Raw genomic sequence first — 55,578 nt, 5'->3', positions numbered from 1 at the left:
AGCAACGGCAGCCTCTGGACCGTGCCCGACTACCGCGGCAAGGCCAAAGCGATGCGCGCCCGCGGCGGCCGCATCATCGTGATCGATCCGCGCCGCAGCGAGACCGCCGCGGCGGCCGACGAGCACCTGCCGATCAAGCCCGGCGGCGACGCGTTCCTGCTGCTGGGCATGCTGCACACCCTGTTCGACGAGGGTCTGGTAGAGCTCAAGCAGCTGGCCGCGCATGTCAACGGCCTGGACGAGTTGCGCGCCGCCGCCAGCACCTATGCGCCCGAACGCATGGCGGCCGGCTGCGGCATTGCCGCGGCCGAGCAGCGCCGCCTGGCGCGCGCGCTAGCGAGCACGCCGCGCGCCTCCATCTACGGCCGCATCGGTACCTGCACGCAGCGCTTCGGCACGCTCAACAGTTGGCTGATCGATCTGCTCAACATCCTCACCGGGCACCTGGATGCCGAGGGCGGCGCGATGTTTCCCAAGGCCGCCGCCTTCGCGTCCAACACCCAGGGCAAGCCGGGCATCGGCAAGAGCATCAGCACCGGCCGGCGCCGCAGCCGCGTGAGCGGCGCGCCCGAGGTGTTCGGCGAACTGCCCATCACCTGCCTGGCCGAGGAAATCGAGACGCCCGGCGCCGGCCAGGTGCGCGCGCTCATCACCCTGGCCAGCAACCCGGTGCTGTCGGCGCCGAACGGCCCGCGCATCGCCAAGGCGCTGGATGCGCTCGAGTTCATGCTGAGCCTGGACATCTACCTGAACGAGACCAGCCGCCATGCCGACGTGATCCTGCCCGGCCTCTCGCCGCTGGAGGATCTGCATTACGACATGGCCTTCCCCCAGCTCAGCTGGCGCAACCACGCGCGCTTCTCGGGGCCCGTGTTCGCGCGCCCCGCCGGTCAGCCGGAGGAATGGGAGACCCTGCTGCGCCTGGCCGCGATGGTCGAGGAGAGGGATTGGCGCGGCGACGTCGGCGCGCTCGACGACGCCAATGTCGCGGCCGATGTGCAGCGCCTTGCGGGCGAGCACGCGGGCGCGGTGCTGGCGGCGCTGGCGCCGCAGCGCGGCCCCGAGCGCCTGATCGATCTGGCGCTGCGCAGCGGCCCCTATGGCGACCGCTTCGGCCTCAAGCCCGACGGCATCAGCCTGGCCAAGGTCAAGGCCGCCCCCTGCGGGCTGGACCTGGGCGAGCTAAAGCCACGCATCCCCGAACTGCTGCGCACGCCCTCGGGCCGCATCGAGCTGGCGCCGCCCGCCCTGCTGGCCGACCTGGGTCATGTGGACGCGGCGCTGGACGCGCAGCAAAGCGCAGCCACCGGCCTGCTGCTGATCGGCCGGCGCGACACCCGCTCGGGCAATAGCTGGATGCACAACCTGCCGGTGCTGGCCAAGGGCCCGGAGCGCTGCACCCTGCTGGTGAACCCCGCGGACGCCGCGCGCCTGGGCCTGGTCGACGGCGGCCAGGGCCGGCTGCGCACCGCCACCGGCGAGCTGCTCGCGCGCGTCGAGCTGAGCGCCGAAATGATGGCCGGCGTGGTGAGCCTGCCGCATGGCTGGGGCCATGACCTGCCAGGCGCGCAGCTGGGGCTCGCCCGGGAGCGCCCGGGCGTGAACCTGAATGCGCTGCTGGACGATGCGGCGCGCGACCCGCTCTCCGGCAACGCCGTGTTGAGCGGCGTGCCGGTGGCGCTCAGCCCGGCCTAGGCATAGGCACGTGCCAGCAAGGCCTGGATGGCCTCGCGCGCGGCCGGCTCGTCCAGCGTCGGCGCGTGGCCGCGGCCGGCGATCTCCACCGCCTGCAGCTCGGGCAGGCGCGCGCACATCGCCGCCACGGTGGCGGCCGAGAGGATGTCCGAGCGATCGCCGCGCAGCACCAGCGCCGGCTTGCCCCGGATGGCGTCGAACAGCGGCCACAGCGTGGGCGCGGCGCTGCCCGAGTTGACCCCCTGCGCGATCGCCGGGTCGTAGTCGGGCACGGCCACCAGGCCCTCCATCACATGCGTGGCCATCACCATGTCCAGCCAGTCGGCCGGGCCGAAGTCGGGGAAGTTGCCGTCGTTGATGCGCTGCAGCCGCGCCACCGCCTGCTCCAGCCCGCCGGCCTCGGCCGGCTCGCCCATATAGGCCTGGATGCGCGCCACGCCGCGCGGGTCGAGCTCGGGCCCGACATCGTTGAGCACCACGGCGCGCAAGCGCGCCGGCTGCAGCGCGGCCATGATGATGGCCATCAGCCCGCCCAGCGAGGTGCCGACCACGCTGCATTCGGCCAGCCCGAGCAGGTCGAGCAGGGTGAACATGTCGGCCGCATAGCGGTCGGGCCGGTAGCGTGCGGGGTCGGGGTCGCGCTGCGAGTGACCGCGGCCGCGCTGGTCCGGGCAGATCACGCGGTAACGCGCGCTCAGGGCCAGGGCCAGGCGATCGAAGTCGCGGCTGTTGCGTGTCAGCCCGGGCAGGCACAACACGCAGGGCGCGCCCGGGCCGGGGCCCGGGTAGTCGCGCGCGAACAGCCGCAGCCCGTCGTCACTGCGGTAGTAACGCTGCAGGTACATGGCCGCCTCAGAACTTCATCTGCACGCCCAGCGTGACGGTGCGCGGCGCGCCGTAATAGCCGCTCAGGATGCCCAGGGCCGGGATGTTGTAGCCATCGGTGCGGTAGGCCTTGTCGGTGAGGTTGCTGCCCTGCAGCGAGAAGCTGAGGTTCTTGCTGCGCTCCCAGATCAGGCCGGCGGACAGCAGCGAGTAGGCGTCCTGCGCAATGATCTCGCTCAGATCGGTGGTGGGGTAGACCTTGGTGCGATAGCTCAGGCCGACGCGCGCGCGCAGCAGGCCGCCGAAGGCCGGCTGGCTCAGGTGCTCGAGGTTCAGGCCGCCCTGGAACTTGGGCGCATTGGAGAACTTCTTGTCCTTGGCCACGTTGACGCCCTTGTCCATGTACTCGTCGTACTTGGCATGCAGGGCGGCGAGGTTGCCGCTGACGGTCCAGGCCGAGCTGGGGCGCCAGACGAACTCGAGCTCGGCGCCCTGCACGGTGGCCTTGCCGGCGTTGGTGAAGTCGCCCAGGAAGGTGGGCGCGCCATTGATGACCACGGTGCTGAACACCGAGAGCTGCACGTTCTTGTACTTGTTGTGGAAGGCCGCCGCATTCAGCTCCAGCCGGCCGCCGTCCAGCACCATCTTGGAACCCAGCTCGAAGGAATCGAGGGTCTCGTCCTCGAAGGGCTTGAGCGTGAGCGGGTTGGCCTGGTTGGCGCGCACGTTGTAGCCGCCGGACTTGAAGCCGCGCGAGGCGGTGGCGTACAGATTGGTGGTACTGCTGAACTTGTAGTCCATCGACAGCTTGGGCGCGGTGTTGTGCACCTTGCGCGTCTTGTCGAAATCGGCCGCGGTGGCCACCACCTTGGTGTAGGTACCGTCGGAGAAGCCCTGGTTGAGCACCACTGCGCGCTTGCTCTCCTCGGTGAGGCGCAGGCCGGCGGTCAGGCCCAGGTCGGGCGTCAGGCGCCAGTTCCAGTCGCCGTAGACGGCCGTGCTCTTGGTGTAGACCTTGCCGTTGGTGTTGCCGAAGGAACGGAAGATGGTGTCCGCCAGGAAGGCGTTCAGCACCGTGCCGCCGGCCTTGCCATCGAACTGGTAGAGGCCGAACACGCCCGACTGCGTGCCGCCGGCGTCGTAGGTGAACTGCAGCTCGTTGCTGCGCTGGCTGTCCGAATAGCTGGCGCGCACGTCGGCGATCTTGTTGGGCAGGCCGTCGAAGTCGATGCCGGTGGCGGTGTCGCCGCTGCGGTAGGCGCTGATGAACTTGGCGGTCCAGGCGTCCGAGACATTCCAGGTGGCGGTGAGCGACTGGCCACCGCCATGGGTGAAGTTGGCGTTGGCCATGCCGCTGGTGATGTCGTAGCGGCTGGTCGGCACCGGCGTCTTGAGCGGGTCCCAGGTGTTGTTCACCGCCATGCGCTGGAAGCCGCGCATGTTCGAGTCGTCGCGCGTGCGGTCGATGCTGAACAGCACATTGAAGGGCATGCCGGTGGGGAAGAAGCCGAAGCTGGCGCGGCCGGCGTTGGTCTTCTGGTTGCTGACGGCGCTGCCGTCCACCAGGTTGTGGCCATAGCCATCGTGGTTCAGGCTGGCCAGGGCCACGCGGCCGCGCAACTGCCCATCGGCGCTGGCCGCGCCGGCGGCGGCCTTGAGATTGATCTGGCCATAGTTGCCGAAGGCAAAGCTCAGCGCGCCCTCGGTGTCCTTGCCGAGCGGGCGCGACACGTACTTGATGGCGCCGCCAATGGTGTTCTTGCCGTACAGCGTGCCCTGCGGCCCGCGCAGCACTTCCACGCGCTGCACATCGAACACGTCCAGCAGGCCGCCCTGGGGCCGTGCCACATAGACATCATCGAAGTAGATGCCCACGCCCGGGTCCACGCCCCACAGCGGATCGGCCTGGCCGACGCCGCGGATGAAGCTGGTGACGGTGGTGTTGCTGCCGCGCGCGGCATAGACGGTGAGGTTGGGCACCTGGCCCTGCAGGTCGCCGAGGTCCTTCACGCCCAGGGTCTCCAGGGCCTTCTCGGTCATGGCGGTCACGGCCACCGGCACGTCGCGCAGGCTTTCTTCGCGGCGGCGCGCGGTGACGGTCACCGTCTCCAGCGTCGTCACCTCGCTCTTGGCCTCGTCGGCGGGCTTGCCGCTGGCCGCGGGCGCGGTCTGTTGTGCCATCGCGGGGGCGGCAAAGGCTGCGGCCAGGGCCAGGCAGAGGCGGCTGATGCGTTGATGCTGAAGGGTCATGAGGTCTCCGTTTTGTGGTCTGAACTTTTTTGAGGGCGAGTCCACCCAGCCGGCGGCGCGCGGCCGGCGCAAATGGGCGGATGGGGATGCGGGGCTGGCGCGCGCCTGAAGCGAGCGTTAAGCGGGCGCTAAGCGGGCGCAGCCGTGGTGTGGGTGCTGGTCATGCCTGTCTCCAACTTGTTGTCATGGCCTGTGCGCGGCCAGGTAGGCTTGTCTTTGCAAAGGCCATGCCCAAGGCCGGCCCGGTGGCCCCAAGCAAGTGCAAACCACTAGGCTTTGGGGCCGAAAACGGGGCTGGCTCGCCGCTTGGCCGCGCCGGGCCGCGGCGCACAGCGCCCAACTGTCCACACAACAGGCAACGATGCGCAAATCGCTGTCCAATTTTCAGTCGATGCCTGTGTTTCAGACAGCTGACGCGGCTCATTGCGCCGTCCAGCCGCCGTCCACCGGCAGGGCCACGCCGGTGATGCCGGCGGCCGCCTCACTGCACAGGAACACCGCTACCTCGCCGATGCGCTGCGGCGGCAGCAGGGTCAGGTTGGGCTGTTTCTCGCGCAGCAGTTCGCGGATGCCGGCCTGGCGGTCGCCGCCCAGGGCGGCGGCGCGCGCCTCAATCTGCGGCTGGATGATGGCGGTGTCGGTCCAGCCCGGGCAGATGCAGTTGACCGTGATGCCCTCGGCCGCGGTCTCCAGCGCCACGCCCTTGGACAGGCCCACCAGCCCATGCTTGGCAGCCAGGTAGGCGGCCTTGTTGACCGAGGCCACCAGGCCATGCACCGAGGCGATGTTGACGATGCGGCCCCAGCCGCGCGCGCGCATCCGCGGCACCGCCGCCTTCATGGTGTGGAAGGCCGCGCTCAGATTGACCGCCAGGATGGCGTCCCAGCGCTCGGCAGGAAATTCCGCAATGCCGCAGGTGTGCTGGATGCCGGCGTTGTTGACCAGGATGTCGGGCGCGGCCAGCGCCGCGCTGGCGGCGGCAAGCAGGCCCGCGGCCGCCTGGGCATCGCCCAGATCGGCGCGCACATAGGCGGTGCGGCGCCCCGTGGCGCTGGCCAGTTCGGCGGCCACCGCATCGCCCTGCGCCTGCGGCTCGATGCCATGCAGCACCAGGTCCGCGCCGGCTTCGGCCAGGCAGCGTGCAATCGCCAGGCCTATGCCCTGGGTGGCCCCGGTCACCAGGGCGGTACGGTCGTGCAATGTCATGTCTCGTCGTCCTTCTTGAGTTGCTGGCGCAGCGCCGTCTTCAGCACCTTGCCGTAATGGTTCTTGGGCAGCGCATCGACGAACAGATAGCGCTTGGGTCGCTTGAAACGCGCCAGGGCCTGCAGGCATTGCGCATCCAGCGCGGCGGCGTCCAGTTGCGCGCCGGCCTCGGGCGCGACAAAGGCCACCACGATCTCGCCCCATTCGGCATCCGCCTGGCCCACCACCGCCACCTCGCGCACGCCGGCGCAGCGCAGCAGCACCTCCTCGACCTCGCGCGGGTAGATGTTGGAGCCGCCGCTGATGATGAGGTCCTTGGAGCGGTCCTTCAGGGTCAGAAAGCCCTGGGCATCGAGCGCGCCCATGTCGCCGGTCCAGAGCCAGCCACCGCGCAGGGCCTGGGCCGTGGCCTCGGGCTGCCGCCAGTAGCCGGCCATCACGGTGTCGCCGCGCACCAGCACCTCGCCGGTCGCGCCGGCCGGCAGCGCATTGCCCTGCTCGTCCGCCACGCGCACCTCCACCAGGCTTTGCGCCACCCCCACCGAGGCCAGGCGGGCGAGCCAGTCGGGATGGTCGCGGTCGGCCAGCTGTGCGCGGGCCAGCGCGGTGATGGTCATGGGCGACTCACCCTGGCCATAGATCTGCACGAAGCGCGGCCCCATCAGGGCCAGCGCGCGCCGGATGTCCTGCACATACATGGGGCCGCCGCCATAGACGATGGTCTTGTAGCCCGAAGCATCGCCGTCGCTGGCCTGCAGATGCTCGACCAGGCGCTTCACCATGGTGGGGGCGGCGAAGAAGCACAGCCGCCCCAGCCGCTGCGAAAGCGCCTGCAGCTCGGCCACATCGAAGCCGCCCGAGCGCGGCACCACATGGCGCGCGGCCCTGGCGACGAAGGCGAAGTTGTAGAGCCCGGCGCCATGCGACATCGGCGCCGCATAGACGATCACGTCCTCGGCCTCGACCGCATCCACGTCGATGAAATAGCAGGCCGTCATGGCGAGCAGATTGCGGTGCGTCTGCATCACGCCCTTGGGTCGGCCGGTGGTGCCCGAGGTGTAGAACAGCCAGGCCAGATCGTCGGGGGCGCGCGCCTGCATGGGCGCCGGCTCATGGGCCAGCAGCGCGGCATAGGCGGCCTCGTCGGGGCAGCAGAGCATGCGCAGGCCCGGCATGCTGGCCAGCTCGGGCTGCAGCGAGGCGCCCAGATCGGCACTCACGAACAAGGCCTCGGCGCCGGCGTCCTGCACGATGTAGGCGAGCTCCTTGGCGTGCAGCTTGGCATTCACCGGCACCACCGCCAGCCCCGCCCACCAGGCCGCATAGAGCAGCTCCAGATAGGCCGGGTGGTTGCTCATATAGAGCGCCACGCGCGCACCCGGCCGCAGGCCGCAGCCCTGGCTCAGGCCATGCGCCAGGCGAGCCACCCGGTCGGCCAACTCGCCATAGCGAACCAGCAGCTCGTCGCCGTGCAGCAGGGCCGGCCGCTCCGGGTGAAGCAGCGCGCTGCGCTGCAGCAGGCTGGCCAGGTTCATTGCACCCGCTCCAGCACGCTGACGTAGTTGGCCACCGCCGAGCCACCCATATTGAAGACGCCGCCCAGGCGCGGCTGCGGCAACTGCATCTCGCCCGCCTCGCCCACCAGCTGCATGGCGGCCAGCACATGCATGGAGACGCCGGTGGCGCCGATCGGGTGGCCCTTGGCCTTGAGCCCGCCCGAGGCATTCACCGGCAGCGCGCCATCGGCCATCACCAGGCCTTCGTCCAGCACGCGGGCGCCCTGCCCGGGCGGCGCCAGGCCCATGGCCTCGTAGCTGAGCAGCTCGGCGATCGTGAAGCAGTCGTGCACCTCGGCGAAGGAGAGATCGCGCACGCCGATGCCGGCCTGCTGCAGGGCCTGTGCCCAGGCGCGGCGCGGGCCCTCGAAGGCGAGCGGGTCGCGCCGCGAGAGCGGCAGGAAATCGTTCACCTGCACGCGGCTGCGCAGCGCCACCGCGCGCCTGAACTGGCGTGCCAGGCTGGCATCCACCAGCACCAGCGCGGCCGCCCCGTCCGAGACCAGCGAGCAATCGGTCTTGCGCAGCGGCGCCGCGATCAATGGGTTGCGCTCGGAGACTTCGTTGCAGAACTCGAAGCCCAGGTCCTTGCGCATCTGCGCCCAGGGGTTGCGCACGCCGTTGGCGTGGTTCTTGGCGGCGATGCGGGCCAGCACCGCGCCGTGATCGCCGTGGCGCTCGAAATAGGCCTGGGCGATGCGACCGAAGATGCCGGGAAAGCTCAGGCCCTGGCTGGCCTCCTCGGGCACATAGGAGGCATTGCCCAGGACGCGCGTGACCTCGGCGCCCGAGACCGCCGTCATCTTCTCGGCCCCCACCACCAGGGCGATGCGGGCGCGGCCGGCCTCGATCGCGTCGGCCGCCGCATACAGCGCCGCAGCACCGGAGGCGCAGGCATTCTCCAGCCGCGTGGCCGGGGCCCAGCGCAGCGCCGCGTTGGCCTGCATGGGCAGGGAGGAGGCAAAGATCTCGGGCACGAAGCCGCCGTTGAGCTGACCGAGCCAGATGCCGTCGACCTCGGCACCGCCGAGACCCGCATCCGCCAGCGCGCCCTGCGTCACGCCGCCGATCAGCTGCTCGAGATCCAGGCCGTCCAGACGCCCAAACTTGCTGTGGGCCCAACCAACGATGCACACTGCCATGCCATGCTCCTAGTGATGTTCGGCGCGACTATAGGAACAGCGCCGCGCCCGCGAAACACGTACAACTACCTCAGGACTGCCCCCATGCCCGCCAGCGACGCCAGTGCCGAACCGAGCGCCGACGCCGATCTCAACCTCGCCTTCGACCTCGCTCCCGTGGGCCTGTGCGTGACGCGCGAACGCGGCATCCAGCGCTGCAACGACGCCTTCGCCGAGATGTTCGGCTACCAGCCCGCCGAGCTGGCGGGCCGCTCGATGGCCTGCCTCTACCCCTCGGAGTCCGAGTTCGAGCACATCGGCGCGCAGGGTTTCAACGTGATGCTGGAGACCGGCCGCTACAGCGACGAGCGCATCATGAAACACCGCAGCGGCCGGCTGTTCTGGGTGCATGCGGCCGGGCGTTCGCTGCGCCGCGATCAGCCTTTTGCCTGCGCAGTCTGGATGTTCGAGGACATCTCGGCGCGCCGCGCCGTCACCGTGGACCTGACGGCGCGCGAGCGCGAGATCGTGCGCCAGCTGGCCGCCGGCCAGAGCACCAAGCAGATCGCGCGCCTCTTGGGCATCAGCCCGCGTACCATCGACGGCCACCGCGCCCGCATCATCCGCAAGGTCGGCGCCAGCAGCGCCAGCGAGATGCTGGCCAAGCTGGTGGGGCTGGCCTGAGCGGCCGGCTCAGGGCTGGTAGAAGCGCAGCAGGCCCTGCCACAGCGCCAGCGCCTCATGGGCCATGCTGGTGCTGCCGGCCAAGGGCTTGGCGTCGGCCGCCAGCTGCACCATCACCAGCTTGAGGGCCGGATCGATCAGCATCATCTGGCCGAACACGCCCAGCATCGCAAAGCGGCGCGAGTTGCCCGGGAAGGTCCAGAACTGGTAGCCATAGCCGAAGTAGGGGCTGGCGCGGCCGGGCTGGAAGGCCGGCGCATGCAGGTGCCAGTCGGTGGCCTCACGCAGAAAGCGCGCCGGGATGATTTGCTGGCCGTTGTCGGGGCGCCGGCCATCGTTGGCCAGCAGCACGCCCAGGCGCGCGTAGTCGCCCAGCGTGGCGTTGAAGTTGCCCGCCGCAGCCTCCAGGCCGGTGCGGTCGGCGCGCCACAGCGCGCTCTGCTCGGCGCCCATCGCCTGCCACAGCCGCGGGCCAAGGTAGTCGCTCAAGGACTGGCCGGTGGCGCCGCGCAGCGCCGCCGCCAGCATCACCGTCTCGGTGCTGGCGTAGTGAAAGCGCGTGCCCTGCGGCGCGATGCGCTGGTTGATCTGGCTGGCGGCGGCCTCCAGACCCTCGCGGCTGGCGGCGCGGCCATAGCGGGCCAGATCGTCCTGGCCGTCGTAGCGCTCCTCGAACCGCACGCCCGAGGCCATGCGCAGCAGATTGCGCAAGCTGGTCTGGCCGTACAGGGTGTCGGCCAGGCCCGGCGCATAACGCTCTGCCGTATCGTCCAGCGAGCGCAGCTTGCCCTCCTGCAGCGCCAGCCCCACCGCCAGCGCAACGATGGACTTGGCCATCGAGTGCGAGACAAAGCGGTGCTCGGGCCCGCGCTCGTACTGATAGCGCTCGAGCTGCACCACGCCGTCCTTCACGATCATCAGGCCCATCACGCGCTGGCGCGCCAGGTAGGCGCTGACGTCGCGCTCGACGCCATCGTCCGCCAGCCAGCGCAGCGCCGGCTCGCTGGCCGCGCGCGGCAGCCGCAGCGGCTGCTCGCTGGCCGGCAATTGGTGCACCGGCCCATTCAGGATGCCCGCGATCGCGCCCTGGTTGCTGAAGGAGCCCACGCGCACCGCTTCATTGCTGAACCAATCGCTGGCGGTACCGAGCGGATAGCCCTGCTGGCGCCCCAGCAGATCCTCATCGGGGGCGGCATGCAGCAGCGCCGGCAGCAGCATGGCCAGCCATATGCAATGCCTTGTTGTCGCCATCACCACCGTGCTGCCGCCCCTGCGAGTCTTGTTGGATGAGGCGCATTTCAACAGCATTCCCGGCCGCTCCCAATCCCAGGGACTGGGGGCCAAGTAGAGGCGGCCGTGAAACTTCGTTAGGGTGAACCGAGTAACTGTGGTACATTCGGCAGCATAGATACGCACAAGACCGTTTCTTCAAGGTCTTCAATCTGCAGCCCCGCCGTACGTTCGCTTCATTCGTCGCGCCAGGCTCGCTCCAGTTTTAACTCCCCGTTTGACTGTTCTTGAGTGTTTCTGTCTCCGCAGGCCATGTGGTCGCGGAGTGTTTTTCAATAGTTTCCTAAGGAACAGATCATGACGACTATGCAAACCGGTACCGTGAAGTGGTTCGACGACGGCAAGGGCTTTGGTTTCATCACCCCCGATGACGGCACCAAGGACCTGTTCGCCCACCACAGCGAAATCCGCAACAACGGCGGCTTCCGCACCCTGGCCGAAAACCAAAAGGTCGAGTTCGAAGTGAAGCAAGGCCCCAAGGGCCTGCAAGCCGCCAACATCCGCGGCGTGTAATTCACGGGGCCTGGCGGATCTTTCGAGCTCCGCCCGGCCTCTGAACTCAGCCTGGGAAGGCTGGGACCCTGGTGCAAGCCAGGGTCTCTATCCGCAAGCAGCGTTGACCCAACAACATCTGTCTTGCGATTGAATGCGGTGACCCGTGTCACTCATCTGCGCGACCCGATGCGCAGCGGCGCCAGCAAAGCTGGTTGCCAACCCGGTGCATGGCACCAAATCCCTTTATCGCAATCCGCGCCAAGACGGTTTCCCTATTCGCTCACGCCACAGGGACGGCATCAAGGCGCACACCTCAAAAGACTATGCAAACGAAAAAAAGCATTGAGGTGGGGCGTTTCCTTGTCTCACCTTTCACCAAACCCACCCATGACGGCGGCTTCGCAGCCTCGGTATCGATCCGCTCCGGCCAGGGCATGGCCAGCCATGACCGCGTGATGCGCTTCACGCCGCGCTTTGCCACGCAACGCGCCGCGATCGCCTATGCCACCCGCGAGGGCGTGGCCTGGGTCAGCAAACTCCATTAAGACGCCTCGGCGCCTTGCCAACAAAAAGGGCGACTCCTTGCGGAGCCGCCCTTTTGCTTTGCAGCGGAAGAACCTGGGGGTCAGGTCTTGCCTGGCAGCGCCACGCCACCGCCCAGCGCCTTGTAGAGCTGCACGCCGTTGACCAGCTGCGCCAGGCGCACCTGCAGCGCCGCCTGGCGCGCCGCGAAGCTGGCGCGCTGGGCGTCCAGCAGCTCCAGCGAGCTGGAGGCGCCGTTGGCAAAACGCAGCTCCACCAGTCGCAGACGCTCGGCCTCGGCCGCGGCCTGCGCATCCTGGGCGCGCGCCTGCTCGCCCAGCGTGGCCCGGCCCGCCAGCGCGTCGGCCACCTCGCGGAAGGCGCTCTGCACGCTCTTTTCGTACTGCGCCACCGCGATCTCGCGCGCCGCCTTGGCCGAGGCCAGGTTGGCTTCGTTGCGGCCGCTGTCGAAGATCGGCAAGAGCAGTTGCGAGGCAAAGCTCCAGGCGGTGTTCTTGAACAGGCCGTCGAGCTCCGAGCTGGCCGTGCCGAGGCTGGTGGTGAGCGTGATGCTGGGGAAGAAGGCCGCACGCGCCGCGCCGATATTGGCATTGGCGGCGCGCAGCAGGCTCTCGGCCTGCAGCACATCGGGCCGCTGCACCAGCACTTCGGAGGGCAGGCCGGCCGGCAGCTCGGCGAGCTGCTGCGCGGCCAGGGCCTGACCTGCCGGCAGATCGGCCGGCAGGGGCTGGCCGAGCAGCAGCACCAGGGCGTTCTCGTCCTGGGCGCGCTGGCGTTCGGCCTGCGCCACGGCCGCGCGCGCGGCCTCGAGCGCCGAGGCCGCGCCGGCCAGATCCAGGCTGGAGGCGGCGCCGTTGTCGAAGCGCAGCTTGAAGAGGCGATGGCTGTCCTCGCGCGTCGCCAGGGTCTGGCGCGCCAGCTGCAGCAGCTCTTCGTCCGCCTGCAGGCCCAGATGGGCAGCGGCCACCGCGGCCACCAGGCTCAGCTGGGCCGCGCGCGCGCCCTCGGCGCTGGCGAGGTAGCGCTGCGTGGCCGCGTCGCTCTGGTTGCGCAGCTTGCCGAACAGATCCAGCTCATAGGCGCTGATCTGCAGGCCGGCCTGGTAGCTGCTGGTGATGGTGTCGTCCTTGCCGGGCTGGCGCGAGCTGGCCAGGCCGACGCCCACGGTGGGCAGCTGGTTCGCGGCACTGACGCGCGCCAGCGCCCGTGCCTGCTCCATATTCAGCAGGGCGACGCGCAGGTCGCGGTTGTTCTGCAGCGCCAGCTCGATCAGCTTGCGCAGCCGCGCGTCAGCGTAATAGCGCTGCCAGTCCAGTTGCGCGGCCGCCTCGGGGCCCTGGCTGGGCTGGGCCCAGGACTGCGCCACTGGTGCGGCGGGGCGCTGATGCTCGGGCGCCAGATTCACGCAGCCGCTCAGGGCCGCGGCCATGAGGACACTCAAGGTCAAGATTTGCTTGCTCATCTCAGCGGCCCTCCGTCGTGTTGCTGGCTTCACTCATTGCCGCCTCATGCGCATACAGCCGCCGCTGCCGGTCGCTGCCCTTGAAGATGCGTCGCACCACCAGGAAGAACACCGGCACGAAGATCACCGCCAACACCGTGGCCGAGATCATGCCGGACAGCACGCCGGTACCGATGGCACGCTGGCTGGCCGAGCCCGCGCCGGTGGCGAAGAACAGCGGCGTCACGCCCAGGATGAAGGCCATCGAGGTCATGATGATGGGGCGGAAGCGCAGATGGCAGGCTTCCAGGATGGCCTCGATCAGGCCCTTGCCCTCGGCCTGCAAGTCCTTCGCGAACTCGATGATCAGGATGGCGTTCTTGGCCGACAGACCGATGATGGTGATCAGGCCCACCTTGAAGTAGACGTCGTTGGGCATGCCGCGCAGGCTGGCACCGGCCAGCGCACCCAGCAGACCCAGCGGCACCACCAGCAGCACCGAGAGCGGGATCGACCAGCTCTCGTACAGCGCCGCCAGGCACAGGAACACCGCCAGCAGCGAGAAGGCGAGCAGGATGGTGGCTTGCGAGCCCGAGAGCTTTTCCTCGCGCGACAGGCCGGTCCACTCATAGCCGATGCCAGGCGGCAGCTGATTGACCATCTGCTCCAGCTCGGCCATGGCCGCGCCGGTGGATGCACCGGGCGCGGCGTCGCCGGCCAGGCGCATGGCCGGATAGCCGTTGTAGCGCGTGGCCTGCATCTGGCCGGTGATCCAGTGGGTGCGGGCAAAGGCCGACAGCGGCACGCCCTGGCCCTTGGCATTGCTGACGTTCAGGCGCAGCAGGTCCTCGGGCTGCATGCGGGCGGCGGCATCGGCCTGCACCACCACGCGCTGCAGGCGGCCGCTGCTGGGGAAGTCGTTCACATAGGCCGAGCCCAGCTGGGTGCCGATCACCGCGGCGATCGCGTCGTAGCTGACGCCCAGGGCGTTGGCCTTCTCGCGGTCGATGTCCAGCTGCAGCTGGGGGGCGTCTTCCAGGCCGTCGGGGCGCATGCCGGTGATGAGCTTGCTCTGGCTGGCCATGCCCATCAGCTGGTTGCGCGCGTTCAGCAGCGCCTCGTGGCCGAGGCCGGCGCGGTCCTGCAGGCGCAGGGCAAAGCCGGTGGCCGTGCCCAGCTCGGGGATGGGCGGGGGCGAGAGCGGGAAGATGAAGGCATCGCGCACCGCCATCATGGCGCCGAAGGCGCGGCCGGCCAGCGCCGAGGCACTGTGCTGCGGGCCGACGCGCTCCTCCCAGGGCTTGAGCGGCACGAACACCAGCGCGGCGTTCTGGCCCTGGCCCGAGAAGGAGAAGCCGATCACGCCCACGGTGTGCTGCACCTCGGGCTGCTTGAGCATGAAGTCTTCCACCTGCTTGACGGCCGCCTCGGTGCGGCTGGCCGTCGCACCCGGGGGCAGCTGCACATTGACGATCAGGTAGCCCTGGTCTTCGTTGGGCAGGAAGGAGGTGGGCATGCGGGTGTAGAGCAGGCCCACGGCCGCCACCACCACGCCATACACGATCAGCATGCGGCCGCTCTTCTTCAGCAGCTTGGCCACCCAGCCCTCATAGCCCTTGGCGGTGCGCGCGAAGCCGCGGTTGAACCAGCCGAAGAAGCCGGTCTTGGCGTGCGCATGGCCGGCCTGCACCGGCTTCAGCAGGGTGGCGCACAGCGCCGGCGTGAGCGTCAGCGCCATCAGCGCCGACAGCAGCATCGAGGCCACCATGGCCAGCGAGAACTGGCGGTAGATATTGCCCACCGAGCCGGCGAAGAAGGCCATCGGCACGAACACCGACACCAGCACCACGGTGATGCCGATGATGGCGCCCGAGATCTGGCTCATCGCCTTGCGCGTGGCCTGCAGGGGCGGCAGCCCCTCCTCGTTCATGATGCGCTCGACGTTCTCCACCACCACGATGGCATCGTCGACCAGGATGCCGATCGCCAGCACCATGCCGAACAACGTCAGCACGTTGATGGAGAAGCCCATCCACAACATGATGGCAAAGGTGCCCAGCAGCGCCACCGGCACCACGATGGTGGGGATCAGGGTGTAGCGCCAGTTCTGCAGGAACAGGAACATCACCAGGAACACCAGCACAACGGCCTCGACCAGTGTCTCGACCACCTGGCTGATGGAGATCTTCACGAACTTGGACGAGTCGTAGGGGATCGCGTAGTTCACGCCCTCGGGGAAGTAGCGCTCCAGTTCCAGCATGCGCTCCTTCACCGCGGTGGCCGAGGCCAGGGCGTTGCCGCTGGGGGCCAGCTGGATGCCGATGCCGGTGCTGGGCTTGCCGTCCAGGCGCGAATAGGAGCCATAGCTCTGGCCACCCAGCTCGATGCGCGCCACGTCCTTGAGGCGCACGCTGGAGCCGTCGGTATTGGCGCGCAGCACGATGTTGCGGAACTGGTCCACCGTCTCGAGCTGGCCCTTCACCACCACCGTGGCCGACATGGTCTGGCTGGAGAGATTGGGCAGCTCGCCGATCGAGCCCGCCGGCACCAGCGCGTTCTGCGCGCGGATGGCGGCATTCACCTCGGCCGGGCTGATGTTGAAGGACAGCAGCTTGGCCGGGTCCAGCCAGATGCGCATGGCGCGCTCGGTACCGAACAGCTGGGCCTGGCCGATGCCGGGCAGGCGCTGCAGCTCGGGGATGATGTTGCGCGAGGCATAGTCACCCAGGGCCACCGGGTCCAGCGTGCCGTTCTTGCTGGAGAGCGTGACGAAGAGCAGGAAGTTGCTGCGCGACTTGTCCACGCGCACGCCCTGCTGCACCACCTGGGCGGGCAGGCGCGGCGTGGCGCGGCCGAGGCGGTTCTGGATCTCGACCTGGGCCAGGTCGATATTCGTGCCGGGCTCGAAGGTGACGGTGATGGCGCCGGTGCCGTTGGCCTGGCTGACCGATTCCATATAGGCCAGGCCGGGCGCGCCATTGAGCTCCTGCTCGATCACCGAGACGACGCTCTCGTCCAGGGTCTTGGCCGATGCGCCCGGGTAGGCGGTGCTGATGACCAGCGATGGCGGCGCCACCGTGGGGTACTGCGCCACCGGCAGCTTGGTGATGGAGACCGCGCCGAACACCAGGATGAACAAGGCGATCACCCAGGCGAACACCGGCCTGTCAATGAAGAAACGTGACATGTGTGGTGCCTCCTCGGCTTAGCGGCTGGCGGCGGAGGCCGGTGCTGCTGCTGCGTTGGGCACCCACGGCACCGGCGTCACCGGCGCGCCGGGCACGAACATCTTCTGGAAACCGTCGACGATGACTTGATCGCCCGGCTTGAGGCCGTCCAGCACCACCCATTGGTTGCCCTGGGCCGCGCCCACCTTGACCATGCGCGGCTCGGGCTTGTTGCCGGCGCCGACGATCAGCACCGAGTCGCCCTGGTTGCTGCGCTTGACCGCCTGCTGCGGCAGCAGGATGCCGGCGGGCAGCTCGGCCTGCGCCAGGCGCACGCGCACATATTGGCCGGGCAAGAGCTGACCCTCGTTGTTCGGCACCTCGGCGCGCAGGAGCACCTGGCCGGAGCTGGCATCCACGCTCAGGTCGGTGAAGAGCAATTTGCCGGGCTTGGCCAGCTCGCTGCCATCGTCCAGGGCAATGCGCACCTGCGCCGCCTGGGCGCCGGCCGAGCGCAGTTGGCCCTTGGCCAGCGCGGCGCGCAGCTGCTGCACCTCGTTGGCGCTCTGGGTGAAGTTCACGTAGACGCTGGAGGTCTGCTGGATCAGCGCCAGCTGGGTGGCCTCGGCGGCGCTCACCAGCGCGCCCTCGGTCACCAGGGCACGGCCGATGCGGCCGGAGATCGGCGCCGTCACATGGGCGTAGTCCACATTCAGCTTGGCGGTCTGGATCGCGGCCTTGGCGGCGGCCACATCGGCCTCGGCGGACTTGGCGGCCGCCACCGAGCTCAGGTATTCCTGCTGGCTGATCGCCTTGGCATCCACCAGGGGCTTGTTGCGTTCGGCCTGGGCCGCCGCCTGGGCCAGATTGGCCTGGGCCTTGGCCAGGCTGGCCTGGGCGCTTTCCAGCGCGGCCTGGTAGGGGGCCGGATCGATCTGGAACAGCGGCTGGCCGGCCTTGACCTCGCTGCCCTCCGTGAACAGGCGCCTCAGCACCACGCCGTTCACGCGCGCCCGCACCTGGGCGGTGCGCTGGGCCTCCACGCGGCCCGGTAGCTCGGTCTGCAGCGCCACCGCCTGCAACTCGGCCTTCAGCACGCCCACCGGGGCCGGCGGCGGCATGCCACCGCCACCCGCGCCGGCGGCCTTTTCAGCGCCACCGCAGGCGCTGAGCGCCGCGGCCACCGCCACCACCAGGGGCAGCAGGTAAAGGGCGCGGGCACGCAGGCCAGCGCCGGATGAGGATGTTGCGGCGACTGTTACTGCTTCTTCTTGGACTGGCATCACGATGGGATTCCTCTCTGCAACTCGGTAGAACAACGACGAACGGCGCGTCGGTTTTCGACATGGGGATGGGGCGGAGTATAAACATACATTCGCGTATGTATGTTTCTTGACCTAAAATCCCTACACCATGGCCAGGAAAACCAAGCAAGAAGCAATGGAGACACGCCACCGCCTGCTCGACGCGGCGGAGCAGCTCTTCCATCAGCACGGGGTTTCACACACCTCGCTGCAGGATATCGCGCAGGCCGCCGGCCTGACGCGCGGCGCCATCTATTGGCACTTCGAGGACAAGGCCGAACTCTTCGACGCCATGATGGAACGCGCCGCCATGCCGCTGGAAGAAGGCATGAGCATGACGAGCGAGGCCTCGCCGCAGCTGAGCCTGGCCGAGCTGCGCTGGGGCCTGGTGAACGTCTTCTACTCGGCCATGCACAACGAGCGCACCCGGCGCGTGTTCGAGATCGCGATGCAGAAGGTGGAGTACACCGGCGAGCTGCAGGCCCTGAAGGACCGCAAGCTCAGCGCCCACCGCGACTGGCGCGCGCAGAACCAGGCCGCGTTCGACCATGCGGTGGCCCTGGGCCAGTTGCCCAAGGCGATGGACACCCGCCTCGCCGCGATCGCCCTGGTGGCCCTGGTGGACGGGCTGATCCACCAATGGATCATGGACCCCGAGTCCTTCGACCTGATGCAGGTGGGCCAGGCCAGCGTGGAGGGCTTTCTGACCAGCCTGGCGCAAAGCGGCAGCGCCCTGCTGCCGCCCATGAGCGCCGAGGAACGGGCCCGCCTGGGCCAGGCCGGCATTTGCCGGCGCGCGGCACAAAGCCACGCCGAATGACCTTTCACGCCCTGGGCCTTCGTCGGGAGGGTTCGGGTTTGTGCCGAGTCAAGGGACAATCGCGGGTTGCCCGCGCCCGATTGATCTGAAAGCCCTGCCGTGTCCGCCCATCCCGCCATTACCCCGCCCAAAGCCTCCAAGGCCCTGACGGCCTATCGCCCGTTCTGGGCCAAGCGCTTTGGCGTGGCGCCCTTCCTGCCGATGAGCCGGGCCGAGATGGAACAGCTGGGCTGGGATTCCTGCGACATCATCATCGTCACCGGCGACGCCTATGTGGACCATCCCAGCTTCGGCATGGCGGTGATCGGCCGCACGCTGGAGGCGCAGGGCTTTCGCGTCGGCATCATCGCGCAGCCCGATTGGCAGAGCGCCGATCCCTTCAAGGTGCTGGGCAAGCCGAACCTGTTCTTCGGCGTAGCGGCCGGCAATATGGATTCGATGATCAACCGCTACACCGCCGATCGCAAGATCCGCAGTGATGACGCCTACACGCCCGGCGGCGAGGCGGGCAAGCGGCCGGACCGCGCCACCCTGGTCTACACCCAGCGCTGCAAGGAGGCCTGGAACGATGTGCCGGTGGTGATCGGCGGCATCGAGGCCTCGCTGCGCCGCATCGCCCATTACGACTACTGGAGCGACAAGGTGCGCCGCTCCATCCTGGTGGACGCCAAGGCCGATCTGCTGGTGTACGGCAACGCCGAACGGGCGATCGTCGAGATTGCCCACCGGCTGGCGCAACGCAAGCCCATCGAGAGCATCACCGATGTGCGCGGCACCGCCTTCATGCGCCGCACCAACGACCCGACGGCCGCCGGCTGGTTCGAGCTGGATTCCAGCTCGGTGGACCTGCCCGGCCGCGTGGACGAGCTGATCAGCCCCTACCAGGAGATCGCGCAGGAGACCTGCGACAGCGCCACCGCCCCCGACGCGCCGAAGCCGATCACCATCCACCGCAGCGGCAAGATGGCCCTGCCCCCGCGCGAACAGACCGTGATACGGCTGCCGGCCTACGAACAGGTGAAGAGCGACCCGGTGCTCTATGCGCATGCCAATCGCGTGCTGCATCTGGAGACCAACCCCGGCAACGCACGCGCCCTGGTGCAGAAGCACGGCGAGCGTGACCTCTGGATCAACCCGCCGCCCATCCCGCTCAGCACCGCCGAGATGGACCATGTGTTCGACCTGAACTACGCCCGCGCGCCGCACCCGCGCTATGCGGACGAGCATGGCGGTCATGATGGCGCGACCAAGATCCCGGCCTGGGAGATGATCCGCTTCAGCGTCAACATCATGCGCGGCTGCTTCGGCGGCTGCACCTTCTGCTCCATCACCGAGCATGAGGGCCGCATCATCCAGAGCCGCTCGGAAGACTCGGTGATCCGCGAGATTGAGGAGATGCGCGACAAGGTCAAGGGCTTCACCGGCGTGGTGTCCGACCTCGGCGGCCCCACCGCCAACATGTACCGCATCGGCTGCAAGAGCCCCGAGATCGAGGCCGCCTGCCGCAAGCCCAGCTGCGTCTACCCCGGCATCTGCCAGAACCTGCAGACCGACCACGGCCCGCTGATCCAGATGTACCGGCGCGCCCGCGCGCTCAAGGGCGTGAAGAAGATCCTGATCGGCTCGGGCCTGCGCTACGACCTGGCGATCAAGTCGCCCGAGTACATCAAGGAGCTGGTGACCCACCATGTGGGCGGTTACCTGAAGATCGCGCCCGAGCACACCGAGGGCGGGCCGCTGTCCAAGATGATGAAGCCGGGCATCGGCACCTACGACAAGTTCAAGCAGCTGTTCGAGCAGGCCAGCGAGGAAGCCGGCAAGAAGCAGTACCTGATCCCCTACTTCATCGCCGCCCACCCCGGCACCGCCGACGAAGACATGATGAATCTGGCGGTGTGGCTGAAGAAGAACGGCTTCCGCGCCGACCAGGTGCAGACCTTCTACCCCAGCCCGATGGCCACCGCCACGGCGATGTACCACACCAGCAAGAATCCGCTGAAGAAGGTCACGCGCGACAGCGAGACGGTGGACATCGTGCGCGGCGAGCGCCGCCGCCGCCTGCACAAGGCCTTCCTGCGCTACCACGATGCCAACAACTGGCCGTTGCTGCGCGAGGCCCTACAGGCGATGGGTCGGGCCGATCTGATCGGCAACGGCAAGCACCACCTGATCCCGACCTACCAGCCGATGACGGATGGCAGCTACGAGAGCGCGCGCCGCAAGAACTCGACGCCGGTGAAACCCTGTAGCGCCAAACCGACGGCCAAGCCCGCCGGCACGGCGCCGCGCAAGGGTCAGATCTTGACCCAGCACACCGGACTGCCGCCGCGCGACACCGGAGCCAAGCCGGCGCGCCCCGCCGCCAGGCCGGGCACGGCCAAGCCGCCCAAACGCTGAGCAGCGGCTGATCAGGGCTGGGGCGGTGGCTCCGCCGGCGTTTCGGCTGGCTGCGCCTGCCAGGCACGCCACAGCCTGAGCGCCTGCAAGCCCGTCTTCAGCAGGCCCAGCAGGCCGGCCACCTTGGCCGGGCGGCGCAGCATCAGCACCACACCGGCCACCCCCAGGCCGGTGGCCGCCGCCCGCCAGGGCGGTGGCAGGCCGCGCAGCAGGCGCAGGCCGCGCCAGGCCCAGGGCATCCAGCCCAGCGGCCGCACCAGCTCGCGCACATCGGTCTGCAGATCGCCCCGCAGCGTGGCGCTGCGCATGCGCAACTCCAGCTGGCGCAGGCGCAGCGTCTGTTCGGCATCGCGCCAGATCATGATGACGAGCCCCCCAGGGCGTCGCGGTCGCGCGCCAGTTCGGCGGCGCTGGCGGCGAACACCCCGTCGGGGCTCTGCAGCCGGTCGCGCGCCCGCCCCAGCATGGCGTAGCCCAGGCCGGCATACACCAGGCACAGCCCCAGCGCCACCGCCCAACGCCAGCCCTCGGGGCTCAGCAGCAGCAGGGCCAGGCTCAGCATCACCACCGCCGCCGTCACCAGCATCACGGCCAGCAGGGCCGTCACCAGGGCCGAGACCAGGCGCAGCTTCTCGGCCTCGAGCTCGGTGCCCAGCAGTTCCAGGCGCAGCTGCAGCAGTTCCAGCAGATGGCCGCCCAAGCGCTGCAGCGCAGGCTTCAGGCCGCTGCCGGCACCATCATCAGTTGCGGGGCTGCTCATGCCTCATCTCCGTGTGAACGAATGCCAGCATTGTGCTCGCAGCGCTGCAGATCAGGGTAAGGCCTGTCCCTCCCTGGACACAGGGAGGCGCCGGCTTGGGCTACAGTCCGGCTAGCAGACAAAGACCTATGACCAAAGCCTTGAAGAAGCGCCTCAACACCCGCTTGATCGCCACGATCGAGCCTGTCGGTGCGGTCCATAGTGGCGCAAAGGCTGGGCTTGAGGCAAGCTACGGCGTGCTCGTACTTGTCCGCCTCACCACCCCCAAGGTTGAATAAATGTCGGAAAGCCAGATGTCCAACAGCGCAGAGCTCGCCCCAGGCGATGACGACCTGCTGGAATTCCTGGACGGTCCCGAGCATCACGACGAGATACCCGCGCACGAGCAACAGCCCTGGCGCATCCTGATCGTCGACGACGACGCCGATGTGCACAAGGCCACCGAGCTGGCCATGCAGGGCCTGCAGGTGGAGGGCCAGCCGCTGTCCTTTCTGCACGCCGAATCGGCCGCGCAGGCGCGCCAGGTGCTGAGCGCCGAGCCCGATCTGGCGGTGGTGCTGCTGGACGTGGTGATGGAATCGGAAGACGCCGGCCTGCAGCTGGTGCGCTTCATCCGCGACGATCTCAAGCTGCGCGCGGTGCGCATCGTGCTGCGCACCGGCCAGCCCGGCTATGCGCCCGAGATCGAGACGGTGCAGACCTACGACATCAACGACTACAAGACCAAGTCGGAACTGACGCGCACGCGGCTCTACACCGTGCTCACCGCCGCGATCCGCTCCTACCGGCAGATCCGCGCGCTGGAAAGCAACCGCAAGGGCCTGGAGCTGATCGTCGAGGCCAGCACCGAGCTGAGCCGGCTGCAGGGCCTGCAGCGCTTTGCCGAGGGCGTGGTGACCCAGCTCTGCGCCCTGCTGGGCATCCTGCCCGAGGGCCTGGTGTGCGCGCGCTCGAGCGCCGATGTGGACGATCAGTCGCGCATCGTCGCCGCCGCCGGCCAGTTCAGCAGCCTGATCAACTGCCCGCTGGGCGCGGTGCAGGTCACCAAGGTCAGGCACATCCTCACGCGCTGCCTCAGCGAGCGCCAGAACATCTACGAAGACGGCTGCACCTGCCTCTATTTCGGTCTCTCCAACGGTCGCGCCCTGGCGGCCATGGTGGACGTGGGCCGCCCCCTGGACGAGCTCGACCAGCAGCTGCTGCGCGCCTTCTGCTCCAACATCGCGGTGGGCTTCGAGAACGTGGTGCTGTATTCGCAGCTGATCGACCAGGCCTACAACGACCAGCTGCTGCACCTGCCCAATCGCACCCGTTTCATCGAGCTGCTGGAGCAGAACCTCAAGCATCCCGACGGCATCACGCTGGCGCTGATCGACCTGGACGACTTCTCCGACGTCAACGACGCCTTCGGCCACCGCTTCGGCGACCAGGTCCTGCAGGCCGTGGTGTCACGCCTGGCGGACCAGCTCGGCTTCAACACCTCGATGGCGCGCGTGGCGGCCGATGCCTTCGGCCTGATGGGCCCGAACCATCTGGTCAATGGCGACAACATCCGCAACCTGTTTGCCGAGCCCTTCACGGTGGCGGGCGAACGCCTGCAGCTCTCGGCCACCACCGGCCTCGTGCGCCTGACCGAGTCGAATTCGGTGGGCTCGGAACTGCTGCTGGATGCCCAGATCGCGCTCAAGCGCGCCAAGCAGCAGCACCGCGGCTCCTCGCAGTATTTCTCCGCCGCCATGGGCACCGACGCGCGCGAGCGCTTCAAGCTGCTGAAGGGCCTGCGTGCCGGTTTCGAGGAACGCCGCCTGTTCGTGGTCTACCAGCCCCAGGTGGATCTGGTGAGCCGCCAGCCGCTGGGCGCCGAGGCGCTGCTGCGCTGGCGCACCGCCGAGGGCCAGTTCGTGCCGCCGGACCAGTTCATCCCGCTGGCCGAGCAATCCGGGCTGATCATCAGCATCGGCGACTTCGTGCTGCGCACCGCCTGCTTCCAGCTCAAGCATCTGCGCGACCTGGGTTATCAGGACTTCCGCATGGCGGTGAACATCTCGCTGGCGCAGTTCCGCCATCCGCTCTTCATCCAGACCGTCAAGGCGGCGCTGGAAGACAGCGGCGTGCCGGGCACCAGCCTGGAACTGGAGATCACCGAATCGATGGCGATGGAAGACATCTCCCTGGTGCTGCGCGTGCTGGCGGACATCCGCAGCACCGGCGCCTCGGTGGCGATCGACGACTTCGGCACCGGCTTCTCCTCGCTGAGCCAGCTGCGCCAGCTGGACGTGGAGCGGCTCAAGATCGACCGCGCCTTCGTGCGCGAGGCCCAGAGCAGCAATGCTGGCTCCACCATTGCGCAAATGGTGGTGAACCTGGGCCGCGGCCTGGGCATGCGCGTGATCGCCGAGGGCATTGAGACCGAAGAGCAGTGCCAATACCTGCAGACCCTGGGCTGCCACGAGGGCCAGGGTTATCTGTTCGCCAAGCCCATGATGGCCGACCAGCTCCAGCTCTGGCTGGAGAGCGGTAAGGGCGAGCCGCTGCAGTAAGCCGGCCCGCCCCCTGCGCGGCAGGTGGCTACTTGCTGCGCGCGATCAACATGCCCAGCAGCAGGCCGACGCCGGCCGCCACGCCGATGGACTGCCAGGGGTTCTCGTGCACATAGTTGTCGGTGGCCTTGCCGGCGGCCTTGGCCTTCTCGATCGCGGCCTCCTGCAACTCGGTGAGATGGCGCTTGGCGCGGTCCAGGCTGGCCTGAACCTTGGCGCGCAACTCGCTGGCGCCCTCGCCGGCCTGGCCGGCGGTGGCCTTCAGCAGGGACTCGGCCTCGGCGACGACGGCGTGCAAATCTGCCACCAGGCGTTCCTTCTGGGCGTGTACTTGGTCTGACATGGCGTCCTCCGTTGCGGTACTGGGATCAATGCTTGTACACCTTATCCCAGCCCGGTGCAGCCCCAATGTCCCAGATCAACGTATCAGGCCAGCAGGGTGTCGGCGCTCACATAGGCATAGCCCAGGTCGCGCGCCACCGCCTCGTAGGTGACATGGCCGGCGGCCACGTTCAGGCCCGCCTTCAGATGCGGGTTGTCCTTGAGCGCCTGCTTCCAGCCCTTGTCGGCCAGCGCCACGGCATGGCCGATGGTGGCGTTGTTGAGCGCGAAGGTGGAGGTGCGCGCCACCGCGCCGGGCATGTTCGCCACGCAGTAATGCACCACGCCGTCCACCACGAAGGTGGGCTCGGCATGGGTGGTGGCGTGCGAGGTCTCGAAGCAACCGCCCTGGTCGATCGCCACGTCCACGATCACCGCACCCTTCCTCATGCGCGACACCATCGCGCGCGTCACCAGCTTGGGCGCCGCGGCGCCGGGGATCAGCACGCCACCGACCACCAGATCGGCCGACAGCACCGCCTCTTCCACGCTCTGCGCCGTCGAGTACTGGGTGGTGATGCGGTTGCCGAACACCAGGTCCAGCTGGCGCAGGCGGTCCACGCTCTTGTCCAGCACGGTGACCCGCGCGCCCATGCCCACCGCCATCTGCAGCGCATGCGTGCCCACCACGCCGCCGCCCAGGATCACCACATGGGCGGGCGCCACGCCGGGCACGCCGCCCAGCAGCACGCCCATGCCGCCCTTGCTCTTCTCCAGATGCGCGGCGCCGGCCTGCACGGCCATGCGGCCGGCCACCTCGCTCATCGGCGCCAGCAGCGGCAGGCCGCCGCCGGGCGCGGTGACAGTTTCGTAGGCAATGCAAATCGCGCCGCTCTTCACGAGTGCGGCGGTCTGCTCGGGGTCCGGCGCCAGGTGCAGATAGGTGTAGAGGATCTGGCCGGGGCGCAGCATCGCGCATTCCTGCGGCTGCGGTTCCTTGACCTTGACGATCATCTCGCTCTGCGCAAACACCGTGGCGGCGTCGGGCGCCAGCTGCGCGCCGGCGGCCAGGTACTGCTCGTCATCCAGCCCGATGGCGGCGCCGGCACCGGCCTGCACCAGCACGCTGTGGCCGCGGCTGCTGAGTTCGCGCACGCTGGCGGGCGTCAGGCCCACGCGGTACTCGTGGTTCTTGATTTCCTTGGGGCATCCGATCTTCATGGCTTGTCTCCGTTCTTGTAGGACTTGGCTCCACGCTTTGTACGACCGGCAGCCGTCCGAGCGCAAATGGCATTTGCCGCGCTACAGCGGCATTAGCAACGCTAATCGGCGCTAATCCGCCGCCTCTTCCCAACGCTCGACCAGGAAGAAACCCTCGGTGGCACGCCCCAGCAGGCGCAGGCGGCGCCCCTCCAGCGCCTCCAGCTCGGGGTCGCGAAAGGGGTTGCCGCCCACGCGCCGCAGCACATGCTGCAGCCCCTGGGCGTCCTCCAGCACCATGCCCCGGTGCTCGCTCTTCGTGCCCTGCGCCAGCAGGCGCTTGCTGATCTTGCCCACGATCTCGCTCATCGGCCAACCTTTGTGTGGAAATTAGCGCGAATGCACCCGCCGCACATGCAGCAGCTGGCCGTTCTCCTCGGTGGCGACAATGGCCAGCACATGCGGCACGCGCTGCTCGCCCGTGCCATGCTGCGCCAGCCCCTTGAGCACATGGATGCGACGTATCGGCCCCTTGCCGCCGATCTCGAAGCTCAGCCGCGAGACCTCGCCCTGCAGGCCCGATTCGCGCGCCATCATCTGCATGGTGCGCTCTACCGGTGCGGCCGGCTCCAGCGCCTTCGACCGCACCGGCGGCAGCGCGCGTGCCAGGTGCCGCCCCTCGCGCTCCAGCCGCTCGCGCCGCAGGCCGCGCACACCGCGGTCCTGCACCTTGGCGAAGGCCTGCTTGAAGGCCTTGGTCTTGCTGAGGGCATGGGCGGCATAACCCACCGGCTGCAGGGCCGGATCGCCGAGCAGGTAGAACTGGCCCAGGGTCTTCAGATCGAAGGGGTCCAGATGGGTGCGTTCGCCGGCGAACTTCTGGCGCGCCTCCAGCGCCGCGCGGCCCAGCGAGGAGCCCGCCAGCACGCGCTGCAGGAAATACTGGCAGATCAGGTCGGCCGAGCCATTGCCCTCGCTGGGCCCGTAGGCAATCGTGGTGCTGCCGAAAAAGCCGCTCGCGCCGTCGGCCAGGTAGCTCAGCGCGATGCCCTGGGTGCCGGCGCTCTCGGCCGGATCGTAGAGCTGGGCGCCATAGCAGCACTCGGCGGCCACCACGGTGCCGGCGGTGATCTTGCCGGTGAGCAGATTGGCGCGGTGCGCCACCGGATAGGCGTCGCCGCGCTGGCCGAAGTATTCGGGCGAATGGGCGGCGCCATGGCAGTTGATGAAGTGCATGCGCGGGGTCAGGTCTTGCTTGGCCCAGCGCGGGCCCTTGGGTGGCGCCAGGTTCAGCGGCGCGGCGTCGCCAAAGGTGTTGTTCACGCTCAGGCGCGTGGAGCCCTGCCAGACCTCGGCCGAAAGCGCGAAGCTCTGCTGGTAGGCCTCGCGCGGCAGCGGCTTGGCGCGGGCCGAGGCGCGCAGCAACTGCAGCAGCAGATCGGGCTTGCTGGCGCCCGGCACATCGGGCAGGCGCCCCACCACCCGGGTCGGCCCCAGGAAGCGGTTCACGTCGGTGCCATAGGGCGCCTCGCAGGCATAGGGCAGATCGCTGGGCACGGTCTTGTCGTCGTCCCCGCCCGGGCCGCCATAGGCCGGGTTCACCAGCGGCACCATAGGCAGCACGTCCAGCGCGCCGAGCAGCAGGATGTAGTGCGGCTTGGCCGCCGTGGCCACGGCATCGATGGCGGCCTTGAGCGCGCGCGCATCGGGCTTGGCCGGCACCGCGGCGCCATAGGGCTTCATCGCCGAGGCCAGGCTGACGTCCAGCACCACGGTCTCGATGCCGCGCTTCTTGTCGGCGCTCACCAGGGTCTTGAGCGCCGCATCCACCTTGGCCAGCCCGGCCGCCGCGTACTTGGCACGTAAGGCCGCGCCATGCTTGATCACCAGCTTGTCCATCTTGTGCTCCCGGGGGGCAAAAGCCCATTGTGGCGAGGGGTCGGCCGCAATGGCAATGCGCTGCCCCTAACTTGGCACAAGCTGGTGGGTCGGCTTCAGTCCCCGCGACGGCGGCGCGCCAGGCCGGCCACGCCCAGCAGGCCGGCCAGCATCAGCGCATAGGTCTGCGGTTCTGGCACCGCCGATATCTGCACCAGGCTGTCCACGCCGCTGCTGGGATGCTGCACATTGACGTAGGCCAGGTTGGGATTGAACTTGTCGAAGTACAGGCCAGTGGGTTCGGCGCCGGTGGTGCTGAGGCTGGCCCACTTCGCCACCGAATCGGCCACGCCATCGTTGTCGCTGTCCTTGGCAAACCAGATGTCGGCCTTGCCGCCATCCTGGTCTTCGATCACATAGATATTGCCGGCGGCATCTATGGCGAGATTGTCCGGGTTGCTCCAGCTCGCGCCCACCTTGAGGCCGGTGGCCTGGTCGATGCTGTTGTTGTCGGCGAACAGCTTCACCGTACCGGTATCGAGGTTCAGCGAGTAGACGCGGCCCCGGCCGTTGCCGCTCACGCCGTCATTGTCGGAATCGGTGGTGGTGAAGTAGATCATCTGCTGGCCATTGGGCAGCAGCTTGAACTCCAGGTCCTCGGGGCGGTTGTAGCCGGTGCCGAGCACGCTCGCATGGTCGGCGGTGGCGCGTCCGTCAATCGTGCCGTCGCCCAGCACGGTGGAAACACCGGGCAGCGCGCCGCCTGTGGCATTGGTGATCGCCACCCAGGAGGCACCGCCCGTGATGGCCGCACCGTTGTTGCCTTCGAACTGGGCGCCCGCGCCGACCTTCAGCACAAAGGTCTGGCCGGCCGCGAAGAAGTCATTGCCGTTGCTGGCATTGGGGCTGGCCGACACGTATTTGTAGATGGCGCCGCCGTTGAGTTCGTCGACGAAGTAGAGATTGTTCTGCCGGTCGAAGGCCAGGCCCTCGTGCGAGACGCGCGGCAAGATCGAGCGCTGCACGAAGTTGCCGCCATTGGCCGCCGCCGTGGTGGCATTCGTCAGCTCGAACAGCCGGCCCTTGCTGCTGCCGCTGCCCCAGGACTCCTCGGCCGTGAGGTAGCTGCCCCAGGGCGTCCAGCGCGAGGCATCGCCCGAGACAAAGCCCTGCGTGCCGGGCGCCACGATGGTGACCGTGCGGGTGGCGTAGTTCTTGTCCCAGAGATCCACGCGCTGCACGCCGGCGCTGCCGGTCTCGAAGGGCATGAACAGATAGCGGCCGGCCTGCGCGCCCGTCTCGTTGGCGGTGATCATGTCCCAGCTGCCCGAGTTGGAACCCGGCAGCAGGCTGTTCTGGGTCTTGCGATCAGCCAGCAGCAGCTGGCTGAACTTGGGCGAGGAGAGCTGGAAGGGCGCGCTCTCGGGCAGCGCACCGGCGGCCACATTGCCGATCAGCGGTGTGAAGTTGGCGAACTCGGTGGCGGCCGCCTGCGCCTGGCTGGCGAGCAGGGAAAGCAGGCCGATGGCGGCCGCGATGCGGGATGGCTTGACGAACATGGAGGGCTCCGATGGTCTGGCTGTCAACAACGACAGCCAGCAGTCTCGGAAGCCGCCATGACCGGGCCGTGACGCCGGGGGTCAGGCCTTGTCCCCGGATTCGGGCTCGCGCGGCTGATCCGACCGCCCAGGGCCGCTCAGCCCGCCCGCTTGGCCAGCAGCGCGCGTCCCACGCGCGAGACCGGCGGGCGGCCCAGCACGTTCGAGATGTAGGCGCCGGCGTCGACCAGCTTGTCGATGTCGATACCGGTCTCGATGCCCAGGCCATTCAGCATGAAGACCACGTCTTCGGTCGCCACATTGCCGGTCGCACCCTTGGCATAGGGGCAGCCGCCCAGGCCGGCCACGCTGGCGTCGAAGTTGTGCACGCCCAGCTCCAGGCAGGCGTAGATGTTGGAGAGCGCCTGGCCGTAGGTGTCGTGGAAATGGCCGCTCACCTCCACCAGGGGGTAATGCTTGAGCGCACGCTCCATCGCCGCCTGGATCTTGCGCGGCGTGCCCACGCCGATGGTGTCGGCCACGCCCAGGTGGTCGACGCCGATGCCCTTCATCAAGAGCACCACGCGCTCGACCTGGTCGGCGCTGATGTCGCCCTCGTAGGGGCATCCCACCGCGCAGGAGAGCGCGCCGCGCACCTTGAGGCCGGCGGCATGGGCGGCCTCCACCACGGGGGCGAAGCGCTCGATGCTCTCGGCGATCGAGCAATTGATGTTCTTCTGGCTGAAGGCCTCGCTGGCGGCCGCGAACACCACGATCTCGTCCGGCTTGGTCGGCAGCGCCGCCTCCAGGCCCTTCATGTTCGGCGTCAGCACCGAATAGCGCACGCCGGGCTGGCGCGCGATGGCGGCCATGACCGCCTCGTTGTCGGCCATCTGCGGCACCCATTTGGGGCTGACGAAGCTGGTGACCTCGATCTCGCGCAGACCGGCGGCCTGCAGCATCGCCACCAGCTGCGCCTTGTGCTCGGTGGCGACCGGCTGCTTTTCGTTCTGCAGGCCGTCGCGCGGGCCCACATCGACCAGGGTGACGCGGCTTGGCAAGTTCATCTTTCAGGCCTCCATGCGCAGCAGTTCGGCACCATCCGTCACCTGATCGCCGACGGCGAACAGCAACTCGGCCACCACGCCGTCGCGCGGCGCGTTGATGGTGTGCTCCATCTTCATCGCTTCCATCACCGCCAGCGCCTGGCCCTTGGCCACCTTGTCGCCGGGCTGGGCCAGGAAGGACACCAGCTTGCCGGGCATCGGGGCGGTGAGGCGGCCGCCTTCGCCGCCACCCTCGCCGGCATGGGCAATCACGTCCACCTCGGTGACGATGGCCGAACCCTCGGCCGCGAACACGGCGACGCGCTCGCCCTGGGCATAGGTCTTCACCGTCACGCGCCGCTGTGCCAGACCTTCACCCAGCAGCAGTTCATGCGATTCGAGGCCCGCGGAGTTCACCGCGAAAGGCAAAGACTGCCCCTCCACCGTGAGATGCATGCCACCCTGGTGGTGTCGCGAGAGCAGCACCTCGTGGTGCGTGCCACCGGCCTCCAGATCGAAACGGCGTGCCGAGGCGCCGTACATGCGCCAGCCGTCGCGTGCAGTCCAGGGGTCGGCGCTCTGCAGCGCGGCTTCCTTGGCTAGGGTATGGGCCACCACCGCGGCGGCGCTGATCTGCAGCGGCAGGCCGGGCTGGTCGAACAGCGCAGCGCGCTCGCGCTCGATCAGGCCGGTGTCCAGATCCGCACCGGCGAAGGAAGCGGTGGCGGCGCAGCGGCGCAAAAAGGCCACATTGGTCTGCAGGCCGACGATATGCGTGTCGCGCAGCGCCGCATCCAGGCGCGCCAGGGCCTGGGCGCGGTCCTCGCCCCAGACGATCAGCTTGGCCACCATGGAGTCGTAGTAAGGGCTGATCTCGTCGCCCTCGCCCACGCCGGCATCGATGCGCACGTGGCCGCGCTCGAAGCTCACATGCGCCGGCCAGCGCGCCACGTCCAGGCGGCCGGTGGCGGGCAGGAAGCCGCCGTCGGGATTCTCGGCACAGATGCGCGCCTCGATGGCGTGCCCGTGCATCTGCAGCTCATGCTGCTTGAGCGGCAGCGGTTCGCCGCTGGCCACGCGCAATTGCCACTCCACCAGGTCCTGGCCGGTGATGGCTTCGGTGACCGGATGCTCCACCTGCAGGCGGGTGTTCATTTCCATGAAGTAGAAACGGCCGTCCTGCTCGGCGATGAACTCCACCGTGCCGGCGCCCACATAGCCCACCGCCTTGGCGGCCGCCACCGCGGCCTCGCCCATCTCGCGGCGGCGCGCCGCGCTCATGCCGGGGGCCGGTGCCTCTTCCAGCACCTTCTGGTGGCGGCGCTGCACCGAGCAGTCGCGCTCGAACAGGTAGACGCAGCTGCCCTGGCTGTCGCCGAACACCTGGATCTCGATATGGCGGGGCTTCTGCACATAGCGCTCGATCAGCACCGCATCGTCGCCAAAGCTGTTGATGGCCTCGCGCTTGCAGGAGGCCAGTGCGGCGTCAAAGTCGGTCGCCTGCAGCACCGCACGCATGCCCTTGCCGCCGCCGCCGGCGCTGGCCTTGATCAGCACCGGATAGCCGATGCGGTCGGCCTCCCGCTTCAGCAGGGCCGGGTCCTGGTCGGCGCCGTGATAGCCGGGCACCAGGGGCACGCCGGCCGCTTCCATCAGACGCTTGGACTCGGCCTTCAGGCCCATCGCGCGAATCGCCGAGGACGGCGGGCCGATGAAGACCAGGCCGGCCTTGGCGCAGGCTTCAGCGAACTCCTCGTTCTCGCTCAGAAAGCCGTAGCCGGGGTGCACGGCCTCGGCGCCGGTGGCCTTGGCCGCCTCGATGATGCGCTGCCACTGCAGGTAGGAATCGCGCGGCGCCGGGCCGCCGATCAGCACCGCCTCATCGCAGGCCTGCACATGCTTGGCACGCGCATCGGCCTCGGAATAGACCGCCACGGTCTTGACGCCCAGACGGCGCGCGGTGGCCGCCACGCGGCAGGCGATTTCGCCGCGGTTGGCAATGAGGATCTTCTTGAACATGGCGGAGTCTCCGGGGTCTTCGTTTTTTCTTGTCGGTTCAGTGCGTGGCGCAGCCGTGCTCGCTGCAGCCGGCACTGGGCTCGGCGCTCAGCTCGGCCTCGGTGGCGCAATGCATGCCCAGGCGCTCCAGCAGGGCGCGGTCCTTCTCGGCCTGCGGGTTGCTGGTGGTGAGCAGCTTGTCGCCATAGAACATGCTGTTGGCACCGGCCAGGAAACAGAGGCTTTGCAGCGACTCGGGCATCTCCTCGCGGCCGGCCGAGAGGCGCACCATGGCGCGCGGCATGATGATGCGGGCCACCGCGATGGTGCGCACGAACTCGAACGGGTCCAGCGCGGCGGTGCCGGCCAGCGGCGTGCCTTCCACCTGCACCAGGTTGTTGATGGGCACCGACTCGGGATAGGGATCCAGATTGGCCAGTTGCACCAGCAGGCCGGCACGCTCGCGGCGCGTCTCGCCCAGGCCGACGATGCCGCCCGAGCAGACCTTCAGGCCGACATTGCGCACGCGGTCCAGCGTGTCCAGGCGGTCCTGGTAGGTGCGCGTGGTGATGATCTGGCCGTAGAACTCGGGCGAGGTGTCGAGGTTGTGGTTGTAATAGTCCAGGCCTGCCTCGCGCAATTGCTCGGCCTGGCCGTCACCCAGCATGCCGGCGGTGAGGCAGGTCTCCAGGCCCAGGGCCTTGACCTCGGTGATCATCTCGCCGATCGCCTCCAGATGGCGTTCCTTGGGCGTGCGCCAGGCCGCGCCCATGCAGAAGCGCGTGGCGCCATTGGCCTTGGCGGCGCGCGCCGCCTCCATCACCTCCTGCAAGGGCAGCAGCTTCTCGGCCTTCAGGCCGGTATCGAAGTGCGCCGACTGCGGGCAGTACTTGCAATCCTCTTCGCAGCCGCCGGTCTTGATCGAGAGCAGCGTGGAGAGCTGCACCGCGTTGGCGTCGAAGTTCTCGCGGTGCACCTGCTGGGCGCGGAACATCAGGTCGTTGAAGGGCAGCTCGAACAGGGCGGCGACCTCGTTGACCGTCCAGGCCTTGCTGTTGCGGCGCTCGGCGTCGGTGCTGGGAGTGAGGGACTGGACTTGGTTAAACGTCTGTTTCATGGGAAGGATTCCAGGGCTTGCAGCAGCGGCGGCTGAGGCAGATGCGCGGCGACTGCCGCAGGGGAAGGATCGAAGAGCCGGGGCACATGGCCCCAGCAGGGAGCGTTGAAGGGTGCGGCGGACAGCACCGCCGTCAATGCGGCCAGATTGTCCGCCACATGGGGCATCTCGGTGTCCACCGTATTGGCCACCCAGGCGGCCAGCCGCAGGCCGCGCGCGGCAATCGCCTCGGCGGTGAGCAGGGCGTGGTTGATGCAACCCAGACGCAGGCCGACCACCAGCACCACCGGCAGCTGCAGATCGGCCGCCAGGTCGGCGGTGTCCCAATGCGGGCCCAGGGGCACGCGGAAGCCGCCCACGCCTTCGACGATGCACAGCTCGGCGCGCGCGGCGGTGCTGCGCACGGCATGCAGCAGCGGCTCGCGATCAATGGTGCAGTCCTCCAGGCGGGCGGCGATGTGCGGCGCGCAGGCGGCGCGCAGCTGCAGCGGGCCGACCTCGGCATCGCTGAGCGCCATATTGCTGGCCGCGCGCAGGCGCCGCACGTCCTCGTTGACCCAGGCGCCGTCGACGAAGTCCTGCCCCGCCGCGATCGGCTTGATGGCGGCCACGCGCAGGCCCAGCTGCGCAAACGCGTGGGTCAGGCCGGCGCTGATGCAGGTCTTGCCGATCTCGGTGTCGGTGCCGGTGATGAAGAAGCCTCTCATGCTGCCACCCTGTCCATGTCCGCGGCCGCCGACGCGAGCGCCGCCAGCAGCTGTTCCACATCGGCCGCACTGTGCGTGGCGCACAGCGTGATGCGCAGCCGCGCCTCGCCCTTGGGCACGGTGGGCGGGCGGATACCGGGCACGCGCAGGCCCTCGCGCTCCAGCCTTGCGGCCAGCTGCATCACCTCGGCATTGCCGCCGACGATCAGCGGCTGCACCGGCGTCTCGGAGGCGGCCAGCTTCCAGCCCAGGCGCGGATGGCGGGCCAGCAAGGCCTCGATGCCCTTGCGCAGCTGGGCTTGCAGGCGCACCAGGTTCTCGCGGCGCTGCACGCCGGTTTCGCCCTCGATCAGATCGAAGCTGGTGAGCAGCGCATGCTCGATGGCGGCCGGCGAGGCGGTGGAGAAGATGAAGTTGCGGGCGGCCTGCAGCAGGTACTCGACCACCGTCTCATGCGCCACCACGAAGGCGCCGGCCAGGCCCGCGGCCTTGCCCAGCGTGCCCACCAGGATCAGGCGCTGGCTCTTCAGGTCGAAATGCTCCAGTGAGCCACGGCCCTTGGCGCCCAGCACGCCGAAGCCATGGGCATCGTCGACGATCAGCCAGGCATCGAATTCCTCGGCCAGGGCCAGCAAGGCGGGCAGCGGCGCGAGGTCGCCATCCATGCTGAAGACGGCATCGCTGACGATCAGCTTGATCTTGGCCTGGCTCGCCGCCAGCAGCGTGCGCAGCTGGCCCACGTCGGCATGGCCGAAGCGTGTGACCTTGGCCTTGGCCAGGCGGGTGCCGTCGATCAGCGAGGCATGGTTGAGCGCCTCCGAGAAGATCTCGGTCTGCTCATCGCCCAGCGCGGTGACCACCGCCAGATTGGCCATATAGCCGGTGCAGAAGCCGATCGCGCGCGCCTGCGGGATATGCGGCGCGAACCAGTCGGCCAGGGTCTGGGCGACGCGCTCATGCGCCACCGTGTGGCCGCTGATCAGCGGCGAGGCGCCCGAGCCGCCGCCATAGATGCGCGCGCCCTCGGCCAGCGCCTCGGCGACGCGTGGATGGGCGGCCAGGCCCAGGTAGTCGTTGGAGCAGAACATCAGCAGTTCGCGCGCGATGCCATCGGCGCCACGCACGATCTGGCGCGGCGCGGTGCGGCTCTCGGCCTGGCGCAGGAAGCGCGTGAGGCTTTGCGCCTCGATGGCCTTGAGCTTGGTGTTCAGGTGTTCAAGCAACATCGTCGAGGGTCCGGCGCACGGCCTCGGCCAGGAAGGCCGCGGTCTGCTGAGCATCAATCAGATAGGGGGGCATCAGGTAGACGGTGGCGCCGATCGGCCGGATCAGCAGCTCATGGGCGCGCGCCGCCAGATGGAAACGTTCGGCGAACCGTTCGCCGGGCTTCTTCACGTCGAAGGCCAGGATCATGCCGCGCTGGCGAAAGTGCTCGACCCGTGGGTCCGCCGCCAGCGGCGCGAAGGCCTCGGCCAGCAGGGCGGCCTGCACGCGATTGGCCTCCAACTGCCCGGCATCGAAGCGGTCCAGCACCGCGTTGGCGGCGGCGCAGGCCAGGGCATTGCCGGTGTAGGAATGCGAATGCAGAAAGCCGCGCGTCACATCCTCGGACCAGAAGGCGCGATAGACCGCATCGGTGGTGAGCACCAGCGACAGCGGCAGGGTGCCGGCGGTGATGCCTTTCGATAGCAGGATGAAGTCGGGCCAATCCGTCTGAGTTTGTTCCCATGCGAAGAAGGTGCCCGTGCGGCCACATCCCACCGCAATTTCATCGGCGATCAGGTGCACGTCGAACTCGCGCGTCAGTTCACGCAGCGCCTTCAGGTACGAGGGCGCGTGCATCACCATGCCGGCGGCGCCCTGCACCAGGGGCTCGACGATCACCGCGGCGATATGTTCATGGCGCTCGGCCATCAGGGCGCGCATCGCGGCCAGGGCCTCGGCCTCGTTGCCCAGGCGGCTGTCGGGCGAGCTCACGATATGGGCGCGCATCAGCAGCGGGTCGTAGGCATCGCGGAAGATCGCCACATCGGTGACGGCCAGCGCGCCGATCGTCTCGCCGTGGTAACCGTTCTTCAGGCAGACGAACTCACGCTTGTCGCCGCGGCCCAGATTGCGCCAGGAGTGAAAGCTCTGCTTGAGCGCGATCTCCACCGCGCTGGCGCCGTCGCTGCCGAAGAAGCAATGGCCCAGGGCGCCGCCGGTACGCGCCGAGAGCCGCTCGGCCAGGCGTACCGCCGGCTCATGGGTGCAGCCCGCCAGCATCACATGCGGCAAGGTGTCGAGCTGCTGCTTGATGGCGGCGTTGATGCCGGCATCGGCATGGCCGAACAGGTTCACCCACCAGCTGCTGTTGGCATCGAAATAGCGCCGGCCGTCGAAGTCGTGGAGCCACGGCCCCTCGCCGCGCGCGATCGGCAGCGGCGGCACCGCCTCGGCCCGTGCCATCTGTGTGCAGGGGTGCCACACCGCATCGAGGCTGCGGCGCTGCAGGGCCTGGGTCGCGCTCATCGTCGTCATGCCAGCCAGCTGGGCTTGCTCTTGTTCAGGAAGGACTGCACACCTTCGCGGCCCTCGGCGCTGGCGCGGATGTCGGCAATGCGGCGCGCAGTGTCGTCGCGCAGCGCCGGCGTGATGGCCTGATGGGCCACGTCCTGCACCAGCTTCTTGCAGGCGCGCACGGCGGCCGGGCCGTTGGCCACCAGGGCCGCCAGCAGGGCATCGACCCGCTCATCCAGCGTCTCCGGCGTGGCCAGCTCATGCACCAGGCCCAGGCGCTGCGCCTCGGCGGCGCCGAAGCGCTCGGCGGTGAGGAAGTAGCGGCGCGAGGCCTGCTCGCCCAACGCCCGCACCACATAGGGGCCGATGGTGGCCGGCAGCAGGCCCAGCTTGGCCTCCGACAGGCAGAAGCCCGCGCCCTCCACCGCCACCACCATGTCGCACACCGACACCAGGCCCACGCCGCCGGCATAGACATCGCCCTGCACACGTGCGATCACGGGCACCGGGCAGCTGTAGATCGTCCACAGCATCTCGGCCAGGCGCGAGGCATCGGCGTGGTTCTCGTCCCAGCTGTAGCCGGCCATGGCCTTCATCCAGTTGAGATCGGCGCCGGCGCAGAAGGCCTTGCCCTCGGCGGCCAGCACGATGGCGCGCAGGGTCGGGTCTTGCCCCAGCTCGGCAAAGGCCTGCGTGAGTTCGGCGATCACCGCCTCGTTGAAGGCATTGCGCACCTCGGGGCGGTTGAGAGTGACGCGGGCGACATTGGGGATAGGCCCCTGCCGTTCGATCTTCAGGCTGCTGTTGCTCATGTCTTGCTCATTTCCATCTGCAGCGGCTTCACCATCAGCACGCTGGAATAGGTCTTGCCGTCCCACTGCACCTCCCCGACCTGCTGGTAGCCGCGCTTGAGATAGCGCTGGCGCAGGTGCTGGGTGGGGCCGGCGGTGTCGAGCGCCACATGGGCAAAGCCGCGCTCGGTGGCCCAGGCCTCTGCTGCGTCCATCAGGCGCTCGCCCAGGCCCTGGCCCTGGCAATCCGGGTCGACGGCGAACTGCGACAGGATGGCGGTGTCCTCGCGCAGATACCAGGGCGTGTTGAGGCACCAGGCATCCTGCTCGGGCCGGTAGGGGCCGCGCACATTCACCGTGCCCAGCAGGCGGCCCGCGCGCTCCGCCACCAGGCAGCCGCCGGCGGCCACCCGCTTGGCGGTCACGGCCACGCTCTGGTCGGCCGCGGTGAAGTTCCAGCCCTGCGCGGCCAGGGCCGCATAGGCCTTGTGCAGCAGCGCGGTGAGCGCGTGCAGATCATCGTCGGCACGCAGGGGGCGGATCACGATCATGGGGTCGGGTCTTGCCAGGCCTTGCGGCGGTTTACATGCGGAACACGCCGAACTTGGTGTCCGGGATCGGCGCGTTGAGCGCGGCCGACAGGCCCAGCGCCAGCACGCGGCGCGTGTCGGCGGGGTCGATCACGCCGTCGTCCCACAGGCGGGCGCTGGCGTAATAGGGATGGCCCTGGTCTTCGTACTGCTGGCGGATCGGCGCCTTGAAGCTTTCCTCTTCCTCCGCGCTCCACGAACCGCCCTTGGCCTCGATGCCGTCGCGTTTGACGGTGGCCAGCACGCTGGCGGCCTGCTCGCCGCCCATCACCGAAATGCGCGCGTTGGGCCACATCCACAGGAAGCGCGGGCTGTAGGCGCGGCCGCACATGCCGTAATTGCCGGCACCGAAGCTGCCGCCAATGATGACGGTGAACTTGGGCACCTGGGCGCAGGCCACGGCGGTGACCATCTTGGCGCCGGCGCGGGCAATGCCCTCGTTCTCGTACTTGCGGCCCACCATGAAGCCGGTGATGTTCTGCAGGAACACCAGCGGGATCTTGCGCTGGCAGCACAGCTCGATGAAGTGCGCGCCCTTGTTGGCGCTCTCGGCGAACAGGATGCCGTTGTTGGCGACGATGCCCACCGGCATGCCCTCGATATGGGCGAAGCCGCACACCAGGGTGGCGCCGTAGCGGGCCTTGAATTCATCGAATTCGCTGCCGTCGACGACGCGCGCGATCACCTCGCGCACATCGAAGGGCTTGCGCGTGTCGGTCGGGATCACGCCATGCAACTCGGTGGCGTCGAACAGCGGCGCACGCGGCGCCTGCATGGCCATGCCGATGTTCTTCTGCCAGTTCAGGCGCGCCACCGACTGGCGTGCGATCGCCAGCGCATGGGTGTCGTTGTTGGCCAGGTGGTCGGCCACGCCCGAGAGGCGGGTGTGCACATCGCCGCCGCCCAGGTCCTCGGCGCTCACCACCTCCCCGGTGGCGGCCTTCACCAGCGGCGGGCCGCCCAGGAAGATGGTGCCCTGGTTCTTCACGATGATGGTCTCGTCGCTCATCGCCGGCACATAGGCGCCGCCCGCCGTGCAGGAGCCCATCACCACGGCGATCTGCGCCAGCCCCTTGGCCGAGAGATTGGCCTGGTTGTAGAAGATGCGGCCGAAATGGTCGCGGTCCGGGAAGACCTCGTCCTGGTTCGGCAGATTGGCGCCGCCCGAGTCCACCAGATAGATGCAGGGCAGATGGTTCTGCTCGGCGATCTCCTGAGCGCGCAGATGCTTCTTCACCGTGATGGGATAGTAGGTGCCGCCCTTCACCGTGGCGTCGTTGCACACGATCATGCATTCCACGCCCGAGACGCGGCCGATGCCGGCGACGATGCCGCCGCCGGGCGCGGCGTTGTCATACATATTCAGGCCGGCCAGCGGGGCCAGTTCCAGAAACGGCGTGCCGGGGTCCAGCAGCATCTCCACCCGGTCGCGCGGCAGCAGTTTGCCGCGTGCGGTGTGCTTGGCACGCGCGGCCTCGCCACCACCCTGGGCGATCTTTTCAAGCCGCGCGCTGAGGTCGGCGATGAGCGCCCGCATGGCCTCGGCATTGGCCTTGAAATCGGCCGAGCGGGCGTTCAGTTTGGTGGTCAAAACCGGCATGGTGTCTCCAGCGAGGCGTACAAACTGAGTACGGCTCAATTCATCTTGTTGCAGCGCCCTGCCCAGGTCGGCAGCGCACACACGAGGCCGCAAGGATAAGCCAGCCGGCGCCCCAAGGCAAGCCGGCCTCACAAAGACTTGAGCTTTACTCAATTCCCACGCAGAATGCGCCCCGTGAGCGCCATTCTCCCCGCCAGCACCGCACGCCGCGCGCCCGTCAGCGCCAAGGCAGAGCAGCGCGTGCGCGACATCCTGCGCGTGGGCCGATCGGTCTTTGCCCAGCGCGGCTACGAAAAGGCCACCACCACCGAGATCGCCAAGCAGCTGGGCATTTCCGAGGCCACCGTGTTCACCTATTTCCGCGGCAAGCGCGAGCTCTGCATGCGGGTGATCGCCGACTGGTACGACGAGATCATTGCCGCCATCGAGGGCGGCCTGCCGCGCGAGGCCTCGGTGCGCGAGCAGCTGGAGTTCGTGGTGCACACCCACCTGCGCCTGTTCCTGATCCAGGGCACGGGACTGTGCGAGCTGGTTCTGTCGGAGGGCCGCAAGCGCGAGGCCGACATGACCAACGCCAAAGGTGCGGAACAGGGCGCCGAGTTCGGCGAGGCCTTCATCGAGCTGCAACGTCGCTATACCGCACCGCTGATGGACCTGCTCTCGCGCGGCCAGGCCCTGGGCCAGGTGCGCCAGGACATCCCGCTGCGCATGTTGCGCTCGCTGGTGTTCGGCCCCATGGAGCACATGCTCTGGGAGGTCATCATCGCCGGGCGCCAGATCGATGTGGACCAGAGCGCGCGCGACCTGGTGGCCCTGCTCTGGCCGGCCCTGCAGACACCCGATGCCGAGCTGCAGGCGCTGCGCCGCCTGCGCAGCGAGATCCAGACCGCCTTGCAAGGTAGCTGAAGTCACCCCGGGTTACCCCGATGTTTGATGCCGGCAGACCGGCTAGCATCGGCCGACTTTTCATGGAGGGTGAGATGAAGAAGACGCGATTCCTGCGATTGGCCGCCGTGCCCGCCACGTTGCTGAGTCTGGGCCTGCTGAGCGGCGCCGCCCAGGCCAAGACCCTGGTGTATTGCTCCGAAGGTTCGCCCGAGAACTTCACCCCCGCGCTCAACACCACCGGCACCAGCTTCGACACCATCCGCGGCGTGTTCGACAAGCTCACCGCCTTCAAGCGCGGCAGCACCGAGGTGGTGCCAGGTCTTGCCGAAAGCTGGACCATCTCGCCCGACGGCAAGACCTATACCTTCAAGCTGCGCGCCGGCGTCAAGTTCCACAGCGTGCCCGGCTTCAAGGCCACGCGCGACTTCAATGCCGACGACGTGGTGTGGAGCTTCGAGCGCCAGTGGAAGGCCGATCACCCCTATGCCAAGGTCTCGGGCGGCAAGTTCGACTACTTCGCCGACATGGGCCTGAAGGACGACTTGGTGGCGGTGGAGAAGGTGGATCCGCTCACCGTCAAGCTGGTGTTCAAACGCCCCAACGCCACCATGCTGGCGAATCTGGCGATGGAGTTCGCGTCCATCCAGTCGGCCGAATATGCCGACGCCCTGGCCAAGCAGAACAAGAAGGAGCAGTTCGACCAGGTGCCCGTGGGCACCGGCCCCTTCAACTTCGTGATGTACCAGAAGGACGCGGTGATCCGCTACAAGGCCAACAAGGACTATTTCGGCGAGAAGGCCCTGGTGGACGACCTGGTGTTCGCCATCACGCCCGACCCGACCGCGCGCTACAGCAAGCTCAAGGCCGGCGAATGCCATTTCGCTGCCTACCCGCGCCCGGCCGACCTGCCCGAGATGCAGAAGGACCCCGCGCTCAAGGTCATCAGCGCGCCCGGCATGAACATCGCCTACTGGGCCTTCAACACGCAGAAGCCGCCGCTGGACAAGAAGGACGTGCGGCTGGCGCTCTCGATGGCGGTGGACAAGGCGGCGATCCTGAAGGATGTCTACCTGGGTGCCGGCCTGCCCGCCAAGAACTTCATCCCGCCCACCCTGATGGGCTACAACGACGCCATCAAGGACGTACCCTTCGACCCCGCCAAGGCCAAGGAGCTGCTCGCCAAGTCGGGCCTCAAGCTGCCGCTGGAGATCGACCTCTGGTACATGCCGGTGCAGCGCCCCTACAACCCCAATGCCAAGCGCATTGCCGAGATGATGCAGTCCGACCTGGCCAAGGTGGGCGTGAACGCCAAGCTGGTGAGCTACGAGTGGGGCGAGTACCGCAAGCGCCTGCAGCAGGGCGAGCACATGACCGGCATGATGGGCTGGACCGGCGACAACGGCGACCCGGACAACTTCTTCTTCCTGCACGGTTGCGACGCCGCGCGCGCCGGCGGCCAGAACCTGGCCAAGTGGTGCCACAAGGGCTTTGACGACAAGCTCGAACAGGCGCGCGCGCTTACCGACAACAAGGCCCGCGCCAAGCTCTACAGCGAGATGCAGCAGATCGAGCACGACGAGGTGCCCGATTTCAAGATCGCGCATGGCGTGGTGTTCGAGGTGATGCGCAAGGAAGTCACCGGCTACAAGCAGAGCCCCTTCGGCTCCCATCTGTTCAACGGCGTCGACCTGAAGTAAACCCATCAGGGCAAGGCAACGCCCGGCCCCCATGCAACGGGGCCGGGCGTGTTTGTTTGTCCTTGCCAGCAGCCACCCATGTTCAAGTTCCTGCTGCGCCGCCTGGCGCTCACCATCCCCACCTTCTTCGCGCTGATGTTCGTCACCTTCGTGGCGATACGCATGGTGCCGGGCGACCCGGTGGAGGCGCGCGTGGGCGAGCGCGGCATCTCGCCCGAGCGGCTCGCGCAGTTCCGCCACGAGCTGGGGTTGGATCAGCCGGTGTGGAAGCAGTTCGCCGACTACTGCTGGCAGCTGCTGCATGGCGACTTCGGCACCTCGCTGTCCACCAACGAGAAGGTGCTGACCGAGTTCCTCGCCCTCTTCCCCGCCACCATCGAGCTCTCGCTGTTCGCGATGCTGCTGGCGGTGCTGATCGGCGTGCCGGCGGGCACCCTGGCCGCGGCCAAGCGCGGCAGCTGGTTCGACCAGACCCTGATGGGGCTCTCGGTCACCGGCTACTCGATGCCGATCTTCTGGTGGGGGCTGCTGCTCATCATGTTCGTGGGCGAGCGCTGGGGCCTCACGCCGGTGTCGGGCCGGGTGGACCTGATCAAGTATTTCTACGAGCCCGTCACCGGCTTCATGGTCATCGATGCCTGGCTCTCGGGCCAGGTCGGTGCGGTGAAGGACGCGCTGCACCACCTGGTGCTGCCGGGCTTTGTGCTGGGCACCATCCCGCTGGCGGTGATCGCGCGCATGACGCGCTCGTCCATGCTGGAGGTGCTGAGCGAGGACTATGTGCGCACCGCGCGCGCCAAGGGCCTGCCGGCCTGGCGCATCGTGGGCGTGCATGCGCTGCGCAATGCACTGATCCCGGTGGTCACCATCATCGGCCTGCAGGTGGGTACGCTGCTGGCCGGCGCGGTGCTGACCGAAACCATCTTCTCCTGGCCCGGCATCGGCAAATGGCTGATCGAATCGATCTCGCGGCGCGACTACCCGGCCCTGCAGGGCGGCGTGATGCTGGTCTCGGCGGTGGTCATCCTGGTCAATCTCCTGGTCGATCTCAGTTACGGCCTCATCAATCCCCGCATCCGTCATGGCTGAGCTCGCTGCCCCTCCCTCCCGCTTCAAGGCCTTCTGGTCGGCCTTTGCCGAGAACCGCGGCGCCGTCATCGGCCTCGTGCTGCTCACGCTGATCGTGCTGATGGCGATCTTTGCCGACCTGATCGCGCCGCATTCGCCCACCGAGCAGTTCCGCGAGGCGGTGCGCGCCCTGCCGGCCTGGGAAGAAGGCGGCAGCAGCCGCTTCCTGCTGGGCACCGACGCGCTGGGCCGCGACCAGCTCTCGCGCCTGATCCACGGCGCGCGCATCTCGCTCTTCATCGGCCTGTCGGTGATGGGCGTGGCCCTGGTGGTCGGCGTGCTGCTGGGCCTGGCCTGCGTCTCGTTCGGCAACGCGGTGGACGTGCTCATCACCCGCTGCATGGATCTCATCATGGCCGTGCCCGGCCTGGTGCTGGCCATCCTGGTGGTGGCGGTGCTCGGCCCCAGCCTCACCAACACCATCGTGGCCGTGACCCTGGTCTCGCTGCCGCGCTATGTGCGCCTGCTGCGCGCCTCGGCACAGGCGGAACTGGGCAAGGACTATGTGACCGCCGCGCGCGTCGCCGGCGTGCGCAAATGGCGCCTGATGTTCGTCACCGTGCTGCCCAACTGCCTCTCGCCGCTGATCGTGCAGGCCGCGCTGGGCGTGTCGGACGCCATCCTCGAAGCCGCGGCGCTGGGCTTTCTGGGCCTGGGCGCCCAGCCGCCCACCGCCGAGTGGGGCACCATGCTGGCCGATGCGCGCGAGTTCATCCGCTCCAACCCCTGGCAGGTCACCCTGCCCGGCCTCGCCATCCTGTTCACCGTGGTCGCGATCAACCTGACCGGTGACGGTCTGCGTGATGCGCTGGACCCCAAGATGCGTCGCACATGAGTTCGCTTCTCGATATCAAGGGCCTGACGGTCCGCTTCGCCACCCGCGGCGGTGCCTTCACGGCCGTCGATGGCGTGGACCTGCAGCTCGCGCCCAACGAGGTGCTGGCCATCGTCGGCGAGTCAGGCTCGGGCAAGTCGGTGGCCATGCTGGCGCTGATGGGCCTGCTGCCCTGGACCGCCACCGTCACGGCCGAGCGCATGGTGTTCGACGGCCACGACCTCAGCAAGCTCACGCCGCGCGCACGCCGCCAGATCGTCGGCCGCGACATGGCGATGGTGTTCCAGGAGCCGATGAGCTCGCTGAACCCTTGCTTCACCGTCGGCTACCAGATCGGCGAGGCCCTGGTCGCGCACACCACCCTGGACCGCCGCGCGCGGCGCGCCCGCGTGATCGAGCTGCTAGAGCGCGTCGGCATCCCGGACGCAGGCAAGCGCCTGCACGTGTTCCCGCACCAGCTCTCGGGCGGCATGAGCCAGCGCGTCATGATCGCGATGGCACTGGCCTGCTCGCCCAAGCTGCTGATCGCCGACGAACCCACCACCGCGCTGGACGTCACCATCCAGGCGCAGATCCTCGACCTGCTGCTGCAGCTGCAGCGCGAGAACGGCATGGGCCTGGTGCTGATCACCCACGACCTGGGCGTGGTGGCCGAGACCGCCCACCGCGTGGTGGTGCAGTACGCCGGCCGCCAGGTGGAGTCGGCGGCCGCGGACGCGCTGTTCCGCAACCCGCACCACCCCTATACCGCCGCCCTGCTGGCCGCCCTGCCCGAACATGCGGCGCAGGACGGCAGCAAGCTGCTGGCCGCCATCCCCGGCATGGTGCCCGGCCAGTTCGACCGGCCCCAGGGCTGCCTGTTCGCGCCGCGCTGCGCGCATGCCACCCAGCGCTGTCAAGACCTGGCCCCGGTGCTGGCCGGCGAGGCCCTGGGCCGCGCGCTGTGCCACACCCCGCTGCAGGCGGGTGTGCCTCTGGAGTTGCAGGCATGAGCGATCAAAAAGCAGAAATCGTCTTGAAGGCGCGTGATCTGAAGCGCAGCTACGAGGTGCGCCGCGGCCTGTTTACCGGCAGCGCCACCGTCCAGGCCCTGGGCGGGGTGAGCTTCGAGGTGGCGCGCGGCCAGACCCTGGCGGTGGTGGGCGAGTCCGGCTGCGGCAAGTCCACGCTGGCGCGCCTGCTCACCATGATCGAGGCGCCCAGCGCGGGCAGCCTGCAGCTCAAGGGCGTGGAAGTGGCCACAGCCAGCGAGGAACAGAAGCGCCTGCTGCGCCGCCAGGTGCAGATCGTGTTCCAGAACCCCTATGGCTCGCTGAACCCGCGCCAGACCGTCATCGATGCGCTGATGGAGCCGCTGCTGGTGAACGGCATCGGCGACGCCGCCTCGCGCCGCGCCGAGGCCGAAGCGATGATGGCCCGCGTGGGCCTGCGCGCCGAGCAGGCCGCGCGCTATCCGCATATGTTCTCGGGCGGCCAGCGCCAGCGCGTGGCGATCGCGCGCGCGCTCATGCTCAAGCCCGAGGTGCTGGTGCTCGACGAGCCGGTCTCGGCCCTGGATGTGTCGATCCGCGCCCAGGTGCTGAACCTGCTGGTGCAGCTGCAGCGCGAGCTGGGCGTGGCCTATGTCTTCATCTCGCACGACCTCTCGGTGGTGCGGCACATGGCCGACGAGGTGGCGGTGATGTACCTGGGCCGCATCGTCGAACGCGGCCCGCGCGACGCGGTGTTCGAGCACCCGGCCCACCCCTACACCCAGGCACTGCTGTCGGCCACGCCCACCGTGGACCCGGCGCTGCGGCGCGAACGCATCATCCTGCAGGGCGAGCTGCCCTCACCGCTGGCGCCGCCCTCGGGCTGCGCCTTCCATGCACGCTGCCCCAAGGCCGAGGCGCGCTGCTCGGCCGAGGGTCAGGTCTTGCGGGCGTTGGGAGACCAGCAGGCTGTCGCCTGCTTCAAGGCCTGAACTGAACTCGAAATCAGAAGGCCCTGTTCGCCTTGCAGTCGAAGGTGAAGGTCTTCGGCGTATCCAAGCCGCCATCGGCCTTCTGCGTGCGGTAGCTGAATTCGAACTTGGACGCGGCCAAGGACACCGACTCGGTGATGCGCGTGCCATCCGAGGCCGCGTCGCTTTGCTGCACCGAGGTGACAAAAATCTCGCTCAGGACGACGGTGTAGTAGTCCGTGTCGCCCTTGCCAGACACCGAACGGAACGCCAGCGTGCCCTTGGCAATGTGCTTGCCAGTCATCACCGCCTCCATCAGCTTCGGGCTGGCAATATCGATGGACTTCATCACGTTCACATCGCCACAGCTGACCTTGCCGGCGCCACCGCCACCGCCACCGCCGGTGGAGGCAGGATTGGAGAAGCCCTGGGAGTAGGAGCGGATCTCGATCCATTCCTTGTGCTTGGCATCGGTGGATTCGCCCTTGATGCCGTCGAGCTGCAGGAACACATCGGTGGCGGCCTGGGTCGGCAGGGCACCGACCGCGGCCAGGGCGCCCGCGAGCATCGGACGGGCCAGACGGCTAACCAGCCTGGGCTTGGGATCAGCGGCATCGGACATAGGACCTCCTGGGGTAGGCAGTGGGCCGATTCTCAAGCGCGCCCCTAGCCACCACAAGCCCCTCCCCCTAGACTGGCCCCGCATGGACCAAGACAGCTACGACCGCTTGCCCTACCCCGGGAACCCCTACCCGGACACCCATATCGCCCACCTGCACAGCCTCGGGTGCTGGTTCGGCCTGCGGCCGGCGCCGCCCGAGCAATGCCGGGTGCTGGAGCTGGGCTGCGGCGATGGCGCCAATCTCGCGCCGATGGCGGCGCAGTATCCGGGCAGCCAGTTCACCGGCCTGGATCTGGCGCGCCAGCCGATCGCGCGCGCCGAGGCGCTGGGCAGGCAGATCGGACTGCAAAACGCCGCCTGGCTGGCGGCCGACCTGTGCGACTGGCAGCACCAGGGGCCTTACGACTACATCATCGTGCACGGCCTCTACTCCTGGGTGCCGGCGACGGTGCGCCAGGCCCTGCTGCAATTGCTGGAGCGGGCGCTGGCGCCGCAGGGCATCGCCTTCGTCAGCTACAATTGCTATCCCGGTTGCCACCGCCGCGCCCAGGTGCGCGAGCTGCTGCGCTACCACGTCGAGGGCCTCGATTCGGAGCAGGCCCGCCTGAGCGAGGCGCGCGCCCTGCTGCAGTTGCTGATCGGTGCGCGCGCCGAGACCGATGTGGCCGCGCAGGCCTGGCGGCGTGAGCTGGAACGCGCCGCACGCAGCTCGGACGGCGCGCTCTTCCACGACGACCTGGCCGAGGTCAACCAGCCCTTCTACTTCCACGAATTCCTGGCCCAGGCCGAGGGCGCGGGCCTGCAGTTCCTGGCCGAGGCCGAGCTGCCCGCGATGGGTCTGCATGGGCTCTCCATCGAGGCGCGCACCGCGCTGGGCCAGCTGGACCCGCTGGCGCGCGAGCAGTACCTGGACTTCGTGCGCGAACGGCGCTTCCGGCAAAGCCTCCTGTGCCGGCAAGACCTGACCCCGAATCGCCAGCCCGCGGCCGGCCAGCTGGCGGCCTACCACCTCAGCGCCGATCTCAAGCTGCAAGGCGAGCTCGACGCCACCGCCCCGCACAGCCAGCAGACCGTGATGCGCGACGCCCTGCAGGCCCTGCAGGCGGCGGCGCCGCGCAGCCTGCCGGTGCCGGCGCTGCTGGCCGGCCTCATGCAGCTGCACGCACCGGCCCACCACGAGGCCGGCCTGCTGGCCATTCTGCATGCCGGACTGATGAGCGGGCTGGCGCGCCTGCATGCTCAGGCCCTGGCGCTGCCCGAACAGGTGGGCGCCCGCCCGGTCGCCAGCGCGGTCGCCCGGGCGCAGCTGCGGCTGGAGCCCGGCTGCGACACGATCACCACCTTGCGCCACGACATGCTGCGGCTGGACGAGCCCGTCGTGCGCGAACTGCTGCCGCTGCTGGACGGCAGCCGCGATCGCGCCGCGCTGGCCGCCGCGCTCGGCCTGGATGCGGCCACCCTGGATGCCCATCTGCGCAAGCTGAACGATCTGGCCCTGTTCAGCGCTTGAGCGCCTCGCCCCTCTTGGCTACTATCGCCGCACAGGCCCAGCCAGGCCCAGGAGGAGGCATGAGAGCAAGCGTGAAACTCGCAGGCGCAATGCTGCTGACGGCCTGCGCGGCCGGGGCCCAGACGCCCGCCGAGGCCGACTGGCGCTATCGCATCGCGGTCGGCGACACCCTGATCGCCCTCACCGAAACCTTTCTGCAGCCCGGCCACAGCTGGCGCGAGCTGCAGAAGCTCAACCATGTGGCCGACCCGCTGCGCCTGCCGCCCGGCGGCCAGCTGCGCATGCCGGTGGCCTGGCTGAAGCGCGAGGCCAGCGTGGCGCAGACCCTGTTCGTCCAGGGTCAGGTCATGCTGAGCCGGCCTCAGCAGGAGGAGCAGCGCCTGCAGATCGGCGCCGAGCTGCGCAGCGGCGATCGCCTGCGCAGCGCCGCCCAGTCCTCGGCCAGCCTGCGCTTCGCCGATGGCTCGCGCCTGCTGATCCCGCCGCTCAGCGACCTGACGCTGGAACAGCTGCTGGTGTATGGCCGCAGCGCCATCCCGTCGGTGCAGCTGCGCCTGCACCAGGGCGGCGCCGACAGCCAGGTGCAGCCGACCCAGGGCCGCGTGCCGCACTACGAGATCCGCACCCCCAGCATCAACCTGGGCGTGCGCGGCACCGAGTTCCGCGCCCAGGTGGACGGCGCGCTAGCGCGCCTGCAGGTGCTCAGCGGCACGGTCGCGGCCGATGGCCAGGCGGTGCCGGCCGGCATGGGTCTGCTGGCCGATGGCCAGGGCCGGCCGCGCGGCGCCGCGCTGCTGGCCGCGCCCGATCTCGCCGGCCTGCCGGGCTTGATCGAGCGCCTGCCGCTGCGCTTCGCCTGGCCGAGCCAGGGCGCGGCCGGCGGCTGGCGCGCCCAGGTGTTTGCGCGCGGCGACTTCACGCGCCTGCTGCTCGATCAGCGCGGCAGCGCCGCGCAGGCCAGCTGGGCCGAGGGCCTGCCCGACGGCGACTACACCCTGCGGCTGCGCGCCATCGACGCGCTGGGCCTGGAGGGCCAGGCGGCCGACCATGCCTTCCGCCTCAAGGCGCGCCCCGAGCCGCCCTTCATCCAGGGCCCGGCGCCCGCCGCCAGGCTTTATGGCGAGGCGGCGGAGCTGAGCTGGACCCTCAACACCCAGGCGCGCGCCTACCGCCTGCAGATCGCGCGCGACCCCGGCTTTGGCGAGCTGGTGCTGGAGCAGGCCGCGCTGGCCGATAGCCGCCATCGCGCCGCCCTGCCGCCCGGCGTCTACCACTGGCGCCTGGCCTCGCTGGCCGCCGACCAGGGCCCCTGGAGCGAGGCCCAGCGCTTTGAGCTCAGGCCCATGCCGCCCAGCCCGGCAGCCGCGGAACCCGATCTGAGCGGCGACGGCCTGCAGCTGCGCTGGCGCGCCGAGGCCGGCGTAGCGCGCTACGAGCTGCAATGGGCCGGCGATGCCGCCTTCAGCCAGGGCCTGCAAAGCTTCGCCAGCGAGCAGCCGGCGCTCAGCCTGCCGCGCCCCGGCCCCGGGCGCTACTACCTGCGCATGCGCTGCCTGGACGCCGACGGCCAGGCCGGCCCCTGGGGCCAGGTGCAGCTGATCGAGGTGCCCTACCCGCGCTGGCTGTGGCTGCTGCCGCTCGGGCTGTTGCTGGCACTCTGATGCAACTTGGCCTGAGCCCGCATCTGCAGCGCCTGGGCCAGTTGGCGCGGCTGCCGCTGCTGGCCCTGCCGCTGGCGCTGCTGATCTGCACCCTGGCCCAGCCCCTGCTGCGCCCGCTGGAGCAGGGGCTGGAGGACCGCCTGCTGCGTGCCACTGCCCGGCCGCTGCAGGCCGGCGAGCTGGCGCTGATCGACATCGACGACGCCTCGCTGCGCGCGCTGCAGCCGCAGCTGGGCGACTGGCCCTATCCGCGCAGTGTCTATGCCCTGCTGCTGGACTATCTGCGCGACGCCGGCGTCGAGCTGGTGGTGTTCGACCTGGTGCTGACCGGTGCACGCACCGGCGATGAGGCGCTGGCCCACGCCATCGCGCTGGGGCCGCCCACCGTGCTCGCCGCCGCCGCCCTGCAGCAGGACAAGACCCTGATGGAGCTGCAGCCCGCCGAGATGGCCATGCTGCGGCGCCAGGCCATGGTGGCCGGCGGCGCGGCCCAGCCCTGGGACGCGCTCACCCTGCCCGCGCCCGCCCTGCTGGGCAGCGCGCCGCCGGGCAGCCTGGGCCTGATCTCGGCCCCGCTGGACGGCGACGGCGTGCTGCGCCGCCTGCCGCTCTGGCATCGCTACCAGGGTCAGGTCTTGCCGGCACTGCCGCTGGCGGCGCTGCAGCGCCGCGGCACGCCCCTGCCCGACTGGCACAAGGACGCGCAGGGCCGCGTGCAGCTCAAGCTGGCGGCGCGCCTGGACGGCGTGCTGCCGCTCAACTGGGCCCATGTGATGCAGGCCGCGCTAGGCGCCATCGACGACCCCGAGCAGCGCCGCCTGCTGCGCGGGCGCACTGTCTTCATCGGCAGCAGCGCCTTCTTTGCCGACGCCGTCAGCACCCCGCTGGGCCGGCTCTCCGGCAGCGCGCTGATGGCCAGCGCCTATGTCTTGCTGGCGCGCGCCCAGGTGCTGGCGCCGGCGGGTGCGCTGTGGAGCGGCGTGCTGCTGCTGCTGGCCTGGGCCCCGGCGCTCGGCGGCTGCCGGGCCGCGCGCCCGCATTGGCGCCGGCTGGCCGGCTTCTCGCTGCTGGCGCTGCTGCTGATGCTGGCGCTGGCCTATGGCCTGGTGCAGCAGGCCTTGCTGATGCCGGCCCTGCTGGCGCCGCTGACGGTGCTGCTGCTGGGCCTCTTGCTGGCGGCCGCGGCCGAGCAGCGCTGGCATGCACTCACCGAGCGCCAGCTGCGCCACGAGCGCGAGGTGGCGGAGGCCGCCAACCAGGCCAAGACGCGCTTTCTCGCCCATGTCAGCCATGAGATCCGCACCCCCATGAACGCGGTGCTGGGCATGGCCGAGATCCTCGCCGGCACCGCACTCGACGCCGAGCAGCGCCGCTATGTGCAGGTGTTCCAGCGCGCCGGCCAGCAGCTCTTCGAGCTCATCAACGACCTGCTGGACAACGCCAAGATCGAGGCTGGCAGGCTGGGCCTGGCGCCGCATGCCTTCGAGCTGGGCGAGCTGCTGAGCCAGCAGATCGAGCTGCTGCGCCCGCGCGCCGAGGCCCAGGGCCTGTGGCTGCGGCTGACGCTGGCGCCCGAGGCGCAGGGCTGGGTCTGGGGCGATGCGCAGCGCGTCGCCCAGATCCTCGTCAACCTGGTGGGCAATGCCATCAAGTTCACGCGCCAGGGCGGCGTCGACGTGCAGGCCTGGCGCGCCGAGGACGGGCGCCTGGGCCTGAGCGTGCAGGACACCGGCATCGGCATCGCCCCCGAGCAGCATGAACGCATCTTCCAACCCTATGCCCAGGCCGAGGCCGAGACCGCGCGCGAGTTCGGCGGCACCGGCCTGGGCCTGGCGATCACGCGCAGCCTGGTGGAGCTGATGGGCGGGCAGATCAGCCTCACCAGCACGCCCGGCGAAGGCAGCCGCTTCGAGCTGCGGCTGGACCTGCCGGCCCGGCCCGCGCCGGCGCGTGCGAGCCAGGCGCCGCGCCCCGAGCCCGGCCAGCCGCAGGCAGCGCTGCAGCTGCTGCTGTGCGAGGACAACGAGGTCAACGCGCTGGTGATCGAGGCGATGCTGCAGCCGCTGGGCCACCGCATCGAGCTGGCGAGCGATGGCGAACAGGCGCTGGCCAAGCTGCAGCAGGGCCGCTACGACCTGGTGCTGATGGACCTGCAGATGCCGCGCCTAGACGGCCTGGAGGTGACGCGGCGCTGGCGCGCCATCGAGGCCGCGCAGGGGCGCCGCCGCACCCCCGTCATCGCGCTCACCGCCAACGCCTTTGCCAGCGATGTCGCGCAGAGCCTGGCGGCGGGCTGCGATGCCCACCTCAGCAAGCCCATCGGCCGGCAGGCGCTGCTGCAGGCGCTGGCGCGCTGGGCTACTTGAACAGCAGGCGCAGCGCCAGCCCGCCCAGGCCGAGCACCAGGCCCAGCACCACCAGGCCGCCCAGGTGCTCATGCACCAGCGGCACGCGGCCCAGCCAGTAGCCCGCGGCGATCAGGCCGCCCGACCAGGCCACGCTGCCGGCCAGCGCGGCCGTGGCGAAGGGCCGCGCCGGCATGCGCGCCACCCCGGCCGCCAGCGGCGCAAAGGTGCGCAGCACCGCCACATAGGGCGAGACCAGCAGGCTGGGGCCGCCCCAGCGGGCAAAGAAGCGCTGGCCGCGCGCCAGCAACGCGCGGTTCAGCCAGCGGTAGGCATGGCTCTCCAGATGCCGGCCCAGCCGCAGGCCCAGGCGGTAGGCCAGCAGGCTGCCGCCCCAGGCGGCCAGCGCCAGCAGCGGCACCAGCAGCGCGGCGCGCAGGGCGCCCTGGGCACATAAGGCGCCGCACAGGAACAGCAGCGGATCGCCGGGCAGGAAGAACAGCGGCGCCACGCCGATCTCGCAGAACACCAGCGCGAACAGCAGCAGGTAGACGCCCTGGTCGTAGCGCGCGATCCACTCGGTCAGCAGGGCGGTGAGGTCCATCAACGTCTCCGGTAGGACAGGCCGTGCACCAGCACATGCTCGCAGAGCTTGAACACCAGGTAGGCGGCGATCGCGGCGAAGGCGCTGAGCCACAGCTCCAGCAGCTGCTGCAGGCCGCCGTCCTGCAAGGCCTGCCAGCCATGCGTGCCGAGCAGGCTGGCGTTGGCGCTCACCAGCTTCACCAGGTCCAGCGAGAGGCAGCCGAACAGCACGAAGCTGGCCGTCATCAGCGCAAAGCAGGCCATGCGGTGCTGGCTCAGCCAGTGGTGGAGCTTGCTGTGACCGTCGTGCATGGGCGTCTCCCTTCGTCCGGAAGCGCCCATCCTAGCCGGCTCAGGCCAGCGCCATGCTGCGCGCCAGGTGCGCGTACACCGCCGCCACCCGACGCAGGTGGCGCGACTCGGGATGCGTCAGCAGCCACAGCTCGGTGCGGCAATCCTCCAGCACCTCGGTGAGCTGGCGCAGCTGCGGCTGGCCGCGCGCCAGGAACAGCGGCAGCACGCCCACCCCCAGGCCCAGGCTCACCAGCTCCATCACGCTGAGAATGCTGTTGACGCGGTAGGCTGGCCGCACCCTGGGGAAATGGCGCTTGCGCCATTGCACCGAGGGATGCTCGGGCAGGGCATCGTCGGGCGCGATCCAGTCCGCCTTGCCGGCCTCGACATCGGCATAGTGCTTGATCGCGCTCTTGCCGGCTGCGAACAGCGCCACGTCGATGGGGCCGAGGCAGCGCCCCACCAGATGCTGGGGCGGGCGCCGCGTGGCGCGCACCGCGATATCGGTGTCGCGGCGCGTCAGGCTGGCGAGCTCGTTGCCGGCGTGCAGCTCGAAGCTCAGCTGCGGATGCTGGGCGTGCAGGGCCTTCAGCGCCGGCGCCACCAGGCCATGCAGGATGGTGTCGGTGGTGCTGATGCGCACCGTGCCGCTCACCTGCCCGGGCAGCTGCTGGGCGGCCGAGCGGGCCGTCTCCAGCACCGCCTCCAGCTGCTCGCCCTGCTCGGCCAGCTGCTGCGCCAGCTCGGTGGCCGCATAGCCGCTGCGTGAGCGCACGAACAGCGGCAGGCCCAGCCCGCGCTCGACCCGCTGCACCGCGCGGAACACCGTCGAGCCGTCCAGGCCCAGGCGCTCGGCCGCCCCGGCGAGCGTGCCGGCGCGCACCATCGCCAGCAGCAGCTGGAGGTCGGTGGCGCTCAGTCGGTATTGCGTTTGTGCATTCATGGCTTGCGGTGCCGCCTATTTTGCCGGCGCCGACGCAATCCTACATTCCGCCCATCGTCCACTCGATTTCTCAGGAGTTCCCCATGTCCCAGCTCTATTCCGGCACCCCCTACGGCATCGCCCTGCTGCGCCTCGGCCTCGGCCTGATGTGGATCGCCCATGCGCTGCTGAAGCTGCTGGTGTTCACGCTGCCGGGCACCGCGCAGTTCTTCGCCAGCCAGGGCCTGCCCGGGGCGCTGGCCTATCCGGTGTTCGCGGCCGAGCTGCTGGGCGGCCTGGCCATCCTGCTGGGCCTGTACGCGCGCCAGGTCTCGCTGGCGCTGCTGCCCATCATGCTGGGCGCGGCCTGGGTGCATCTGCCGAATGGCTGGGTCTTCACCAGCGCGGGCGGCGGCTGGGAATATCCGCTCTTCCTGGCGCTCGCCTCGCTGGCGCTGTGGCTGCTGGGCGATGGCGCCTGGTCGCTGCGCCGCAGCGCGCGGCTGACCCTGGGGCGCTGAGGTGCTCGCCATGCAGCCCGCCTACACCCTCGTCAGCCACCCGCTGTGCCCCTATGTGCAACGCGCCGCCATCGTGCTGGTCGAGAAGGCCCTGGCCTTCGAGCGGCGCGACATCGACCTGGCGCGCAAGCCCGACTGGTTCAAGCGGATCTCGCCGCTCGGCAAGACGCCGGTGCTGCTGGTCACCGGCGGGCAGGCGATCTTTGAATCCGCCGTGATCTGCGAGTATCTGGAGGACTGCCACGGCCCGGCCCTGCATCCCGCCGATGCCTTGACGCGCGCGCGCCATCGCGGCTGGATGGAGTTCGGCTCGGCCACGCTGAACGGCATCGCCGCCTTCTACAACGCACCGGATGCCGCAGCACTGGCGCAGCGCGCCGCCGAGCTGCGCGGCCGCCTCGAGCAGCTGGAGGCCGCGCTCGGCGCAGGGCCCTGGTTCGCGGGCCGGCTGTTCGGCATGGTGGACGCGGTGTTCGGTCCGGTGTTCCGCTACTTCGAGCTGTTCGACACCTTGGACGAGTTCGACTTCTGCGCCGCCCTGCCCAGGCTGCAGGCCTGGCGTGCCGCACTGGCGCGGCGCGCCTCCGTGCGCATGGCGGCGCCGGCCGACTACGCCGAGCGGCTGCGCGACTTTGTGCTGGCGCGCGGTGCCGCGCTGGCAGCTCGTCTGCAAAGCCGCGTCTGAGCGCAGGCACGCCAGCAAGAAAGCGCCGCCCTGTGTATGCTTGCCGCCATCTTTGCCATCCATCAAGGAGACTTGGATGATCAAGTTGACCGTCAACGGCAAGCCGGCGAGCCTGGATGCCGACCCCGAGATGCCCCTGCTGTGGGCCCTGCGCGAGGATCTGCAGCTCACCGGCACCAAGTTCGGCTGCGGCATGGCGCTGTGCGGTGCCTGCACCGTGCATCTGGATGGCCAGCCGGTGCGCGCCTGCTCCACGCCCTTGTCGGCCGCGGCCGGCAAGAAGGTCACCACCATCGAGGGCGTGGGCAGCAGCAAGACCGGCCGCGCGGTGCAGCTGGCCTGGCTCAAGCTCGACGTGCCGCAATGCGGCTACTGCCAGAGCGGCCAGATCATGAGCGCCTGCGCCCTGCTGGGCAGCAAGGCCAGGCCCAGCGACGCCGATATCGACGCAGCCATGAGCGGCAACATCTGCCGCTGCGGCACCTACAACCAGGTGCGGGCGGCGATCCACGACGCCTCGGCCACGCTGACGAAGGGAGCTTGAGATCATGAGCAGCTCGCGTC

Annotated in this window: 49 protein-coding genes (2 of these 49 running past the window's edge); 20 read left to right on the top strand and 29 right to left on the bottom strand. The window is 69.2% G+C overall.

What is annotated here, in order from left to right:
* On the top strand, positions 1 to 1,695 hold the 3' portion of the coding sequence (locus AC3WQY_RS06680) for a molybdopterin-dependent oxidoreductase (RefSeq protein WP_492706862.1). It extends 525 nt beyond the left edge of the window; the window shows 1,695 of its 2,220 coding nt (coding positions 526-2,220); its start codon lies beyond the left edge, outside the window; it ends in the stop codon at positions 1,693 to 1,695.
* Here AC3WQY_RS06680 and AC3WQY_RS06675 read toward each other — a convergent pair.
* From AC3WQY_RS06675 to AC3WQY_RS06655, 5 genes are all read right to left on the bottom strand, one after another.
* Positions 1,692 to 2,540 carry an alpha/beta fold hydrolase gene (locus tag AC3WQY_RS06675; protein WP_492706860.1) on the bottom strand — a complete coding sequence of 283 codons (849 nt, stop codon included), beginning with the start codon at positions 2,538 to 2,540 and terminating at the stop codon, positions 1,692 to 1,694. The two genes, AC3WQY_RS06680 and AC3WQY_RS06675, sit on opposite strands and share 4 nt — an antisense overlap.
* A gap of 7 nt (positions 2,541 to 2,547) precedes the next feature.
* Entirely contained in the window at positions 2,548 to 4,770 is a 2,223-nt protein-coding gene (locus AC3WQY_RS06670) for a TonB-dependent receptor (protein WP_492706858.1), read from the bottom strand.
* 420 nt (positions 4,771 to 5,190) lie between these two features.
* The gene (locus tag AC3WQY_RS06665) at positions 5,191 to 5,976 is read right to left on the bottom strand and encodes a 3-hydroxybutyrate dehydrogenase (RefSeq protein ID WP_492706856.1); all 786 of its coding nucleotides are present in this window, start codon (positions 5,974 to 5,976) and stop codon (positions 5,191 to 5,193) included.
* Positions 5,973 to 7,511: an AMP-binding protein gene (locus AC3WQY_RS06660; protein WP_492706854.1), complete on the bottom strand. Its 1,539-nt coding sequence runs from the start codon at positions 7,509 to 7,511 to the stop codon at positions 5,973 to 5,975. Before AC3WQY_RS06660 ends, AC3WQY_RS06665 begins: the two co-directional genes overlap by 4 nt.
* Positions 7,508 to 8,674, bottom strand: coding sequence for an acetyl-CoA acetyltransferase (locus tag AC3WQY_RS06655; protein WP_492706852.1), 1,167 nt, complete (start codon positions 8,672 to 8,674; stop codon positions 7,508 to 7,510). Before AC3WQY_RS06655 ends, AC3WQY_RS06660 begins: the two co-directional genes overlap by 4 nt.
* 84 nt (positions 8,675 to 8,758) lie before the next feature.
* On the opposite strand from AC3WQY_RS06655, the gene AC3WQY_RS06650 reads away from it, so the two are divergent.
* Positions 8,759 to 9,337: a LuxR C-terminal-related transcriptional regulator gene (locus tag AC3WQY_RS06650; RefSeq protein ID WP_492706850.1), complete on the top strand. Its 579-nt coding sequence runs from the start codon at positions 8,759 to 8,761 to the stop codon at positions 9,335 to 9,337.
* Positions 9,338 to 9,346: 9 nt separating this feature from the next.
* Here AC3WQY_RS06650 and AC3WQY_RS06645 read toward each other — a convergent pair whose 3' ends face one another.
* Complete coding sequence (locus tag AC3WQY_RS06645; RefSeq protein WP_492706848.1) at positions 9,347 to 10,645, bottom strand: serine hydrolase domain-containing protein; 1,299 nt, start codon at positions 10,643 to 10,645, stop codon at positions 9,347 to 9,349.
* A gap of 288 nt (positions 10,646 to 10,933) precedes the next feature.
* Between AC3WQY_RS06645 and AC3WQY_RS06640 the strand changes: the two genes are divergently transcribed.
* Positions 10,934 to 11,140 carry a cold-shock protein gene (locus AC3WQY_RS06640; RefSeq protein ID WP_285235527.1) on the top strand — a complete coding sequence of 69 codons (207 nt, stop codon included), beginning with the start codon at positions 10,934 to 10,936 and terminating at the stop codon, positions 11,138 to 11,140.
* 607 nt (positions 11,141 to 11,747) lie between these two features.
* On the opposite strand, the gene AC3WQY_RS06635 is transcribed toward AC3WQY_RS06640, so the two are convergent.
* From AC3WQY_RS06635 to AC3WQY_RS06625, 3 genes are read right to left on the bottom strand one after another with little or no spacing between them, the layout of a single operon-like run.
* Positions 11,748 to 13,127: an efflux transporter outer membrane subunit gene (locus AC3WQY_RS06635; protein WP_492706846.1), complete on the bottom strand. Its 1,380-nt coding sequence runs from the start codon at positions 13,125 to 13,127 to the stop codon at positions 11,748 to 11,750.
* 1 nt (position 13,128) lies between these two features.
* Positions 13,129 to 16,293: an efflux RND transporter permease subunit gene (locus AC3WQY_RS06630; protein ID WP_492706844.1), complete on the bottom strand. Its 3,165-nt coding sequence runs from the start codon at positions 16,291 to 16,293 to the stop codon at positions 13,129 to 13,131.
* A gap of 18 nt (positions 16,294 to 16,311) precedes the next feature.
* Positions 16,312 to 17,556: an efflux RND transporter periplasmic adaptor subunit gene (locus AC3WQY_RS06625; protein ID WP_492706892.1), complete on the bottom strand. Its 1,245-nt coding sequence runs from the start codon at positions 17,554 to 17,556 to the stop codon at positions 16,312 to 16,314.
* Between the two features lie 157 nt (positions 17,557 to 17,713).
* On the opposite strand from AC3WQY_RS06625, the gene AC3WQY_RS06620 reads away from it, so the two are divergent.
* Together AC3WQY_RS06620 and AC3WQY_RS06615 are read left to right on the top strand one after the other, a co-directional pair.
* A complete protein-coding gene (locus AC3WQY_RS06620; RefSeq protein WP_285233731.1) occupies positions 17,714 to 18,397 on the top strand; it encodes a TetR family transcriptional regulator in 684 nt (227 codons plus the stop codon).
* 99 nt (positions 18,398 to 18,496) lie between these two features.
* Positions 18,497 to 20,794 carry a YgiQ family radical SAM protein gene (locus tag AC3WQY_RS06615; RefSeq protein ID WP_492706841.1) on the top strand — a complete coding sequence of 766 codons (2,298 nt, stop codon included), beginning with the start codon at positions 18,497 to 18,499 and terminating at the stop codon, positions 20,792 to 20,794.
* Positions 20,795 to 20,805: 11 nt separating this feature from the next.
* Here AC3WQY_RS06615 and AC3WQY_RS06610 read toward each other — a convergent pair whose 3' ends face one another.
* Positions 20,806 to 21,156 carry a hypothetical protein gene (locus AC3WQY_RS06610; protein WP_492706840.1) on the bottom strand — a complete coding sequence of 117 codons (351 nt, stop codon included), beginning with the start codon at positions 21,154 to 21,156 and terminating at the stop codon, positions 20,806 to 20,808.
* The gene (locus AC3WQY_RS06605; RefSeq protein WP_492706839.1) at positions 21,153 to 21,554 is read right to left on the bottom strand and encodes a phage holin family protein; all 402 of its coding nucleotides are present in this window, start codon (positions 21,552 to 21,554) and stop codon (positions 21,153 to 21,155) included. Before AC3WQY_RS06605 ends, AC3WQY_RS06610 begins: the two co-directional genes overlap by 4 nt.
* Positions 21,555 to 21,682: 128 nt before the next feature.
* On the opposite strand from AC3WQY_RS06605, the gene AC3WQY_RS06600 reads away from it, so the two are divergent.
* Both AC3WQY_RS06600 and AC3WQY_RS06595 read left to right on the top strand, forming a co-directional pair.
* A complete protein-coding gene (locus tag AC3WQY_RS06600) occupies positions 21,683 to 21,832 on the top strand; it encodes a hypothetical protein (protein ID WP_492706838.1) in 150 nt (49 codons plus the stop codon).
* Positions 21,833 to 21,847: 15 nt separating this feature from the next.
* A complete protein-coding gene (locus tag AC3WQY_RS06595) occupies positions 21,848 to 24,094 on the top strand; it encodes a putative bifunctional diguanylate cyclase/phosphodiesterase (RefSeq protein WP_285233735.1) in 2,247 nt (748 codons plus the stop codon).
* A gap of 28 nt (positions 24,095 to 24,122) precedes the next feature.
* On the opposite strand, the gene AC3WQY_RS06590 is transcribed toward AC3WQY_RS06595, so the two are convergent.
* The 14 genes from AC3WQY_RS06590 to AC3WQY_RS06525 all read right to left on the bottom strand — a co-directional run bounded on the left by AC3WQY_RS06590 (position 24,123) and on the right by AC3WQY_RS06525 (position 39,379).
* Positions 24,123 to 24,437, bottom strand: a complete 315-nt coding sequence (locus tag AC3WQY_RS06590; RefSeq protein WP_285233736.1) for an ElaB/YgaM/YqjD family protein — start codon at positions 24,435 to 24,437, stop codon at positions 24,123 to 24,125.
* Between the two features lie 83 nt (positions 24,438 to 24,520).
* On the bottom strand, positions 24,521 to 25,636 hold the full coding sequence (ald, locus tag AC3WQY_RS06585) for an alanine dehydrogenase (protein ID WP_285233737.1): 1,116 nt from the start codon (positions 25,634 to 25,636) through the stop codon (positions 24,521 to 24,523).
* Between the two features lie 111 nt (positions 25,637 to 25,747).
* Positions 25,748 to 25,984 carry a hypothetical protein gene (locus tag AC3WQY_RS06580; protein ID WP_492706836.1) on the bottom strand — a complete coding sequence of 79 codons (237 nt, stop codon included), beginning with the start codon at positions 25,982 to 25,984 and terminating at the stop codon, positions 25,748 to 25,750.
* A 21-nt stretch (positions 25,985 to 26,005) separates the two neighbouring features.
* The gene (locus tag AC3WQY_RS06575) at positions 26,006 to 27,514 is read right to left on the bottom strand and encodes a C25 family cysteine peptidase (protein WP_492706834.1); all 1,509 of its coding nucleotides are present in this window, start codon (positions 27,512 to 27,514) and stop codon (positions 26,006 to 26,008) included.
* Positions 27,515 to 27,609: 95 nt separating this feature from the next.
* On the bottom strand, positions 27,610 to 29,052 hold the full coding sequence (locus AC3WQY_RS06570; protein WP_492706832.1) for an alkaline phosphatase PhoX: 1,443 nt from the start codon (positions 29,050 to 29,052) through the stop codon (positions 27,610 to 27,612).
* A gap of 137 nt (positions 29,053 to 29,189) precedes the next feature.
* A complete protein-coding gene (locus AC3WQY_RS06565; protein WP_492706830.1) occupies positions 29,190 to 30,098 on the bottom strand; it encodes a hydroxymethylglutaryl-CoA lyase in 909 nt (302 codons plus the stop codon).
* A 3-nt stretch (positions 30,099 to 30,101) separates the two neighbouring features.
* Positions 30,102 to 32,096, bottom strand: a complete 1,995-nt coding sequence (locus AC3WQY_RS06560) for an acetyl/propionyl/methylcrotonyl-CoA carboxylase subunit alpha (RefSeq protein WP_492706828.1) — start codon at positions 32,094 to 32,096, stop codon at positions 30,102 to 30,104.
* Positions 32,097 to 32,133: 37 nt separating this feature from the next.
* Positions 32,134 to 33,192, bottom strand: coding sequence for a biotin synthase BioB (gene bioB, locus AC3WQY_RS06555; protein ID WP_492706826.1), 1,059 nt, complete (start codon positions 33,190 to 33,192; stop codon positions 32,134 to 32,136).
* Positions 33,189 to 33,899, bottom strand: coding sequence for a dethiobiotin synthase (bioD, locus tag AC3WQY_RS06550; RefSeq protein ID WP_492706824.1), 711 nt, complete (start codon positions 33,897 to 33,899; stop codon positions 33,189 to 33,191). The genes bioB and bioD overlap by 4 nt, the downstream gene beginning before the upstream one ends.
* The gene (locus AC3WQY_RS06545; RefSeq protein WP_492706822.1) at positions 33,896 to 35,125 is read right to left on the bottom strand and encodes an aminotransferase class I/II-fold pyridoxal phosphate-dependent enzyme; all 1,230 of its coding nucleotides are present in this window, start codon (positions 35,123 to 35,125) and stop codon (positions 33,896 to 33,898) included. Before AC3WQY_RS06545 ends, bioD begins: the two co-directional genes overlap by 4 nt.
* A complete protein-coding gene (gene bioA, locus AC3WQY_RS06540; RefSeq protein ID WP_492706820.1) occupies positions 35,115 to 36,410 on the bottom strand; it encodes an adenosylmethionine--8-amino-7-oxononanoate transaminase in 1,296 nt (431 codons plus the stop codon). Before bioA ends, AC3WQY_RS06545 begins: the two co-directional genes overlap by 11 nt.
* 5 nt (positions 36,411 to 36,415) lie before the next feature.
* Entirely contained in the window at positions 36,416 to 37,210 is a 795-nt protein-coding gene (locus AC3WQY_RS06535; protein WP_492706818.1) for an enoyl-CoA hydratase/isomerase family protein, read from the bottom strand.
* On the bottom strand, positions 37,207 to 37,740 hold the full coding sequence (locus AC3WQY_RS06530) for a GNAT family N-acetyltransferase (protein ID WP_492706816.1): 534 nt from the start codon (positions 37,738 to 37,740) through the stop codon (positions 37,207 to 37,209). The genes AC3WQY_RS06535 and AC3WQY_RS06530 overlap by 4 nt, the downstream gene beginning before the upstream one ends.
* Positions 37,741 to 37,771: 31 nt before the next feature.
* Positions 37,772 to 39,379, bottom strand: a complete 1,608-nt coding sequence (locus AC3WQY_RS06525; RefSeq protein ID WP_285233749.1) for a carboxyl transferase domain-containing protein — start codon at positions 39,377 to 39,379, stop codon at positions 37,772 to 37,774.
* Between the two features lie 165 nt (positions 39,380 to 39,544).
* Between AC3WQY_RS06525 and AC3WQY_RS06520 the strand changes: the two genes are divergently transcribed.
* The 6 genes from AC3WQY_RS06520 to AC3WQY_RS06495 all read left to right on the top strand — a co-directional run bounded on the left by AC3WQY_RS06520 (position 39,545) and on the right by AC3WQY_RS06495 (position 45,890).
* Positions 39,545 to 40,285, top strand: coding sequence for a TetR/AcrR family transcriptional regulator (locus AC3WQY_RS06520; RefSeq protein WP_285233750.1), 741 nt, complete (start codon positions 39,545 to 39,547; stop codon positions 40,283 to 40,285).
* Positions 40,286 to 40,359: 74 nt separating this feature from the next.
* Positions 40,360 to 41,964, top strand: a complete 1,605-nt coding sequence (locus AC3WQY_RS06515; RefSeq protein WP_285233751.1) for an ABC transporter substrate-binding protein — start codon at positions 40,360 to 40,362, stop codon at positions 41,962 to 41,964.
* 78 nt (positions 41,965 to 42,042) lie between these two features.
* On the top strand, positions 42,043 to 43,053 hold the full coding sequence (locus AC3WQY_RS06510) for an ABC transporter permease subunit (protein WP_492706814.1): 1,011 nt from the start codon (positions 42,043 to 42,045) through the stop codon (positions 43,051 to 43,053).
* On the top strand, positions 43,046 to 43,927 hold the full coding sequence (locus tag AC3WQY_RS06505) for an ABC transporter permease subunit (protein ID WP_492706812.1): 882 nt from the start codon (positions 43,046 to 43,048) through the stop codon (positions 43,925 to 43,927). Before AC3WQY_RS06510 ends, AC3WQY_RS06505 begins: the two co-directional genes overlap by 8 nt.
* Positions 43,924 to 44,919 (top strand): ABC transporter ATP-binding protein, encoded by a 996-nt coding sequence (locus AC3WQY_RS06500; RefSeq protein ID WP_492706810.1) that lies wholly within the window; start codon positions 43,924 to 43,926, stop codon positions 44,917 to 44,919. The genes AC3WQY_RS06505 and AC3WQY_RS06500 overlap by 4 nt, the downstream gene beginning before the upstream one ends.
* On the top strand, positions 44,916 to 45,890 hold the full coding sequence (locus AC3WQY_RS06495) for an ABC transporter ATP-binding protein (protein WP_492706808.1): 975 nt from the start codon (positions 44,916 to 44,918) through the stop codon (positions 45,888 to 45,890). The genes AC3WQY_RS06500 and AC3WQY_RS06495 overlap by 4 nt, the downstream gene beginning before the upstream one ends.
* A 13-nt stretch (positions 45,891 to 45,903) precedes the next feature.
* Here AC3WQY_RS06495 and AC3WQY_RS06490 read toward each other — a convergent pair whose 3' ends face one another.
* Positions 45,904 to 46,491 (bottom strand): Hcp family type VI secretion system effector, encoded by a 588-nt coding sequence (locus tag AC3WQY_RS06490; RefSeq protein WP_285233758.1) that lies wholly within the window; start codon positions 46,489 to 46,491, stop codon positions 45,904 to 45,906.
* 82 nt (positions 46,492 to 46,573) lie between these two features.
* Between AC3WQY_RS06490 and AC3WQY_RS06485 the strand changes: the two genes are divergently transcribed.
* The 3 genes from AC3WQY_RS06485 to AC3WQY_RS06475 all read left to right on the top strand — a co-directional run bounded on the left by AC3WQY_RS06485 (position 46,574) and on the right by AC3WQY_RS06475 (position 52,028).
* Positions 46,574 to 48,001: a methyltransferase regulatory domain-containing protein gene (locus tag AC3WQY_RS06485; protein WP_492706805.1), complete on the top strand. Its 1,428-nt coding sequence runs from the start codon at positions 46,574 to 46,576 to the stop codon at positions 47,999 to 48,001.
* 71 nt (positions 48,002 to 48,072) lie between these two features.
* Positions 48,073 to 49,662 carry a FecR family protein gene (locus AC3WQY_RS06480; protein ID WP_492706803.1) on the top strand — a complete coding sequence of 530 codons (1,590 nt, stop codon included), beginning with the start codon at positions 48,073 to 48,075 and terminating at the stop codon, positions 49,660 to 49,662.
* A complete protein-coding gene (locus tag AC3WQY_RS06475; protein WP_492706801.1) occupies positions 49,662 to 52,028 on the top strand; it encodes a hybrid sensor histidine kinase/response regulator in 2,367 nt (788 codons plus the stop codon). The genes AC3WQY_RS06480 and AC3WQY_RS06475 overlap by 1 nt, the downstream gene beginning before the upstream one ends.
* Here the strand turns inward: AC3WQY_RS06475 and AC3WQY_RS06470 are convergent.
* The 3 genes from AC3WQY_RS06470 to AC3WQY_RS06460 are packed head-to-tail and all read right to left on the bottom strand — an operon-like array spanning position 52,021 to position 53,829.
* Complete coding sequence (locus AC3WQY_RS06470; protein ID WP_492706799.1) at positions 52,021 to 52,611, bottom strand: DedA family protein; 591 nt, start codon at positions 52,609 to 52,611, stop codon at positions 52,021 to 52,023. The genes AC3WQY_RS06475 and AC3WQY_RS06470 overlap by 8 nt on opposite strands.
* Positions 52,611 to 52,904: a hypothetical protein gene (locus AC3WQY_RS06465; protein ID WP_285233764.1), complete on the bottom strand. Its 294-nt coding sequence runs from the start codon at positions 52,902 to 52,904 to the stop codon at positions 52,611 to 52,613. Before AC3WQY_RS06465 ends, AC3WQY_RS06470 begins: the two co-directional genes overlap by 1 nt.
* A 40-nt stretch (positions 52,905 to 52,944) precedes the next feature.
* Positions 52,945 to 53,829, bottom strand: coding sequence for a LysR family transcriptional regulator (locus AC3WQY_RS06460; protein ID WP_492706797.1), 885 nt, complete (start codon positions 53,827 to 53,829; stop codon positions 52,945 to 52,947).
* A gap of 83 nt (positions 53,830 to 53,912) precedes the next feature.
* Between AC3WQY_RS06460 and AC3WQY_RS06455 the strand changes: the two genes are divergently transcribed.
* The 4 genes from AC3WQY_RS06455 to AC3WQY_RS06440 all read left to right on the top strand — a co-directional run.
* A complete protein-coding gene (locus AC3WQY_RS06455; RefSeq protein ID WP_492706795.1) occupies positions 53,913 to 54,329 on the top strand; it encodes a DoxX family protein in 417 nt (138 codons plus the stop codon).
* Between the two features lie 10 nt (positions 54,330 to 54,339).
* The gene (locus tag AC3WQY_RS06450) at positions 54,340 to 55,014 is read left to right on the top strand and encodes a glutathione S-transferase family protein (RefSeq protein WP_492706793.1); all 675 of its coding nucleotides are present in this window, start codon (positions 54,340 to 54,342) and stop codon (positions 55,012 to 55,014) included.
* Positions 55,015 to 55,090: 76 nt separating this feature from the next.
* A complete protein-coding gene (locus tag AC3WQY_RS06445) occupies positions 55,091 to 55,558 on the top strand; it encodes a (2Fe-2S)-binding protein (RefSeq protein ID WP_285233768.1) in 468 nt (155 codons plus the stop codon).
* A gap of 4 nt (positions 55,559 to 55,562) precedes the next feature.
* Positions 55,563 to 55,578: the 5' portion of a xanthine dehydrogenase family protein molybdopterin-binding subunit gene (locus tag AC3WQY_RS06440; RefSeq protein WP_492706791.1), read on the top strand. 2,120 nt of this gene lie beyond the right edge of the window; 16 of the gene's 2,136 nt are visible here — the first part of the coding sequence; its start codon is at positions 55,563 to 55,565; its stop codon lies off the right edge, out of view.

This window comes from Roseateles sp. FW301-B2 (assembly GCF_058788955.1).
The sequence above is the reverse complement of the archived record's forward strand: the minus strand, read 5'-3'. Positions and strand labels throughout refer to the sequence as shown.

Bases quoted from the DNA above. Each gene is read 5' to 3' on its own strand.
- AC3WQY_RS06465 (WP_285233764.1), bottom strand. From the start codon at position 52,904: ATGCACGACGGTCACAGCAAGCTCCACCACTGGCTGAGCCAGCACCGC.
- AC3WQY_RS06535 (WP_492706818.1), bottom strand. From the start codon at position 37,210: ATGAGCAACAGCAGCCTGAAGATCGAACGGCAGGGGCCTATCCCCAAT.
- AC3WQY_RS06655 (WP_492706852.1), bottom strand. From the start codon at position 8,674: ATGGCAGTGTGCATCGTTGGTTGGGCCCACAGCAAGTTTGGGCGTCTG.
- AC3WQY_RS06575 (WP_492706834.1), bottom strand. From the start codon at position 27,514: ATGGACAAGCTGGTGATCAAGCATGGCGCGGCCTTACGTGCCAAGTAC.
- AC3WQY_RS06455 (WP_492706795.1), top strand. From the start codon at position 53,913: ATGTCCCAGCTCTATTCCGGCACCCCCTACGGCATCGCCCTGCTGCGC.
- AC3WQY_RS06485 (WP_492706805.1), top strand. From the start codon at position 46,574: ATGGACCAAGACAGCTACGACCGCTTGCCCTACCCCGGGAACCCCTAC.
- AC3WQY_RS06445 (WP_285233768.1), top strand. From the start codon at position 55,091: ATGATCAAGTTGACCGTCAACGGCAAGCCGGCGAGCCTGGATGCCGAC.
- AC3WQY_RS06500 (WP_492706810.1), top strand. From the start codon at position 43,924: ATGAGTTCGCTTCTCGATATCAAGGGCCTGACGGTCCGCTTCGCCACC.
- AC3WQY_RS06630 (WP_492706844.1), bottom strand. From the start codon at position 16,293: ATGTCACGTTTCTTCATTGACAGGCCGGTGTTCGCCTGGGTGATCGCC.
- AC3WQY_RS06610 (WP_492706840.1), bottom strand. From the start codon at position 21,156: ATGATCTGGCGCGATGCCGAACAGACGCTGCGCCTGCGCCAGCTGGAG.
- AC3WQY_RS06490 (WP_285233758.1), bottom strand. From the start codon at position 46,491: ATGTCCGATGCCGCTGATCCCAAGCCCAGGCTGGTTAGCCGTCTGGCC.
- AC3WQY_RS06590 (WP_285233736.1), bottom strand. From the start codon at position 24,437: ATGTCAGACCAAGTACACGCCCAGAAGGAACGCCTGGTGGCAGATTTG.
- AC3WQY_RS06650 (WP_492706850.1), top strand. From the start codon at position 8,759: ATGCCCGCCAGCGACGCCAGTGCCGAACCGAGCGCCGACGCCGATCTC.
- AC3WQY_RS06505 (WP_492706812.1), top strand. From the start codon at position 43,046: ATGGCTGAGCTCGCTGCCCCTCCCTCCCGCTTCAAGGCCTTCTGGTCG.
- AC3WQY_RS06510 (WP_492706814.1), top strand. From the start codon at position 42,043: ATGTTCAAGTTCCTGCTGCGCCGCCTGGCGCTCACCATCCCCACCTTC.
- ald (WP_285233737.1), bottom strand. From the start codon at position 25,636: ATGAAGATCGGATGCCCCAAGGAAATCAAGAACCACGAGTACCGCGTG.
- AC3WQY_RS06595 (WP_285233735.1), top strand. From the start codon at position 21,848: ATGTCCAACAGCGCAGAGCTCGCCCCAGGCGATGACGACCTGCTGGAA.
- AC3WQY_RS06495 (WP_492706808.1), top strand. From the start codon at position 44,916: ATGAGCGATCAAAAAGCAGAAATCGTCTTGAAGGCGCGTGATCTGAAG.
- bioD (WP_492706824.1), bottom strand. From the start codon at position 33,899: ATGAGAGGCTTCTTCATCACCGGCACCGACACCGAGATCGGCAAGACC.
- AC3WQY_RS06675 (WP_492706860.1), bottom strand. From the start codon at position 2,540: ATGTACCTGCAGCGTTACTACCGCAGTGACGACGGGCTGCGGCTGTTC.
- AC3WQY_RS06660 (WP_492706854.1), bottom strand. From the start codon at position 7,511: ATGAACCTGGCCAGCCTGCTGCAGCGCAGCGCGCTGCTTCACCCGGAG.
- AC3WQY_RS06460 (WP_492706797.1), bottom strand. From the start codon at position 53,829: ATGAATGCACAAACGCAATACCGACTGAGCGCCACCGACCTCCAGCTG.
- AC3WQY_RS06520 (WP_285233750.1), top strand. From the start codon at position 39,545: ATGCGCCCCGTGAGCGCCATTCTCCCCGCCAGCACCGCACGCCGCGCG.
- AC3WQY_RS06605 (WP_492706839.1), bottom strand. From the start codon at position 21,554: ATGAGCAGCCCCGCAACTGATGATGGTGCCGGCAGCGGCCTGAAGCCT.
- AC3WQY_RS06560 (WP_492706828.1), bottom strand. From the start codon at position 32,096: ATGTTCAAGAAGATCCTCATTGCCAACCGCGGCGAAATCGCCTGCCGC.
- AC3WQY_RS06665 (WP_492706856.1), bottom strand. From the start codon at position 5,976: ATGACATTGCACGACCGTACCGCCCTGGTGACCGGGGCCACCCAGGGC.
- AC3WQY_RS06645 (WP_492706848.1), bottom strand. From the start codon at position 10,645: ATGCTGTTGAAATGCGCCTCATCCAACAAGACTCGCAGGGGCGGCAGC.
- AC3WQY_RS06635 (WP_492706846.1), bottom strand. From the start codon at position 13,127: ATGAGCAAGCAAATCTTGACCTTGAGTGTCCTCATGGCCGCGGCCCTG.
- AC3WQY_RS06670 (WP_492706858.1), bottom strand. From the start codon at position 4,770: ATGACCCTTCAGCATCAACGCATCAGCCGCCTCTGCCTGGCCCTGGCC.
- AC3WQY_RS06600 (WP_492706838.1), top strand. From the start codon at position 21,683: ATGACCAAAGCCTTGAAGAAGCGCCTCAACACCCGCTTGATCGCCACG.
- AC3WQY_RS06515 (WP_285233751.1), top strand. From the start codon at position 40,360: ATGAAGAAGACGCGATTCCTGCGATTGGCCGCCGTGCCCGCCACGTTG.
- AC3WQY_RS06545 (WP_492706822.1), bottom strand. From the start codon at position 35,125: ATGTTGCTTGAACACCTGAACACCAAGCTCAAGGCCATCGAGGCGCAA.
- AC3WQY_RS06470 (WP_492706799.1), bottom strand. From the start codon at position 52,611: ATGGACCTCACCGCCCTGCTGACCGAGTGGATCGCGCGCTACGACCAG.
- AC3WQY_RS06525 (WP_285233749.1), bottom strand. From the start codon at position 39,379: ATGCCGGTTTTGACCACCAAACTGAACGCCCGCTCGGCCGATTTCAAG.
- AC3WQY_RS06475 (WP_492706801.1), top strand. From the start codon at position 49,662: ATGCAACTTGGCCTGAGCCCGCATCTGCAGCGCCTGGGCCAGTTGGCG.
- AC3WQY_RS06570 (WP_492706832.1), bottom strand. From the start codon at position 29,052: ATGTTCGTCAAGCCATCCCGCATCGCGGCCGCCATCGGCCTGCTTTCC.
- AC3WQY_RS06450 (WP_492706793.1), top strand. From the start codon at position 54,340: ATGCAGCCCGCCTACACCCTCGTCAGCCACCCGCTGTGCCCCTATGTG.
- AC3WQY_RS06530 (WP_492706816.1), bottom strand. From the start codon at position 37,740: ATGATCGTGATCCGCCCCCTGCGTGCCGACGATGATCTGCACGCGCTC.
- AC3WQY_RS06640 (WP_285235527.1), top strand. From the start codon at position 10,934: ATGCAAACCGGTACCGTGAAGTGGTTCGACGACGGCAAGGGCTTTGGT.
- bioA (WP_492706820.1), bottom strand. From the start codon at position 36,410: ATGAGCGCGACCCAGGCCCTGCAGCGCCGCAGCCTCGATGCGGTGTGG.
- AC3WQY_RS06625 (WP_492706892.1), bottom strand. From the start codon at position 17,556: ATGCCAGTCCAAGAAGAAGCAGTAACAGTCGCCGCAACATCCTCATCC.
- AC3WQY_RS06620 (WP_285233731.1), top strand. From the start codon at position 17,714: ATGGAGACACGCCACCGCCTGCTCGACGCGGCGGAGCAGCTCTTCCAT.
- AC3WQY_RS06565 (WP_492706830.1), bottom strand. From the start codon at position 30,098: ATGAACTTGCCAAGCCGCGTCACCCTGGTCGATGTGGGCCCGCGCGAC.
- bioB (WP_492706826.1), bottom strand. From the start codon at position 33,192: ATGAAACAGACGTTTAACCAAGTCCAGTCCCTCACTCCCAGCACCGAC.
- AC3WQY_RS06580 (WP_492706836.1), bottom strand. From the start codon at position 25,984: ATGAGCGAGATCGTGGGCAAGATCAGCAAGCGCCTGCTGGCGCAGGGC.